The sequence below is a fragment of the Desulfovibrio sp. genome, assembly GCA_016208105.1.
In the GTDB taxonomy this organism is placed as follows: domain Bacteria; phylum Desulfobacterota; class Desulfovibrionia; order Desulfovibrionales; family Desulfovibrionaceae; genus Fundidesulfovibrio.
This window is the reverse complement of sequence record JACQYS010000005.1, coordinates 1-57,671: the sequence shown is the minus strand read 5'-3', so window position 1 is coordinate 57,671 and position 57,671 is coordinate 1. Positions and strand designations below refer to the sequence as shown.

46 protein-coding genes, 3 tRNA genes and 1 pseudogene (1 of these 50 running past the window's edge) are annotated in these 57,671 nt (G+C 59.9%); 19 read left to right on the top strand and 31 right to left on the bottom strand.

Going from position 1 to position 57,671, the window contains the following annotated elements; translation table 11 throughout:
- Nucleotides 1-1,441, top strand: a pseudogene (locus HY795_02790) (adenylate kinase) (it extends 368 nt beyond the left edge of the window).
- Nucleotides 1,442-1,538: 97 nt separating this feature from the next.
- Nucleotides 1,539-2,162 (top strand): uracil-DNA glycosylase, encoded by a 624-nt coding sequence (locus HY795_02785; GenBank protein ID MBI4804140.1) that lies wholly within the window; start codon nucleotides 1,539-1,541, stop codon nucleotides 2,160-2,162.
- Between the two features lie 249 nt (nucleotides 2,163-2,411).
- Here HY795_02785 and HY795_02780 read toward each other — a convergent pair whose 3' ends face one another.
- The 9 genes from HY795_02780 to HY795_02740 form a co-directional block, all read right to left on the bottom strand.
- The gene (locus tag HY795_02780) at nucleotides 2,412-2,678 is read right to left on the bottom strand and encodes a 30S ribosomal protein S20 (protein ID MBI4804139.1); all 267 of its coding nucleotides are present in this window, start codon (nucleotides 2,676-2,678) and stop codon (nucleotides 2,412-2,414) included.
- 194 nt (nucleotides 2,679-2,872) lie between these two features.
- Nucleotides 2,873-4,957 (bottom strand): glycine--tRNA ligase subunit beta, encoded by a 2,085-nt coding sequence (locus HY795_02775; protein ID MBI4804138.1) that lies wholly within the window; start codon nucleotides 4,955-4,957, stop codon nucleotides 2,873-2,875.
- A gap of 12 nt (nucleotides 4,958-4,969) precedes the next feature.
- Entirely contained in the window at nucleotides 4,970-5,839 is an 870-nt protein-coding gene (gene glyQ / locus HY795_02770; GenBank protein ID MBI4804137.1) for a glycine--tRNA ligase subunit alpha, read from the bottom strand.
- A gap of 25 nt (nucleotides 5,840-5,864) precedes the next feature.
- A complete protein-coding gene (gene recO / locus HY795_02765; GenBank protein ID MBI4804136.1) occupies nucleotides 5,865-6,614 on the bottom strand; it encodes a DNA repair protein RecO in 750 nt (249 codons plus the stop codon).
- A gap of 106 nt (nucleotides 6,615-6,720) precedes the next feature.
- Nucleotides 6,721-7,728 (bottom strand): helix-turn-helix domain-containing protein, encoded by a 1,008-nt coding sequence (locus HY795_02760; protein MBI4804135.1) that lies wholly within the window; start codon nucleotides 7,726-7,728, stop codon nucleotides 6,721-6,723.
- A gap of 26 nt (nucleotides 7,729-7,754) precedes the next feature.
- On the bottom strand, nucleotides 7,755-8,714 hold the full coding sequence (locus HY795_02755) for a SurA N-terminal domain-containing protein (GenBank protein ID MBI4804134.1): 960 nt from the start codon (nucleotides 8,712-8,714) through the stop codon (nucleotides 7,755-7,757).
- A gap of 99 nt (nucleotides 8,715-8,813) precedes the next feature.
- Complete coding sequence (locus HY795_02750) at nucleotides 8,814-9,737, bottom strand: peptidyl-prolyl cis-trans isomerase (GenBank protein ID MBI4804133.1); 924 nt, start codon at nucleotides 9,735-9,737, stop codon at nucleotides 8,814-8,816.
- Entirely contained in the window at nucleotides 9,734-13,177 is a 3,444-nt protein-coding gene (mfd, locus tag HY795_02745; protein ID MBI4804132.1) for a transcription-repair coupling factor, read from the bottom strand. The genes HY795_02750 and mfd overlap by 4 nt, the downstream gene beginning before the upstream one ends.
- 69 nt (nucleotides 13,178-13,246) lie before the next feature.
- A complete protein-coding gene (locus HY795_02740; GenBank protein ID MBI4804131.1) occupies nucleotides 13,247-13,723 on the bottom strand; it encodes a chemotaxis protein CheW in 477 nt (158 codons plus the stop codon).
- Nucleotides 13,724-13,933: 210 nt separating this feature from the next.
- Here HY795_02740 and HY795_02735 point away from each other — a divergent pair, with 210 nt between their 5' ends.
- Both HY795_02735 and cadA read left to right on the top strand, forming a co-directional pair.
- On the top strand, nucleotides 13,934-14,164 hold the full coding sequence (locus HY795_02735) for a hypothetical protein (GenBank protein MBI4804130.1): 231 nt from the start codon (nucleotides 13,934-13,936) through the stop codon (nucleotides 14,162-14,164).
- A gap of 287 nt (nucleotides 14,165-14,451) precedes the next feature.
- Nucleotides 14,452-16,650, top strand: coding sequence for a cadmium-translocating P-type ATPase (gene cadA, locus HY795_02730; GenBank protein MBI4804129.1), 2,199 nt, complete (start codon nucleotides 14,452-14,454; stop codon nucleotides 16,648-16,650).
- A gap of 111 nt (nucleotides 16,651-16,761) precedes the next feature.
- On the opposite strand, the gene HY795_02725 is transcribed toward cadA, so the two are convergent.
- The 7 genes from HY795_02725 to HY795_02695 all read right to left on the bottom strand — a co-directional run bounded on the left by HY795_02725 (nucleotide 16,762) and on the right by HY795_02695 (nucleotide 20,355).
- Nucleotides 16,762-17,355 (bottom strand): class I SAM-dependent methyltransferase, encoded by a 594-nt coding sequence (locus tag HY795_02725; GenBank protein MBI4804128.1) that lies wholly within the window; start codon nucleotides 17,353-17,355, stop codon nucleotides 16,762-16,764.
- Between the two features lie 163 nt (nucleotides 17,356-17,518).
- On the bottom strand, nucleotides 17,519-18,667 hold the full coding sequence (icd, locus tag HY795_02720; GenBank protein ID MBI4804127.1) for an NADP-dependent isocitrate dehydrogenase: 1,149 nt from the start codon (nucleotides 18,665-18,667) through the stop codon (nucleotides 17,519-17,521).
- 123 nt (nucleotides 18,668-18,790) lie between these two features.
- Nucleotides 18,791-19,186 (bottom strand): gamma-glutamylcyclotransferase, encoded by a 396-nt coding sequence (locus HY795_02715; GenBank protein MBI4804126.1) that lies wholly within the window; start codon nucleotides 19,184-19,186, stop codon nucleotides 18,791-18,793.
- A 129-nt stretch (nucleotides 19,187-19,315) separates the two neighbouring features.
- A tRNA-Asp gene (locus HY795_02710) sits at nucleotides 19,316-19,392 on the bottom strand.
- 306 nt (nucleotides 19,393-19,698) lie between these two features.
- Nucleotides 19,699-19,775 (bottom strand) — tRNA-Asp (locus HY795_02705).
- 7 nt (nucleotides 19,776-19,782) lie between these two features.
- Nucleotides 19,783-19,858 (bottom strand) — tRNA-Val (locus HY795_02700).
- Between the two features lie 65 nt (nucleotides 19,859-19,923).
- A complete protein-coding gene (locus tag HY795_02695) occupies nucleotides 19,924-20,355 on the bottom strand; it encodes a hypothetical protein (protein MBI4804125.1) in 432 nt (143 codons plus the stop codon).
- 176 nt (nucleotides 20,356-20,531) lie between these two features.
- On the opposite strand from HY795_02695, the gene HY795_02690 reads away from it, so the two are divergent.
- The 7 genes from HY795_02690 to HY795_02660 all read left to right on the top strand — a co-directional run bounded on the left by HY795_02690 (nucleotide 20,532) and on the right by HY795_02660 (nucleotide 32,689).
- Nucleotides 20,532-21,440, top strand: coding sequence for an alpha/beta fold hydrolase (locus tag HY795_02690; GenBank protein MBI4804124.1), 909 nt, complete (start codon nucleotides 20,532-20,534; stop codon nucleotides 21,438-21,440).
- Nucleotides 21,441-21,486: 46 nt separating this feature from the next.
- Nucleotides 21,487-24,492, top strand: a complete 3,006-nt coding sequence (locus HY795_02685) for a PAS domain-containing protein (GenBank protein MBI4804123.1) — start codon at nucleotides 21,487-21,489, stop codon at nucleotides 24,490-24,492.
- A 2-nt stretch (nucleotides 24,493-24,494) separates the two neighbouring features.
- The gene (locus HY795_02680) at nucleotides 24,495-25,901 is read left to right on the top strand and encodes a sigma-54-dependent Fis family transcriptional regulator (protein MBI4804122.1); all 1,407 of its coding nucleotides are present in this window, start codon (nucleotides 24,495-24,497) and stop codon (nucleotides 25,899-25,901) included.
- A 436-nt stretch (nucleotides 25,902-26,337) separates the two neighbouring features.
- Complete coding sequence (locus HY795_02675; GenBank protein ID MBI4804121.1) at nucleotides 26,338-27,720, top strand: FAD-binding protein; 1,383 nt, start codon at nucleotides 26,338-26,340, stop codon at nucleotides 27,718-27,720.
- Between the two features lie 4 nt (nucleotides 27,721-27,724).
- Complete coding sequence (locus tag HY795_02670) at nucleotides 27,725-29,014, top strand: (Fe-S)-binding protein (protein MBI4804120.1); 1,290 nt, start codon at nucleotides 27,725-27,727, stop codon at nucleotides 29,012-29,014.
- A gap of 32 nt (nucleotides 29,015-29,046) precedes the next feature.
- Nucleotides 29,047-30,681 carry a lactate permease LctP family transporter gene (locus HY795_02665; GenBank protein MBI4804119.1) on the top strand — a complete coding sequence of 545 codons (1,635 nt, stop codon included), beginning with the start codon at nucleotides 29,047-29,049 and terminating at the stop codon, nucleotides 30,679-30,681.
- A 133-nt stretch (nucleotides 30,682-30,814) separates the two neighbouring features.
- Nucleotides 30,815-32,689 carry a cache domain-containing protein gene (locus tag HY795_02660; GenBank protein MBI4804118.1) on the top strand — a complete coding sequence of 625 codons (1,875 nt, stop codon included), beginning with the start codon at nucleotides 30,815-30,817 and terminating at the stop codon, nucleotides 32,687-32,689.
- Between the two features lie 136 nt (nucleotides 32,690-32,825).
- Here the strand turns inward: HY795_02660 and HY795_02655 are convergent, their stop codons facing one another.
- The 7 genes from HY795_02655 to HY795_02625 form a co-directional block, all read right to left on the bottom strand.
- Nucleotides 32,826-35,033: an EAL domain-containing protein gene (locus HY795_02655; GenBank protein MBI4804117.1), complete on the bottom strand. Its 2,208-nt coding sequence runs from the start codon at nucleotides 35,031-35,033 to the stop codon at nucleotides 32,826-32,828.
- 7 nt (nucleotides 35,034-35,040) lie between these two features.
- Nucleotides 35,041-35,361 carry a response regulator gene (locus HY795_02650; protein ID MBI4804116.1) on the bottom strand — a complete coding sequence of 107 codons (321 nt, stop codon included), beginning with the start codon at nucleotides 35,359-35,361 and terminating at the stop codon, nucleotides 35,041-35,043.
- A 274-nt stretch (nucleotides 35,362-35,635) separates the two neighbouring features.
- Complete coding sequence (locus tag HY795_02645) at nucleotides 35,636-36,010, bottom strand: hypothetical protein (protein MBI4804115.1); 375 nt, start codon at nucleotides 36,008-36,010, stop codon at nucleotides 35,636-35,638.
- 214 nt (nucleotides 36,011-36,224) lie between these two features.
- Complete coding sequence (hypE, locus tag HY795_02640) at nucleotides 36,225-37,229, bottom strand: hydrogenase expression/formation protein HypE (protein MBI4804114.1); 1,005 nt, start codon at nucleotides 37,227-37,229, stop codon at nucleotides 36,225-36,227.
- 8 nt (nucleotides 37,230-37,237) lie between these two features.
- A complete protein-coding gene (gene hypD / locus HY795_02635; GenBank protein MBI4804113.1) occupies nucleotides 37,238-38,344 on the bottom strand; it encodes a hydrogenase formation protein HypD in 1,107 nt (368 codons plus the stop codon).
- Nucleotides 38,331-38,558, bottom strand: a complete 228-nt coding sequence (locus tag HY795_02630; GenBank protein ID MBI4804112.1) for a HypC/HybG/HupF family hydrogenase formation chaperone — start codon at nucleotides 38,556-38,558, stop codon at nucleotides 38,331-38,333. The genes hypD and HY795_02630 overlap by 14 nt, the downstream gene beginning before the upstream one ends.
- Before the next feature lie 79 nt (nucleotides 38,559-38,637).
- Nucleotides 38,638-40,245, bottom strand: a complete 1,608-nt coding sequence (locus tag HY795_02625) for a PAS domain-containing protein (GenBank protein MBI4804111.1) — start codon at nucleotides 40,243-40,245, stop codon at nucleotides 38,638-38,640.
- Between the two features lie 694 nt (nucleotides 40,246-40,939).
- Here HY795_02625 and HY795_02620 point away from each other — a divergent pair.
- The 5 genes from HY795_02620 (at nucleotide 40,940) to HY795_02600 (ending at nucleotide 45,978) form a co-directional block, all read left to right on the top strand.
- Nucleotides 40,940-41,578: an HDIG domain-containing protein gene (locus HY795_02620; GenBank protein ID MBI4804110.1), complete on the top strand. Its 639-nt coding sequence runs from the start codon at nucleotides 40,940-40,942 to the stop codon at nucleotides 41,576-41,578.
- Complete coding sequence (locus HY795_02615; GenBank protein MBI4804109.1) at nucleotides 41,544-42,449, top strand: D-alanine--D-alanine ligase; 906 nt, start codon at nucleotides 41,544-41,546, stop codon at nucleotides 42,447-42,449. Before HY795_02620 ends, HY795_02615 begins: the two co-directional genes overlap by 35 nt.
- A gap of 178 nt (nucleotides 42,450-42,627) precedes the next feature.
- Nucleotides 42,628-43,758 carry a glutamine-hydrolyzing carbamoyl-phosphate synthase small subunit gene (gene carA / locus HY795_02610; GenBank protein MBI4804108.1) on the top strand — a complete coding sequence of 377 codons (1,131 nt, stop codon included), beginning with the start codon at nucleotides 42,628-42,630 and terminating at the stop codon, nucleotides 43,756-43,758.
- A 21-nt stretch (nucleotides 43,759-43,779) separates the two neighbouring features.
- Entirely contained in the window at nucleotides 43,780-44,589 is an 810-nt protein-coding gene (locus HY795_02605) for a tetratricopeptide repeat protein (protein MBI4804107.1), read from the top strand.
- Nucleotides 44,590-44,592: 3 nt separating this feature from the next.
- A complete protein-coding gene (locus HY795_02600; protein ID MBI4804106.1) occupies nucleotides 44,593-45,978 on the top strand; it encodes an FAD-binding protein in 1,386 nt (461 codons plus the stop codon).
- 9 nt (nucleotides 45,979-45,987) lie between these two features.
- On the opposite strand, the gene pdxA is transcribed toward HY795_02600, so the two are convergent.
- The 5 genes from pdxA to HY795_02575 form a co-directional block, all read right to left on the bottom strand.
- A complete protein-coding gene (pdxA, locus tag HY795_02595; protein ID MBI4804105.1) occupies nucleotides 45,988-46,980 on the bottom strand; it encodes a 4-hydroxythreonine-4-phosphate dehydrogenase PdxA in 993 nt (330 codons plus the stop codon).
- A 6-nt stretch (nucleotides 46,981-46,986) separates the two neighbouring features.
- Nucleotides 46,987-48,891, bottom strand: coding sequence for a 1,4-alpha-glucan branching protein GlgB (gene glgB, locus HY795_02590; protein ID MBI4804104.1), 1,905 nt, complete (start codon nucleotides 48,889-48,891; stop codon nucleotides 46,987-46,989).
- A gap of 13 nt (nucleotides 48,892-48,904) precedes the next feature.
- A complete protein-coding gene (locus HY795_02585) occupies nucleotides 48,905-49,105 on the bottom strand; it encodes an SAP domain-containing protein (protein ID MBI4804103.1) in 201 nt (66 codons plus the stop codon).
- A 17-nt stretch (nucleotides 49,106-49,122) separates the two neighbouring features.
- Entirely contained in the window at nucleotides 49,123-50,580 is a 1,458-nt protein-coding gene (glgA, locus tag HY795_02580; GenBank protein ID MBI4804102.1) for a glycogen synthase GlgA, read from the bottom strand.
- 86 nt (nucleotides 50,581-50,666) lie between these two features.
- A complete protein-coding gene (locus HY795_02575) occupies nucleotides 50,667-51,134 on the bottom strand; it encodes an NUDIX hydrolase (GenBank protein MBI4804101.1) in 468 nt (155 codons plus the stop codon).
- 97 nt (nucleotides 51,135-51,231) lie between these two features.
- On the opposite strand from HY795_02575, the gene HY795_02570 reads away from it, so the two are divergent.
- Both HY795_02570 and HY795_02565 read left to right on the top strand, forming a co-directional pair.
- A complete protein-coding gene (locus HY795_02570) occupies nucleotides 51,232-52,203 on the top strand; it encodes a glycosyltransferase family 9 protein (GenBank protein MBI4804100.1) in 972 nt (323 codons plus the stop codon).
- Between the two features lie 178 nt (nucleotides 52,204-52,381).
- Entirely contained in the window at nucleotides 52,382-52,720 is a 339-nt protein-coding gene (locus tag HY795_02565) for a hypothetical protein (GenBank protein MBI4804099.1), read from the top strand.
- A 978-nt stretch (nucleotides 52,721-53,698) separates the two neighbouring features.
- Here the strand turns inward: HY795_02565 and HY795_02560 are convergent.
- A complete protein-coding gene (locus tag HY795_02560) occupies nucleotides 53,699-54,364 on the bottom strand; it encodes an L-threonylcarbamoyladenylate synthase (GenBank protein MBI4804098.1) in 666 nt (221 codons plus the stop codon).
- On the opposite strand from HY795_02560, the gene HY795_02555 reads away from it, so the two are divergent.
- Entirely contained in the window at nucleotides 54,363-56,000 is a 1,638-nt protein-coding gene (locus tag HY795_02555; protein ID MBI4804097.1) for a glycosyltransferase, read from the top strand. The genes HY795_02560 and HY795_02555 overlap by 2 nt on opposite strands.
- A gap of 70 nt (nucleotides 56,001-56,070) precedes the next feature.
- On the opposite strand, the gene HY795_02550 is transcribed toward HY795_02555, so the two are convergent.
- Nucleotides 56,071-56,658: a tRNA methyltransferase gene (locus tag HY795_02550; GenBank protein MBI4804096.1), complete on the bottom strand. Its 588-nt coding sequence runs from the start codon at nucleotides 56,656-56,658 to the stop codon at nucleotides 56,071-56,073.
- Nucleotides 56,659-56,668: 10 nt separating this feature from the next.
- Complete coding sequence (locus HY795_02545) at nucleotides 56,669-57,505, bottom strand: hypothetical protein (protein MBI4804095.1); 837 nt, start codon at nucleotides 57,503-57,505, stop codon at nucleotides 56,669-56,671.
- Nucleotides 57,506-57,671 lie beyond the last annotated feature (166 nt).

Sequence of the window (57,671 nt, the reverse complement as noted above, 5' to 3'; positions counted from 1 at the left end):
CTGGAAAACCGGGATCGAGGACGCCGGGCGCCGGGCCCGCTATGCCTGGTTGGAAGAGATACGGGAGCGCTCGGGCGCCTTTGCCGTGCTCTGCGCCCATCACCTGAACGATCTTGCCGAAGACCAGCTCATGCGCCTTACCCGGGGAGGAGGATGGCCCGCCCTGGGGGGAATGCCCGCCTGGGACCCTGGCAGACGCATCCTGCGTCCTCTTCTCATGACTCCCAAGGCCGATCTGCAACGCCTGCTCGAAGAAACCGGGACCGCCTGGCGCGAAGATGAGAGCAACACGGACCAGGCATTCATGCGCAACCGGGTGCGCTCGGACATACTCCCCTTGTTCATTCGTGAAAATTTGGACTATCTCGGCGCGGCTGCCGAGCTGTGGAAACAGGCGCGCATTGACGAAATACACTGGAATAACGAAGTGTTGGCGCACGATCCGGCAGCTGGTTCACCACAGGAAACTCATGTGCTCTCCAACAATACCCTGAAAGGGTGCTCACAAGCATTGAGACTGCGTATGTACAAGCGATGCGTGGAAGCTATAGGCCCCGGCCAACCCCTCGCCCCCACGCTGCACGGACTCGACGAGGCATGGTCTAAGCGTTCGATTGGAAAGACTTTTCAATTTCCAGGCAACAAAGTGGCCCGGATTGAGCGCGAAGGAATCGTCTTCTTGCCAGCTGCATCGCCCACCGGCGTTGACACCTGAGGCCCCTGAGGATAGAAACCCTCGATTGTTATTTTTTAAACAAGGAGGCGGCGCGTGAATATCCTGATCTTCGGGCCCAACGGCAGCGGCAAGGGAACCCAGGGTTCCCTGGTCAAAGACAAGTACAATTTGGCTCACATCGAGTCCGGCGGCATCTTCCGCGAACACATCGGGGGCGGCACCGAGTTGGGCAAGAAGGCCAAGGCATTCATCGACCGCGGCGACCTGGTTCCCGACGACATCACCATCCCCATGGTGCTCGAGACCCTGAAATCCAAGGGCAAGAACGGCTGGCTCCTCGACGGCTTCCCCCGCAGCATCGTGCAGGCCCAGAAGCTCTGGGAAGCCCTGCAGGCTGAAAACGTGAAGCTCGACTACGTCATCGAGATCCTGCTGCCCCGCGAAGTGGCCAAGAACCGCATCATGGGCCGCCGCCTCTGCAAGAACGACAACAACCACCCCAACAACATCTTCATCGACGCCATCAAGCCCAACGGCGACAAGTGCCGGGTGTGCGGCGGCGAGCTCTCCGCCCGTGCCGACGACCAGGACGAAGGCGCCATCGGCAAGCGCCACGACATCTACTACGACACCAAGACCGGCACCCTGGCCGCCGCCTACTTCTTCAAGGAGCTGGCCGCCAAGGGCGTGAGCAAGTACATCGAGCTCAATGGCGAAGGGTCCATCACCTCGATCAAGGACAAGCTGCTCTCCCAGCTGGACTAGTTCCTTTCATTGCGTTTAGAGCCCCGGGGTTTACGCCCCGGGGCTTTTTTTTAGCCCTTGGGGAATAAACCCTGCCAAAACGGACCGCTTGGAAATCATGCCCCAAAACGCCATCACCGCCCTTATCGCTTCGCTTGCAAAAGCCCCATCCAGCAAAAATCTCTTCAATCCCTTCAGTGATCCGAAGCTTGCCTCCAACCTAGCGCAGTACCTCCATTTTCTGGCCTCAAGCCCCGTTCGTCTGGCCTTGATCGGTGAAGCGGCCGGGCACCGTGGCTGCGCTCTCACCGGCATGGCCTTCACCAGCCCCGAGACCCTGCGCGACTCCCAGAATAGCTTCTTCTCGGCGCACAGAGGCACCCTCCACCGCCAGGGGGACATCTTCGAACCAAGCGGCAGATACGTCTGGGGCGTGGCCGATGCCCATGGAATAGTGCCGCTTCTCTGGAACGCCCTGCCGCTGCACCCGCACGAACCTGGCAAGCCGCGCACCAACCGCACCCCGACAAAAGCGGAACTCAAATTGGGGGAGACTTATCTCGTGAGCGTTCTGGAGATTTTCCGGCCGGAAGTGGTGGTGGCCGTGGGGCGAAAGGCAGAGCAGTCCCTGAATGCGCTGTTCCCTGGATTGAAATTTTCCACTGTTCGCCATCCTTCAATGGGCGGGAGTACGCTCTTCAGACAGCAGATGGCGGAAATCCTGCGTCAGGTTCCCGCCTGAGTTCATTTCCATTCCAGCCTGGTTTTCCTGAAGACAGCCGCGAAGCGGAAAGGGATTCCAAAGGGCGCAACAATTCCGCAGGACAGCGGAATTGGGCGCTGCTTGCAGCGCCCGCAGGGCGAGGGCCAGGACGGCCCGAGTCATCCCTTTGGCCGCCGGAGGCTTCCCCTGGCACACCCGCTTCGAAGCAAAAACGAAAAGCCCGCGCGGCCAAAGGCCGGCGGGCTTGTAAATACTCGATGAGACCAGCTAGGCGCCGATCTTGTTGACGGCCAGATTCAGCCGGGAAACCTTGCGTGCGGCGGTCTTCCAGTGAATGATCTTCTTGGAGGCGACGCTGTCCAGGACGGCGGTGGCTTCCTTCAGAGCGGCAGCAGCGGCGGCGGCATCCTTCTGTTCGATGGCGGCGCGCACGGCCTTGATGACGTTCTTCACCTGGGTTTTAGCGGAACGGTTGCGGGCACGAGCAACAAGGCTCTGACGGTGCCTTTTCAATGCGGACTTATGATTGGCCAAGGGATCTCCCTCCTCACAGCAAGTTCAAAGACGGACTTGATAGGCGCGACAGCCTGGTTTGTCAAGCGCCAAACGATCTCACGAGACTATCAAGTTCACGCCCAGGATAATTTTACCACAACCAATACGGGATTCCAAAGGGCGTATAGCCCTTTGGCCGCCGGAGGCTTCCTCCCGACGGTTCCCCCGATTCCCTATACCTGGAGCGCCGCGAAGTCCGCCAATCGGCTCAGGCGGTCAACCAACGATTTCAGCAGATTCAGGCGCTCAATCTTGAGTCCCTCATCCTCGCACATCACCATGACGTTATCGAAGAAGGCGTCCACGCTGGGGCGCAATTCCCCAAGAAGGCCGAACAGCGCGTCGTAATCATCGGCGCCCAAAAGCTCTTCGAACCGGGCGGCCGTGGCGGCCAACGTGTCCGCCAGGGCCAGTTCCGAGGGCTCCTTGAGCTTCGTGCGGTCAAATGCCCCGGAAAGGCTCATCTGTGAGGCCTGCTTGCGGATGATGTTGGCCGCGCGCTTGAAGGCCAGCACGGCCTGGTCGAAGCCTTCGCTTTCGCTGAACCTGGTCAGGGCGGCCATGCGGGCGTCCAAAGCCCAGACGTCGGCAAACCCGGCCCCAATGGCTGCGTCCACCACCTGGGACCGAACTCCTTTGCCCAGGTACCATGCCTTCAGGCGCGAACCGAAGAACTCAAGCAGCTTGGCCTTGGCCGCGCCTGGCTCAAGTTTCCACGCTACCCCGGTATACCCGGAAAAAGCGGCGTCAATCAATGTTTCCAGGTTCAGACGCAAGCCCTGCTCGATGATGATGCGGCAGATGCCCAGCACCTGGCGGCGCAGGGCGTAAGGGTCGGCCGCGCCGGTGGGGATCATCTCCAGGCCGAAGCAGCCGGCCAGGGTGTCCATCTTGTCGGCAATGGCCAGGAGCGCGCCTGCCAGGCTTTGCGGTGCCTGGCTGTCGGGGCCGAGCGGCAGGTACTGCTCCGAAATGGCCTGGGCCACCTGCTCATTCTCACCCATCTTTCGCGCGTACACGCCGCCCATGACGCCCTGGAGGTCGGCGAATTCGCCCACCATCTCGGACACCAGGTCCGCCTTGGAGAGACGGCCGGCCTGGGCAAGATCGATCATGAGTTCCGGTTTTGCCTGCTCGGCAAGTTTCACACACAGGCTTTCGATGCGCCGGGTCTTGTTGCCCATGGAACCGAGCGGCGCCAGGAAGGTGACCGAATCGAGCTTGGCGAGCCATGTGTCGAAACTCGAAGCCAGATCGGTCTCCCAGAAGAAGCGGGCATCCTCGAGCCTGGCTTTGAGCACGCGTTCCCATCCCTTGCGCACCAGGGCGACGTCGGTGGGCTCAAGCCCGGCCGTGGTCAAAAAATGGGGCAGCAGCTTGCCCTTGGCGTCTTCCACGCCAAAGCTCTTCTGGTGACTCTCCATGCTGGTGAGCAGCACCTGCCTGGGGAGCTCCAGGTAGCGTTTGTCGAAATTGCCCAGGATCACCAGAGGATACTCGACCAGCCCGCAGACTTCTTCCAGAAGGCGCTCGCTGACCACGGGCCTGCCTCCGGCCGTGGCCGCGGCCTTTTCGCACTGTTCGACGATGGCCGCCCGGCGTTCGGCGGGATCAAGCATCACCTTGCCCTTCTGGGCGAGCACGGGGAAATAGTCCTCCACCTTGTCCAGAGCCCAGGGACCGGCACCCATGACCCGATGGCCAAAGGTCGCCCGGCCGGAGGGGACGGTGGCCACTTCGAAGGGAACGACCGTATCGTCTAGAAGGGCCACGATCCAGCGGATTGGGCGGCCGAAGGTATAGTCCAGGCTGCCCCAGTGCATCTTCTTGGGAAACGTGAGCGCCTTTACCGCCGCCACGCAGACGTCCGGAAGCAGATCGATCGCCTTGCCCCCTCCGGTGGCCTTGCGCAGGGCGAGATACTGCCCCTTGGGGGTGTCCACGGTGAACACCTGGGACATGTCCGCGCCCTGGCCCTTGGCGAACCCCATGGCGGCCGCCGTGGGATTGCCGGAAGCATCGTAGGCGGCCTTCACGGGCGGCCCGGTGACCACTTCCTCCTCGCTGCGCTGCTTTTCGTCCAGACCTTGGACGAGCACGGTCAAACGGCGCGGGGTGGCCCAGGTCTTAACGGTTTCGAACCCAAGCTTGTTCTGCTCCAAAAGCCCCGAGAGTGTCTGGCGGAGCTCCTCGGTGAGAGCGGCCAGGAAGCGCGAGGGCATCTCCTCGAAGCCGATTTCCAAGAGAAAGGCTGGCATGAATGACGTCCTTTAGCTTTGCAGGAGGGGATATTCCATGTCCCGGCGCTGGGCAGCGTAAAGCCTTGCCAGGGACGAGGCCAGGGCGCGCACGCGGGCGATGTAGCCCGTGCGCTCGGTGATGGATATGGCCCCCCGGGCCTGGAGCATGTTGAATGTGTGCGAGCAGCGCAGGCAATAGTCGTAGGCGGGCCAGGGAAGCCCCTCCTCGCACAGCCGCTTGCATTCGGCCTCGCAGGCATTGAAGAAGGTAAGGAGCATGTCCGGGTCGGAGAGTTCGAAGTTGTACTTGGAATGCTCCACTTCGCCCTGGTGGTGCACCTGACCGTAGGTCACCCGGTCGTTCCAGGAAAGGTCGTACACGGATTCCTTTTCCTGGAGGTACATGGAAATGCGTTCAAGGCCGTAGGTGATCTCTACCGAGACCGGGGAGAGCTCGATGCCCCCGATCTGCTGGAAGTACGTGAACTGCGTGACCTCCATGCCGTTGAGCCACACTTCCCAGCCAAGCCCGGAGGCCCCGAGGGTGGGGGATTCCCAGTCGTCTTCCACGAAGCGGATGTCGTGGGCTTCCGGAGGAACACCCAGGGCGCGCAGACTTTCCAGATAAAGGGCCTGAACGTTGTCCGGGGACGGCTTTAAGATCACCTGAAACTGATAATAGTGCTGCAGGCGGTTGGGGTTCTCGCCGTAGCGTCCGTCGGTGGGACGGCGCGAGGGTTCCACATAGGCCACGCGCCAGGGCTCTGGCCCTATCACCCGGAAGAAGGTGGACGGGTTGAACGTTCCCGCGCCGACTTCCAGGTCGTATGGTTGTACGATCAGGCATCCCTGCTTGGCCCAATAGCTCTGCAAGGTGAGGATGACATCTTGAAAGTGCATGAAAACTCCTCTGGAGTAAAAGGCGTCAGATGCGCCTAAACGAGCCGTGGGCCCAGGTCAAGCCCAGGTGGTATTCCACGAAAAGGTCCAGGGCGCGGCCGCTTTCCATGCGGGCCTGAGCGCTCACCGGCATGTTCGCCCACTGGCTTGGCGAGCCCGCGCACACGATCCGAAGCACGTCCAGGGCTTCGCCGCCAAGGTGAACGCTGGCACCCTTGATCCACTGGCGGCAGTTGCCGCAGTGAAGCTTGCCCTGCTCCACCAGCAACTGGGTAGAGGCCGTGGACTTGAGGTCCGCCCCGCACCGGGCGCAGGTTGAAAGCTCGGGCCTGAACCCCTGGTCAAAGGCCATGCGGGCCCGGAAGTAGAGGGGCAGCATTTTGGACGGGCTCTCGCATGCTTCCATGGCCGCCAGGGTTTCCAGCAGCAAATCGTAAGCGGATTCCGAACCGTACGGCCCCTGGTGCGAGGCTTCCAGGAACTTGAGGCAGTTGACGGCCATGCCCAGGCGATCGGCGTCCTGGCGCAGCCGGGGATGCGAGCTTACGAGCGACCCCTCGAGCAGATAGGTATAGCCGCTGCCCCCTTGGGTTTTAATCTTAAACATGACCAGATTGAACGGATCAAGGCAGCCGAGAAAACGGCGGCGGCTCACCGAGCCGCCGAAGGCGAATGCATTGAAGATGCCTTTGCGGGGAGAGAACAGGCGTACCCAGGCGTCCACTTCGCGAAAGCGTCCGACCTTGAGCACCAGGGCTTTTTCGGTGGACTCCATGGCAGCTTCGGGTGTTTTTCAGACGGTCAATCAAGCGGTACGAAAGGCCATCTGACCAACGAGTTCGTTCTTGCTGGAAAACGGGCGGTTGCCCGAACCATTCACCTTACGGGAACTGAATGCTTTTGCCGTCCGCCTTGCCGCCCTCGAGCGGAAAGTCCTTGCCGTTCAGCTTTATCGCCACGGACGGAGCCTGCTGGAAACGGACAACCACCTTGTCGTTGAAACGAAGCGACAGGCGCTGCCCCCTGACCAGGGTGAGGGACCGTTTCTGTCCGTCCTCGGTGGTCACTTCAAGCGAAGCAGGCTGGTTGGCGTTTATCTCCACCATCTGGCGGCCATTGGCAGCGAACTGGGCCTCCGCGGCCAGCTTTTCCGGCGTGATGTCCTGTTCCGAGGCGGGCTGGGGCGCCGGGGCAGGCTTGGTGCCGCTCGATCCGGTGGCCAACAAGTCGCGGGGGACCATGGGAGCCGCCGCTTCCTGTGCTGCCTCTGGGGCGGGATCGGACTTGGCTTCAACCTTGGCTTCGGGCTTTGAAGGCTGTGTCTGGGGCACGGGAGCGGATTTGGCTTCGGGCTTCACTGGCTGGCCCTGCTGCGCAGGCTTGGCGGGCTGCGGAACCCCCGGGGCCTGGGTCTCTATCTTGGATTTGAATAGATCGAAAACGGTGTCCATGTTGAAGCTGAAACCAGGGCCCGAGAAGAAATACCAGGCCAGGGCGGCGAATCCCAGCACCAGGGGGAGCCCGAGCCACAGAGAGGGCCTGAAGGTCGAGGGGGTCTGGGAGGACGCGAAGGACACCTTGCGTTCCTTGGTGGAAGAAAGGGAGTCTCGCACCTCGTACCGGGGCGATTCGCGCAGGTGATCGTCGTCAACGGCGTAGTAGGTGGACAATACCGCGCCGATTTCCTCAGGATCAAGGCCGAGAAGACGGGCGTAATTCTTCACAAACCCCTTGGCATACACGGGGTGCGGCAAATCCTTGGTATAGCCTTCCTCAAGAGCGATCAGGTATTTCTTGCTGATCTTTATCTCTATGGCGGCCTTCTCCAGGCTTATGCCTTGGCGTTCCCGCTCATGACGTAAGAGCGCGCCCATTTCCTCGAGGGTCATTTTTTACCTTCCGAATAAAAGACGAATCAGAGGTTGACCTTGATGACCGACTTGGTTCGAAGCTTATCCATGTAGTCGGTGAATTGTTTCTCGAGCTTTTCCCGGTAGAGCCGCTCGTATATCGCGTCTCTGACGCTTTCGTAAGGCGGTGCTCCGCCCGGGGCCTGAGCCTTCTGAGCGGGCGAATCGGCGCCGATGGTCAAAAGGACCGGCTTACCGTCGAGCAGCACGGGCTCGCTCACGCCGCCGGGCGACACGCCTTGCAGAGCCTGGCGGAGTTCCGGAGCGAGGTCCTTGAGCTCAACCTTGCCCAAATCCCCTCCCTGCTCGGCGCCGGGCCCTATGGAGAACTTCCTGGCCGCTTCCGCGAAACCTATCTGGCCACTGGTGATGCGCTGCCTGAGAGCCTTGGCCTCGTCCATCTTGCCCACCATGATGAGGCCGATGTGCTGCCCGGATTCAACCCGGATGTTGCCTTTGTGGCTGTCGTAGTAGCTCTTGATGTCCTCTTCGCTCACCACGACCTTGCGCTGGACCATAAAGCCCAGGAGCTGCTTCTTTAAGATGTCCTTCTTGATGCTTTCGGCAAACTGCTTGCGGGTAAGCCCCTCAAGCCTCAGCTGCTGCACGAAACGCTCTTCGTTCATACCGCCTTTTTCGCGGATTTCGCGGATACGCGATTCCACTTCCGTATCGGAGACGTTGACCTTGAGTCTGGCAGCCTCCTGCTTGAGCAGGATGTCTTCGATCATGGTCCGCAAGATGCGGTCCTGCATTTCCTTGAAGGCCGGATCCGAAGGATTGTAGGCCTTCTTCTCAACCTGGGTGACATAGCCGCGAACGCGTTCGTTCAATTCAAACAGCGTGATCATCTCGCCGTTGACCTGGGCTACGATTTTATCCACCACCTGTTGGGCGGCAAACGATGTGGGGACCACTGAAAGCAATACTGCGGCAACAATGATTGATCGGAAAACGGCGGACAATGGCATCCTCCACGCAGGCGGGTTGAGGGCTTGTCGCCCGGCCTTGCGGCGAGCCCCTTGTATTCGGTTTTTCAAAACGTTGCAATGAAACGCTAAGGACTAGTGCTTGCCTTTTTCGAGCAACAGGCCGGGGCTGATTTCAATAATCGACGTATTGAGGGTCTGGATCAGCCACAGGGTGAATTCCTGGGCGATCTTGGTCTCGGCAAGACGTTTCTCCACAATGGGATAGACCTGCACCATCCCTTCAACTTTGGCTTCGGAGCGCTCCAGAAGGATAAAAGCCTGAAAGCCGGACTCTCTCTGAACCACAGGGCTGACCTGCCCGGGTTGCAGGGCTTTTAGCGTGTCGCGAAGTTTTCCCTGCAGGCTTTCCTCAGGCTGGGCCAGGGTCTGCATGGACACGTCGTCGAAAACTGTGAGCAGATCAGCCGGGGCCCGGGCTTTTTTCGCGGCGTCCAGCGCCTTTCGCAGAGCATCTGCGTTCTTCGATTCCACTTTCAGGTATTTCACCTTGGCTGGCTGGGTAAATTCCGCGGCATGGCTCCGGTAGTATTGCTGCACCTCCCACGAGGCTATGCTCACCCGTGGCCGGAGCACCAGTGAGGCGAACTTGGTCATTGCGATCTTGGCTCGCAGGCGCTCCCGCCAGACACCAAGGTCTATGCCTTCCTCTGAAAGCATCTCCTCGAAGGCCTTTCCCTGATACCCATCCCGGGCGGAGGTTTCGGCATACTTGAGCTCGGCCTCGGTGACCTCGGCGTTACGCTTGGCCAGCTCCTGGGCCACAAGCTCCTCGACGATCAGATCGGCCATGGTTTCCCCGTAGTCCGCCCGAAGTTTGGCCAGAACCTCGTCGTGGGCTGTGGACGTGGGCGCGGAAAGTTTGAGACCCTGAGCGAACTCCAGGGTCTTGAGCGGTATGGGACGGCCGTTGACCTTGCCCGCCAGGCCTTGCTCCAGCTGTTCCGGCTGGCACGCGGGCAAAAAGAGCAGGAGAAGAATGGGAAGAAGATGTTTCATGCAATCAGTTTTGCCAGCTCAGCCGCTGCTTCGCCAAGAGTCTGGCGAAGGGGGGCGTCCACCGCCAGCTTGAGTTCCAGTTTGGCAGGGGGGAGAAGCTTGGCGACTTTCTGGCGTGGAGTAATCCAGGTGATAAGGGCCTCCGGGGTAAGGGACTGGGCCGTTTCATCCCAGGTGAGCACGATCTTGGATTGATGCACATCGGCGCGGCGAACCCCGAGTTTGGTCAAAACACGCTTGAGCCCGAGCACCGCCGCGAAGTTCTCGACTTCCTCAGGCGCATGACCGAAACGGTCCTTGATGTCCGCCATGGCCTCTATAAGCCCGGTCTCCGTCTGGGCGGCCGTGAGATTCTTGTACAAGCGCAGGCGTTCCTTGGAATCCGGCACGTACTGCTCGGGAATGCGTGCGGGAACGCTCAGGTTGAGCTCGGTCTCCACCTCTTCCCTGGGCGGCTCGCCCTTGACCCGCCGGACTTCCTCGTCGAGCATTTCCAGGAACAAGTCCAGCCCGATTTTGGCGATGTGCCCGGACTGGGCTTCGCCCAGGATGTTGCCCGCACCGCGCAGGCGCAGGTCTTCCATGGCGATCTGGAAGCCCGCCCCGAGATAGTCCATGTCCAGGATGACCCGGAGGCGCTTGCGGGCCAGTTCGGGCACGTGGTCGATGGAGGGCACCACGAAGTACGCGTAGGCCTGGCGCTCCGACCGCCCCACCCGGCCGCGCAGCTGGTAGAGCTGGCCCAGGCCGAACATCTGGGCATTGTCCACTATGAGCGTGTTCGCCCTGGGGAAATCCAGGCCGGACTCGATGATGGCCGTGCACACCAGCACGTCTATCTCGCCGTGCCAGAACTTGTGCATGGACTCTTCCAGGTCCTTCTCCCCCATCTGGCCGTGCGCCATGCCGATGCGGGCGCCCGGGGCCAGCTTTCTGACGAAGTCGGCCACCGCGGCTAGGTTCTGCACCCTGTTGTGCACCCAGAACACCTGGCCTTGCCGCTCGAGCTCCCGGGCCACGATGTTGGCCAGCATGCGCTCGTCTCTGTCGATAAGGGCCGTGTCCACCGCCTTGCGGTCAACAGGGGGAGTTTCCATGACGGACAGGCCCCTGATTCCCGAGAGCGACAGCTGCAGGGTGCGCGGTATGGGAGTGGCCGTAAGAGTCAGCGCGTCCACGTTTTTCTTGAGAGTCTTGAGCTTTTCCTTGTGCTTCACGCCGAAGCGCTGCTCTTCGTCCAGGATGATGAGCCCGAGCCTTGGAAAGCTCACGTCCTTGGATAGCAGGCGGTGGGTCCCTATGAGGATGTCCAGCTCTCCCTTGGCAGCGGATTCCGTGACCATCTTGGCCCGCTTGGCGCTGACGAAGCGCGAAAGCATGCCCACATGAACGGGAAAGCCCTCCAGCCGCTTCAGGAAATTCTGGTAGTGCTGTTCGGCCAGGACCGTCGTCGGGCACAGGAGGGCCACCTGCTTGCCGTCCAGCACCGCCCGGAAGGCGGCCCGCATGGCCACCTCGGTCTTGCCGAAGCCTACGTCGCCGCAGACAAGGCGGTCCATGGGCTCCGGACGTTCCATGTCTTCGAGCACTTCGGAGATGGCGCGGTCCTGGTCCGGGGTTTCCTCGAAACCGAAGGTGGCCTCGAACTCCCAGTAGAGCTCATTGACCGGGCCGTAAGCATATCCCTTGGCCACCCGCCTGTAGGCGTACATCTCCACCAGATCCTGGGCGATTCGTTCTATGGCCTTCTTGGCCTTCTCCCGGCTGGTTTTCCAGCGGGAGCCGCCGAGACGGTCGAGCGAAGGTTCGGATCCTTCAGGGCCTTTGTACCGTTGCACCAGGCTCAAGCGGTCCACGGGGAGATAGAGCTTGTCGCCGCCGTCAAAGAGAAGCAGCAGGTAGTCGTTGGCCGCCTGGTCCACCGAAAGCCGTGAAAGCCCCTCGAAACGGGCCAGACCGTAATCGCGGTGGACCAGCAGATCTCCCGGATTCACGTCGTCAAAAGCGGCAAGCCCCTTGAAGCCCTTCTCCGGGCGCGGCCTGACGCTCTTTTCAGTGCCTGGCTGAAGCACGTCCTCGGGCAGGATCAGGCAGTTGTTCCAGGCGAGCTCCATGCCGCGCCTGAGCGGTGAAACTAGGGCATGCAGGCCAGGCTTGCCGGTGGCCGGTTCCTGGAGGAGCGCCAGCCCCTCGTGCTCGGCAAGCTTCAAGAACTTGCGTCTGGACTGCTGGGAATGGAAAGACAAGAGGACCTGGCGATGTTCTTCTTCCCACTGCCTCATGGCCGCCACCAAGGTGCTCCACGGGCGGCGGATCTCGTCTGGGCGCCAGAACAGATCCTGAAAATTCTCGATCTTGCGCTCCACCAGATCGACCCCGTGCTTCTCCTGGCCGATGACAAGATCCTCGAACACGAGCTGGGGCTTGCCCTGCCATGCGCGCCTGGCCATGGCTTCCGGCCAGATGACCTGATGCCGGGGCCAGACCGTGGCCTGTGTTGCGGAAAGCTTTTCGAGCTCTTTCACCCAGCCGAACTCCTGCTCTTCAAGCCGCGGGCGAAGGCTTGAAGACTGGGCCAGAACAAAAACCGCGTCCCTGGGCAGCCATTCCTCCAGGGACACCGGAGAATCGTAGTAGAGGCCCGGCCAGATGGTTCCGTCCCCCTTTATGAGCATGTCCTCCAGATAGGCCTGGGTGGCGCGGTTGATTTCGCCTGTCAGCGCAAGCTTGGCCCAAAGCGCCCTGGAACGGGTAAGATAGGGTTCCGTCAGGATGGCCGGTGCCACAGGCAGGATGGAGACCTCGCGCACCTCCGCCAGGGAGCGCTGGGAGTTCACGTCGAAGAGCCGGATGTTCTCCAGGGTGTCCCCGTAGAATTCAAGGCGAACAGGGTGGTCGTATCCCGGAGGGAAGAGGTCGAGCAGATCTCCGCGCAGGGCCAGGTCGCCAGGCTGAACCACCATGCCCACCCGCCGGTATCCCCAGGCGGATGCCTGCTCCAGGATCATTTCCGGAAGGAGGTCCTCGCCGACCTTGATCTCAAGAAAATTGTGTTCCAAGGCCTCCATGGGGGGCCATTTGGGGAGCAGATTGTCCACGGAGAGACACAGGACCTTGGGCTTTTGCGTGTTGGCGCACGCCTGCAGGAAAGCCCAACGCTTGGCCCAGGTCGCCTGGCTCGGCAGACCGGGGGGGTAGGACGGCAGGGCGGCCCAGCTTTTTTGCGCGGCCGGATCGTCCGGAGCGGGGAAAAAGAGGTGCAGAAGCGCCGTTATCTGCGAAAGATCGGCGGCACCAGGCGCGATGAGCACCACGGTCCGGCCCTTGGCCACAAGGTCGCGGCATAAGGTGACCAGACTACCCGGGCCGCTCTTATAGAGGCTTACGGACTGGGCCTTGCCAGCAAGAAGATCATGGAATGGGGGTGTAGGGGTAGCCATGGGCCTAACGGCGAAAAGCCGCCGGGCCATTGGGACCCGGCGGCGTAGGTTTCGTGCTGTACTGGTTTTCTATACGTTGGTGAGAGATACCGTTTCTTCTCGGGAAAGGAGCCTATCCAGGTCTAAGAGTATAAGCAGCCTGTCCTCCAGTTTGCCCACGCCGCTGATGTATTCGGACTCCATTCCGGAAACGACCGGCGGAGGCGGCTCCACCGTGCTCGACGGAATTCTCAGCACTTCTGAGACCGAATCCACAACAAAGCCGACAATCATATTATTGATCTCAATCACGATGATTCGCGTGTGCTTATCGTGTCCGCGCGCTGAAAGGCCGAAGCGCCGACGCAGATCGATGATGGGGATTACCTTGCCGCGCAGATTGATGACCCCCTCGACAAACTCGGGAGCGCGCGGCACCTTGGTGATCTCCATCATGCGGATGATCTCCTGCACCTTGAGAATATCGACACCGAATTCTTCCTCGCCGATGCTGAAAGTCACCAGCTGCATGAGTTCAGCGTCTTGCTTTTTTTGAGCCTCGTCCATCCTGGGTTCCTCCCGGACTGGGTTGTTACAGGCAGCCAAAAAATAACGGGACCCTTTAAGATTTATTTTCTAACAGTATTCCAGCTAACTGGCAACCACCATTTGGCGCCAAGCGCCCCATAGCAACGTTGATATCAGACACTTGAAAAAAATCCATGGTTGTTTAATGATAAGGTGTCGGTCACGTCCGACGGAGGCATTCGAGAAATTATGGGACAGTATTTTCCTGAAAGCGATCAGTACCCCCTGGAAGAGCAGGTAAAGACCCTCGCCGACGACGAGTTGCTCGACTTTTGGGAAGAAGCGCAACTTTTGGACAGGCCATTTTCCGAAGAAAACACTCCAGCTCCAACTACCCCGTTGGAATACGAACGCATTATTCTACAGGAGCTCATGCTTCGCTCCTGCATGCGCGGGGCAGGCACAGACGGCCTTCGCTGAAGTTTTTCCAACCACATGATTGTGACGGAAAGCCTGCCATGCGGGCTTCTTTTTTTGGCACACCGCCACTGAAACCAGGCAAGACCGCCAAGCGTAGCTCCGTTGCTTGACAGCGCCCCACGCCGGGCCTATTTGCTTTCCAGGCAAATGATAATGAATTTCAAAATTAACATCCTCCCTATACCCTGTACCGCATTTGACCCGGCATCAGCGGCACCAGGATGCGCATCGCCCTGCTCTTCCGGGCCCCACAGAGCCTTTTCGGTTTGACTTAAGGGACACTCTCCATGCCACAGATAGCCTTCCTCATCTCCCAGATGGATTGCCAGGAGGAGATCGCCACGCTTAAAAGCGCCCTTCTGCCGTTGGTGCACGATGAAAAGCGGCTCGCCTTCGACCTCATTTCCAGAAAACTCACTGTGAACACCACCGGCCTTACGATCGGGGCAATAGATATCATCACAGCCGTGGCTCACACAGGAATGGAAGCCACCGTGCACACTGCCCCCCTCGACGGATGCTCCTGCTGTGGAGGGTCCTGTTCTTCCAACAATGCTTCGGAGTCATTTCTTAAACGCCATGGGCGTGCCCTTTTATGCGCCACAAGCGGCACGGCCTGGCTTATGGGCCTGGCAACGGCCATAGGGGAACATGGAACGTTTTCAGGCGCTTTCAGCCATGATGCATCCGTGCCACTTGCCGCCGTGGCCTTTTGGATTTTCGGCGCGGCGGCCGGAATGTGGCATGTGCTGCCAAGGGCTCTCATCTCCGCCAGGACTTTGCGCCCGGACATGAACCTGCTCATGGTGCTCGCCGCCACCGGCGCCATGGCCATAGGGGACTATTCCGAGGGGGCGTCCGTGGCCTTTTTGTTCTCCCTGGCCAACCAGCTTGAATCATGGAGCATGGGAAGGGCCAGGAAGGCCATCCAGGCGCTCATGGACATCACCCCGACCACAGCGCTGGTTCTAAAACCCGGCGCGCTCGCGCCGCACCCCACTCCGGTTGAAAAGGTTCCGGCCGGCTCCAGGATTCTGGTACGCCCTGGCGACAGCATTCCTCTGGACGGGCTCGTTGTGGCCGGCAGTTCCTCCGTGGACCAGTCTCCCATCACCGGTGAGTCCATGCCCGTGCCCAAAGCCGCTGGTGACACCGTGTACGCCGGGACCATTAACGCCGAAGGGGCGATGGAGATCAGAACCACAGCGGCAGCCTCGGACTCGGCCCTTTCCAGGATCATGCACATGGTGGAGGAGGCCCAGTCCAAACGGGCCAAGGCCGTGCAATGGGTGGACAAGTTCGCGACCGTTTACACGCCGGCGATGATGGGCCTCTCCATCCTGGTGGCCTTGGCGCCTCCGCTTTTCGCGGGCGGGGAATGGACCCAATGGTTCTACCAGGCCTTGGTGGTGCTGGTGATATCCTGCCCGTGCGCCCTGGTGATCTCCACTCCAGTGAGTGTGGTGGCCGGGTTGGCCTCGGCCGCCCGCAACGGCGTTCTCATCAAGGGTGGAGCGTATCTGGAGGCCGCCGCATCCATTACGGCTGTCGCTCTGGACAAAACCGGAACACTTACAAAGGGCAAGCCCGCAGTCACCCAGATCGACGTCTGCGCCGGCACAGCAACTGTAGAGCTTCTCGCAACGGCCGCGTCGCTCGAATCGCGCAGCAGCCATCCCGTGGCCCGGGCCATACTCGACCATGCCCAGGCGGCAGGCCTTCACCTCCCAACAGTGGAAGACGTTCTGGAGCATCCGGGACGGGGCGCCCAGGGGCGCATCGAAGGAAAATTGTTCTTCGTCGGCAACGAACGTTTGCTTGGCGAGCAGGCACCGGCGCTTTTGACCCAGGAACTGCGGGAGCGTTTTCTGGGTGCCCATGCCGAAGCGTCCACCGTGGTCGCCGTCTGGAACGGGTCGAAAGTTCTCGGCACGCTCACACTCAAGGACACTGTGAGGCCGGAAGCGCAAGGGGCTGTCGAATCGCTCAGACAGCTCGGCATGGCGGAAATGGTGATGCTCTCCGGCGACAACGAGCAGACCGCGAGTCTCATCGCCCGACAGGCAGGGGTGACCGGCTACCGGGCCAATCTCCTGCCCGAAGACAAGACCGCTATCGTGACGGATATGGTGGCGCGCGGCACTCGTGTGGCCATGGTGGGAGACGGAGTGAACGATGCCCCCGCCCTGGCCGCCTCGAGCCTGGGCATCGCCATGGGGGGCATCGGTACCGGCGCGGCCATAGAGACGGCCGACGTGGCCCTGATGTCCGACGACCTCTCCAAGCTCCCCTGGCTGATCAGGCATTCCAGGAGGACCGTGGGGATAATTAAACAGAACATCGGCTTCGCCCTGGGCTTGAAGGCCGTCTTCCTCATTCTTGCCTTTTTCCAGGTCGCCACGCTCTGGGCCGCCATCGCCGCCGACATGGGGGCCTCCTTGGCCGTCATCTTCAACGGCCTTCGCCTGCTGCGCATACGGAAATAACGTCACCCGCCAGGAAGGAACACCCGTTGGAATGCAAAAACCCGGCGCGGGCCGGGTTTTCATCGTTGAATCGCCCTTTTGGTGAGGGCTTAATGAACTCGTCTCGCAGGATCAGCTAGGCTTGCGGCAGACCAGCACCCCCGACCCTATGGGCACGATAACGCTGTCCATGCGGGTGTCGTGGGGGATCTTGGCCAAAAAATCCTCGATCTGGTGCTTGTGGCTTATGACATTGTCCGCGCAGAGGATGCTGCCGGGGACCATGCGTTCCAGGATGAGCTCGTAGCAGGCCTCCAGGATGGAACGCTCCGCGTCCAGAAAGGCGAAGGCGATCGTATTGCGCTTTTTCAGTTCGGCCAGAGCGTCCGCCTTCTTGAGCTCCACCAGGGATTCAATCCCGGCCAGACGCAAGGTTTCGCGGGCCATGGCCGCTTTTTCCTCCGAAAGCTCGAATGTGGTCAGCTTTCGCCCTCTGGCTCTACAGGCAAGCGAAATCCACATGGCCGAATACCCGGCTCCGGAGCCCACCTCCACCCACTCGCCGTCTGGTGCCGACCCGGCCATTATGGCCAGGAACTTTCCGGTGTCCGGCGGGATCTGGCGCAGACGCTGCGCATGGGGGGTGCCGTCGGTGCGGTCCGCCGCGTCCCGGGCCTCGAGCACGCGCATCCGCTCAACCATTGCCGGGGCAAGATCATGAAACATGCCGACTCCTTCTCAAGGGCGGGTACATGTTCGAAGAAGCCCCCTTCCTGAACGGGGCGGCTTCTTCCGGGCGTTCGTTTTTCTACAATCCCTCAGGAAAAATGAAAAGCCGGGAGGACTTACATCCTCCCGGCCAATACGCGAACGGCTCGCTGTGGCTCTGCTACAGGTTTTTCTGGAGCAGTTCGCCAAAGGCGGTGCAGCCCAGGGTGGTGCTGCCGGGAATCTGGTTGGCCAGGTCCACGGTGACCTTCTTGGCGCTGATGGCCTTGTCCATGGCGTCGTGGATGCTCTTGGCGGCCTCGAACCATCCCAGATGTTCGAGCAGCATGGCGCCGCAGAGAACCAGGCTGCCCGGATTGGCCTTGTCCATGCCCGCAATGGTGGGGGCTGTTCCGTGTGTGGCCTCGTAGAAGGCCAGCTTCTCGCTCATGTTCACGCCGGGAGCTAGGCCCAGACCGCCGACCTGGGCGGCCAACGCATCGGAGAGGTAGTCGCCGTTTAGGTTGGTGGTGGCGATCACCGAATACTGCTCTGGGCGGATGAGCACTTCCTGGAACATGGCGTCCGCGATGCGGTCCTTAATGATCACCGCTTTCTTGCCGCCGTCCTTGGCCTCCTGCTCGGTCATCACCTGGGAGGAGAACTCCTCGGCGGCCAGCTCGTAGCCCCAGGCCCTGAAGCCTCCCTCGGTGAACTTCATGATGTTGCCCTTGTGCACCAGGGTGACGCTGGACTTTTTCTGGGAGATGGCGTGCTCGATGGCCTTCTTGATCAAACGCTTTGAGCCTTTGGGGGTCATGGGTTTGATGCCCACGCCCGCGGTTTCGTCCACGTTCTTGCCCAGGGTGCGCAGAAACTCGATGAGGCGTTTGGCCTCGGGAGTTCCGGAGGCCCATTCGATGCCTGCGTAGACGTCTTCGGTGTTCTCGCGGAACACGATCATGTCCACCAGGTCGGGGCGTTTCACCGGGGATTCGATGCCTTGGAAATATTTGATGGGCCGGATGCAGGCGTAGAGGTCCAGCACCTGGCGCATGGTGACGTTCAAGCTGCGGATACCGCCGCCCACCGGAGTGCCCAGGGGCCCCTTCATGGCAAGCTCGGCCTTGGCCAGGGTGTCCAGGGTTTCCTGGGGCAGGTAGTTACCGGTCTCCTTGAAGGCCTTCTCGCCTGCCAGGAGTTCCTTCCAGTCGAGCTTGCGGGAATCGCCGTAGGCCTTGGCCACAGCGGCGTCGATAACGGGCCGGGCGGCTGCGAAGACCTCGGGGCCGATGCCGTCGCCAACAATGTAATGGACGGTTTTGTTCATTCTGCGCTCCTGGGATATGTGTGGGAGAGAAAGCGCTTACGGGCTCCGGGGAGGTGCTGTCAACCGCGCGGATGGGTATGCCGGATCATGATCAGGAAGTCGGTTAAGACAGAATGGCCGGGATCACCGGGCGGACAGGGCGAGCCAGTCTCCGTCCGGGACTTCCTCGGCCAGGGGGGTGCCGTAGTAAAGGTACATCCAGCAGACTATCCGCCCTCCCGCGTCCAGCTCGATGTCCACAGGCTCGCGCCGGTAGCCGCGCGCCCGTCCGGTATGCCCCTCAAGTTCGTCCACTGCCGCGACGACCTCGCGGGAACGTATCGCAAACACGTCGCCCCGGATGCGCGTCGAAGCCGGACAGCGAAGAACGAAGGGATATCCGGAAGCCAGCATGGTGTAACGTTCCACCGTCCGTCCAAGGCCCACATGAGTAACGCCCTTCGCGTCGTGAAGAAGCGCGAAATAGTTGTGCTGGCCCGGGCGCAGGGTGCCGTAGAAAAAGAAATGCTCCTTGCTCATGGCGGCAAGGTTACGGGAACGGGCTTTCCCGTCAAGAGACTGAGAGACCCCGTACAAGGCGATAAAAGCAAAACCGGCCAGGTGTGTGCTCCTGACCGGTTCGTGATGGGGTATTCCCCTTGTTCTCAGTGGCGCGAGGGACGGGACTTGAACCCGCGACCTCCGACGTGACAGGCCGGCGTTCTAACCAACTGAACTACCCCCGCGCATGCCCGAGACGCTGCCTGGCCCAAAAGACCGGAACACCGTCACGGGGAAGCGTCGTTTATACGCGCCCACGGGAAAGGTCAAGGGGGCTCGTGCCGTTTTGCGGAAAAGACGGAATTCTCGTGACGAGTCATTGTCGGGCACATCCTGAAGTATGCGCCCTGCGGTGCCATTGAGCACAACTCGGTCCATCTTGAATGCGAACAGGGAGACCAGGCTGAAGGAGTCAGACCATTCCGGACAACACACATGGTATGTGGAGAATAAAAAAAGAGCCCGGAGAGTATCCGGGCTCGGGCGAGCAGTGGCGCGAGAGACGGGACTTGAACCCGCGACCTCCGACGTGACAGGCCGGCGTTCTAACCAACTGAACTACTCCCGCGCATACGTGGTAGGCGGAACAGGGCTCGAACCTGTGACCCCCGGCTTGTAAGGCCGGTGCTCTTCCAACTGAGCTACCCGCCCGCCCTCACGAGGAACAGACGTCTATAATTGAGCGAAAAAAAGGTCAACCTTTTTTTCCGTATCTTCTAATAACGCCCGCTGAACTTGGGCCTGTCGTGGTTGATCGATTCCCACCAGGCCGCGGTTACTCCCCATACCGAATTGGCGATGAGCACATACACTGGGGTCATGGCCCCAAGGGACAGGCCGAACATGCCCTTGCCAAGCATCTCCGGGAAAACCCACAACAACTGCACCAGGCTTGGCGCCATTCCGAAAAGAATCCCCCTGAAAATGATGGAACGCCCAAAAATCGGGAGAAGAAACAAAAGCCCCCATATGCCGCCCCACACCAAGCGTTGATACAGCCATGGCGGCGACCATGCAGGGGCGATATTCACCCCCATGGCAGCACTCAAGCCCAAATACCCAGCTCCCCAAAGGAAAATACTGTTCGCCAGACCGCCGACGATGCCGGCGGCAAAGCAGACGCTCAATTCCCGAAACAACACTACCATCCGGGACTCCTTTGCGATTTGGAATGTTCAACGCCTATCGGACTAGTACAGCCAAAATGATGATTTTGAGACTGTAACAATTGTAACAATTGACTCCGCATTGCCACAGAAAGATGCTTGTTGTATAGATGCGTCGTCTGTGCCGGATTCAACCGGCTGGTTACCTGGAGACCTCCATGCTTCTCATCGTTCTTACAATACTGCTTGGCACAGGAGTATTCATTTCCGGGCTGACCTACGCGTTCTATTGGTATGAAGCGGCCTGCAACCCGCATCCATCCCACAGCACAACGTGCCAAGGACCTCGCGGGCTCTTCTGGTGCGTCATGGTAGGGTTCTTGTCGAGCGTTTCCAGCCAGCTCATGGTCTATGTGACCTACCCTATCGGATTCGCCAAACGGCTCTGGAAGCCCTCCCCGTCGCCAAGCTGCGTCCGTCCGCCGGTGCTCCTGGTGCATGGGCTCTACCACAATGCCTCGGCCTGGTATCTCTACAAATGGTGGCTCAGACGCTCAGGCTATGAAAAAGTATTCTGCCTAAGCTACAACACCCTCAAATACGACTTCTGGCAGCTGACCGAGCAACTCAAAGATGTTGTCCGGGAAGCGGCTGATTTATGCGGCAAGGAACCCATCATCCTCATGGGACACAGCCTTGGGGGGCTGCTGGCCCGCGCGGCCATTGCCGACCCGCAAACCGCCGAGCTCGTTCGGGCAACCATACTCCTTGGCACGCCCAACCAAGGCAGCAAGCTGGCGGCCCTGGCCGCCGGAAAACTCGGGCGGAGCATTCACCACAACGGAGCCCTTGTCCAGCGCATCAATTCCCTTTCGTCCCCGAAGACCATGCCCAAGCTCAATCTTTTTTCACCGCTGGACAACATGGTTCTGCCCACTTCCTCCCTGGAGGTTCCAGAGGAGGGCTGGATCCAGGCACAAACAGCGCCTATAAGCCACATCAGCATGCTCTACCACCTGCCCACCGTCAGGCTGGTCATGGAGTTCCTGGACGAATTCGTTCCCGGGTGCGAGGCGGGCTCTTCCCTGAGCGGGAAACCACTCCAGGGCCAGTCCGCCGGAGCTTGATATCTTGGCTCGCCTTGGTCTACCAAGAACCACGGCGATACAAACCATGAAATTTTTCTCCACTGCCGCCTTCACGGTTCTTCTTCTCATCGCAAGCCTTGCCCACGGCCAGGTGGAAGTGAAGAAGAAAATCCTCTATCTGAGTTCCTACCACAACGGATACGCGTGGTCCGACCAGATTCTCGAAGGCATGCGCTCAGCCCTGGACAAGTCCACGCTGCCCTATGATCTGCAGATAGAATACATGGATTCCAAGCGGTTCGCGGAACCGAACATGGATGCCGTCCTTGAGAGGCTCTTCAAGGAAAAATACCGCAACCCCAGCTTTGATGCCATCATCGTTTCCGACGATTTCGCCTTCCAGTTCATCCTGAAATACCAAAAGTCGCTCTTCCCGGACACCCCGGTGATCTTCTGCGGCGTCAACGACTTCGACCCCGCCATGCTCTCTGGCCACAAGAACATGACCGGCGTGGTGGAGGTCCCCGACTTCGAGACGAACATCCGCCTGTCGCTTTTGCTTTCTCCCGAAGCCACCCGGATGGTGGTCATAGCCGATTACTCCCTGACAGGACTGGCCATCCGCAAACAGGTGCGCAAAGCTGCGGCCAAATTCCGCAACCAGGTCACGTTTGAGTACTGGGATGTCAAAACTCTTCCTGAACTCTTCGAGAAAACCAGCAACCTTACTGAAAAAGACATCATCTTTCTTATTCCCATCTACCTCGGGACGGAAAAGCAGGTCTACTCCGTGGAGGAAGTGTGTGAAATACTTTCAAAACGGCTGCCGGTGCCCATTTACAGTGCATGGAGGTTCATGCTCGGCTACGGCATCGTGGGCGGCAAGCTCCACTCGGGCCAGGGGGAAGGCGCCCTGGCGGCCAAGATGGCCCTGCGGGTGATGTCCGGGGAGTCGATTTCGCAAATTCCGGTCGTGGACAAATTCGACGACCCCTATCTCTTCGACTATGTCGTGCTCAAGCGCTTCGGCATCTCTGAAGACAAATTGCCCATGGGCTCGACGCTCATCAACGAGCCCCTCTCCTTTTACACAATCAACAAGCAGATCGTTTGGATCAGCCTGTCCGGTTTCTTCCTGCTGGTTTTCGTGCTGGTGCTCCTGGCCACGTCCATCGTCCAGAAACGCTCTGTTGAGATGCAGATAAAAAACCAGTTGTCCTTTCTCTCCATCCTTATGGACACGATCCCCCTTCCGCTCTCCTACAAGAGCACGGACGGGCGCTTTCTGGGATGCAACCTGGCCTTCGAAAAATGGTTCGGAGTCAACCGGGAGGACCTGCTGGACAATCCCAGCCATCCCCTTGCCAAACGTTTCGACGCGGCGGAACGGCACCTTCTGGCCACTCCAGGGGTGTTGAGCTTTGAAACGGACATGCTCGATTCAATGGGAAACACCCACGGCGTCATCGTGAGCAAGGCCACGTACAAGGACGCCAAGGGTGAAACCGCTGGCGTGGTGGAAGCCCTCCAGGACATCACCCTGCGCCGCGAGGCCGAGAAGGCGCTCAGGCGTTCCCAGGCAATGCTTCAGACCGTTCTCAACAACATTCCCCAGCTTGTTTACTGGAAGGACAAAGACCTCAACTACCTTGGCGTAAACAAGTCCTTTTTGGATTTCTTTGGGCTCGAAAGTCCGGAACAGATCGTCGGGCAAGGCGTTTCCGCCCTCCTGCCAGCGGCGGAAACTTCGTCCGCCGAGGCGGTGAACCGCCGCGTGCTCACTTCGGGTCATTCGGTGCACAGGCGCGAATGGACCCTGAACCTTCCGGAGCGCGACCCCGTCAGCCTGGAGATGACCATCGTGCCCCTGCATGACGACGCCGGAGAGATCGTCGGCGTTCTGGGCACGGCCGAAGACGTGACCGTCAAGATGAGCCTGGAGCGCCAGCTTCTCCAATCGCAAAAGATGGAGGCCATCGGTGCCCTTGCCGGCGGCATCGCCCACGATTTCAACAACATCCTCACGTCCATCATTAATTCCACCGAGCTGGCCCTCATGGACCTGCCCGAGGATTCCGACACCGCCCTCGACCTTGAACGCACTTTGAAGGCCGCGCGGCGGGGCTCGCGCCTGGTGCAGCAGATTCTGGCCTTCAGCCGTCCCTCCCAGGAAGGCTTCGCTCCCACGGACATGGCCGAGGTGGCCCATGAGGCCCTGGCCATCTTCGCAGCCACCCTGCCGCGCAACATCACCTTGAGCGAACGCATTGACGCCCATCCGGCCATTGCCTTCGCCGACCCCACCCAGGTCCACCAGATCGTCATGAACCTCTGCGCCAACGCCTACCAGGCCATGCGGGACAAAGGCGGGCACATGTCCCTGGAACTGACCGAAGTTGACCTGGACGAGAATCAGGCGGACATGATCAACGTCCCCATCGGCCGTTACCTCAAGCTTTCCGTTACCGACTCAGGCCCGGGCATCCCGCCTGACATCATGGACCGCATTTTCGACCCGTTCTTCACCACCAAGTCCAAGGGAGAAGGCACGGGCCTTGGCTTGGCCGTGGTGCACGGCATCGTGAAATCCCACAGGGGGGGACTCCGGGTGGTGAGCCAGCCGGGTCAACGCACCAGTTTCGAGATTTATCTCCCCAAGCTGGCTGACTTCGACTCGGATTCCCCCAAGGCCGTCCCGGCAGCCGGCCCCGTACGCCAGGGGCACGAACACGTTCTCTTCGTGGAGGACGACGAGGACCAGCTCAAGGTCATCCCCAGGGTCCTTCAGCTTATGGGCTATACGGTGACGGCCGTGAACGGAGCGGCGGACGCCCTTGAATACCTGGCGAAAAGCCCGGGGCTCGTTGAAATCGTGGTCACGGATTATGACATGCCCGGCCTGTCCGGAGTGGAACTGGCCGAACGCTTGAACCGGCTGGCCCCCAGCCTGCCTGTCATACTGGTTTCCGGGCGGCGTAGCGCCTTGACTGCGGCCGAACTGGCGGGCAACATCAGGACTGTTGTGCTCAAACCCTACAACGGCGACGACCTGGCCAGGGCCATCGGCCAGGTTCTGGACACCGGACAGTAAGAATGGCGACAATTCTCGTAATCGATGACGACCAGGAAATCCGCGACACCTTTCAAAGCCTTTCCCGGCGCATGCGCTTCAATTTTCTTGGAGCCGGCACCCTGGCGGAAGGCCTCGGCCTGGTCCGCTCGGAAGAAGTGGATGTGGTGCTTTTGGACATTCGCCTGCCCGACGGCAACGGGCTCGACGCCCTTGCGGACATTCGGCGCGGCGACAATCCTCCCGAGGTGATCATCCTGACCGGCCTGGGCGATCCGGACGGCGCTGAAATGGCCATCTCCGGAGGCGCCTGGGACTACCTGGTCAAGCCCGCACCCATCAAGCAGACCATGCTCTCGCTCAACAGGGCGCTCAAGTACCACAAGGAAAAAGCCCAGGAAGTTTCCACCGTGGCCTTGAGGCGCGAATCCATCATCGGAAGCAGCCCCAAGATGGAGGCCTGCCTGGACCTGGTGGCCCAGGCTTCACGCCTTACCGGACCGGTGCTCATCTCCGGCGAGACCGGAACCGGCAAGGAGCTCATGGCCCGCACCATCCACCTGAATTCACCCAGGTCTTTGGGCGAATTCGTGGCCGTGGACTGCGCCTCGCTCACGGAAACCCTGCTGGAGAGCACCCTTTTCGGGCACCGCAAGGGCTCCTTCACCGGCGCGGACCAGGATCGCCCGGGCCTGGTGAAGCTGGCCGACGGAGGCACCCTGTTCCTGGACGAAGTGGGCGAGATGCCCATGGGCATTCAGAAGGCTTTTTTGCGCGTTCTCCAGGAGAAACGCTTCCGCCCAGTGGGGGCGAGCATCGAGGTGCAGAGCGACTTCCGACTGATCGCCGCCACCAACCGCGATCTGGAGGACATGGCCGCCCGGGGCGAATTCCGTCAGGACCTGCTCTTTCGGCTGAAAACCTTTGTCATCGATTTGCCTCCTCTGCGAGAGCGGCGCGAGGACATCAAGCTTCTCACTCTAAGCCAGCTGGACGCCCTGTGCCAGCGTTTCGGCCTGCCCACCAAGGGCGTGGGCACGGACTTCTCGGACATGCTCATGGCCTATTCCTGGCCTGGCAACGTCCGGCAGCTCTTCGGCGTGCTGGAGAGGGCCCTGGCCGCCGCCGGGATGGAGCCCACCCTCTATGCCAAGCACCTGCCCCCGGAAGTGCGCCTTGAAGTGATGAAGGCCAACATCGAGCGCGGCCGCAGGGACGACAAACCGGCTCCCTTGGCGGACCCACCAGTCCAGGCGCTGCTTCCGGGCGCGCTGCCTACGCTCAAGGCCTTCAAGGAGGCCAAGGAGCGTGAATATCTTGATGCGCTTTTGGCCGATACCGGGGGCGACCTGCTGGTGATGCTGGAGACGTCGGGATTGTCGAGGTCGCATCTGTACGCGTTGCTGAAAAAGCATGAGATGACGCTGTAAATCGAAAATGTCACCTCCTCCATTGAGGTAGCTCCCCCACCTGTTTTCCAGATCCTGTCCGTTCCAGCGGTATGGCGGAATTGCATGGCATCATGCTCCGCCCTCTCATCGTGCCGTTCCTGATCCGGCATCTTCGGTTCCTTTGCGTCCGAAAACCCGGACAATCCTTTTCCATCCGGAATTCCGGACAGGCGTCTCTGCCACCAAAAAGCTACAAAAACGTCGCCATACCACTGTTTTAACAGGGCATGCGTTCATTTCCGGGTTTTTGGACGTTTCCAAGTCTAAGTCCCCCTCACCAGCCCAGTCCACTGAAATGATTGAAAATAACTTCGTGACGTTTCTTGGCACGATTGTTGTTTAGGGTTAGCGACCGCATTCCTCCTTGACCGGGGAGGATTACACAAACTTTCAAATTTACTGGGAGAAAAAAAGAATGGTCAGCCAGTCCATTAAACAGGCCTTCGCGAGCGTGGTCGGCAACGACAACGTCATGGACGCAGAGGCAGACAAGCATTCGTATTCGTACGACGCCGCCGTGCTCGACCCCGTGCTTCCTTCCCTGGTGGTGCGCCCCACCACCATGGAAGCCGTGGGCAAAGTTGTGAAGCTGTGCAACGATAACGGTCTGCCCATCACCGTTCGAGGCGCCGGCACCAATCTCTCTGGCGGAACCATTCCCTCCAAGGGCGGCATAGTCCTTTTGACCAACGCCCTGGATCAGATCATCGAAATCAACGAAGAAGACATGTACGCCGTGGTCCAGACCGGCGTCATCACCGCAAAGTTCGCCAACGCCGTGGCCGCTAAGGGCCTCTTCTACCCCCCCGACCCGGGCAGCCAGGCCGCTTCCACCCTGGGCGGCAACGTGGCCGAGAACGCCGGTGGCCTGCGCGGCCTGAAGTACGGCGTCACCAAGGACTACGTCATGGGCGTCAACTTCTTCGACGTCGACGGCAACTACTGCAAGTCCGGCTCGAAGACGGTCAAGTGCGTCACCGGGCTCAACATCCCCCAGCTCATGGTGGGCTCCGAGGGCACCCTGGCCGTGATGAGCGAATTCATCCTGAAGCTTGTGCCCCCGCCGCAGGCCTCCAAAGCCATGATGGCCATCTTCCCCGACATCATGACAGCTTCGCGCAGCGTGTCCGCCATCATCGCCAACAAGGTGGTGCCGTGCACCCTGGAATTCATGGACAACTTCACCATCGGCGCGGTTGAAGGCTTCGCCAAGGTCGGCCTGCCCACGGACGCCGGGTCTCTTCTGCTCATCGAGGTGGACGGACATCCCGGCCAGGTGGCCGAGGAAGCCGAAAAGGTGGAGAAGATCTGCCAGGAGAACGGCTGCACCCGCCTGCAGGTGGCCAAGGACGCCGTGGAACGCAACAAGGTGTGGGAAGCCCGCCGCGCAGCCTTGTCTTCGCTCGCGCGCCTTCGCCCCACCACCGTTCTGGAAGACGCCACCGTGCCCCGCTCCAAGATTCCTGCCATGATGGAAGCCCTGGACAAGATCGCCAAGGAGTACAAGCTCACCATCGGCACCTTCGGCCATGCTGGCGACGGCAACCTGCACCCCACCATCCTGTGCGACCGCCGCGACACGGAAGAGTTCCACCGCGTCGAGAAGGGCGTGGACGCCATCTTCGCGGCCGCGCTTGAGCTGGGCGGCACCCTTTCCGGCGAGCACGGCATTGGCCTGGCCAAGTCCAAGTACATGGAGCTTGAGACCAACAAGGCCAGCGTCCTCTTCTCCAAGCGCTTAAAGAAGGCCCTGGACCCCAACAACATCCTCAATCCTGGCAAGATCCTGGGGGACTAGAACCATGGCCGACTTAAACCAGATGCTCAAGATGCTGGGGGAGCTTGACGACCAGCTCGTCAACTGCATGCGCTGCGGCATGTGCCAGAGTGTATGCCCCCTGTTCGCGGAGACTGGCCGCGAATCGGACGTGGCCCGCGGCAAAATCGCGCTTTTGGAGTTCTTGAGCCACGAGATGCTAAAGGACGCCAAGGCCGTCAAAGACCGCCTGGACAAGTGCCTGCTGTGCGGCTCCTGCGCCGCGGCCTGCCCTTCGGGCGTGAAAGTTGTGGACATCTTCTTGAAGGCCAGGGCCATCATCACCGCGTACATCGGGCTTTCCCCCGTGAAGAAGGCTATCTTCAGGGGCATGCTCACCAAACCGGCCCTCTTCAACAATCTCCTGGCCCTTGGCACCAAGTTCCAGGGGTTCTTCACTTCGCCGGTGAACGACATCATCGGCTCTTCCTGTTCCAAGCTGTTGTCGCCGCTTCTGGGAGACAGGCACCTGCTCTCCCTGGCGGATAAGCCTCTTCGGAGCATCGGCAATTTGAACACCGCTCCGGGCAAGAGCGGCCTGAAGGTGGCCTTCTTCTACGGCTGCGTGGTGGACAAGATGTTCACCGGCGTGGGCGAGGCCATTCTCAAGGTGTTCAAGCATCACGGCGTGGGCGTCTACATGCCCATCGACCAGGTCTGTTGCGGCGTTCCCTCCCTGGCCTCGGGCGACATGAAAAGCTTCGAGGACCTGGTACGGATGAACCTCAAGCTCTTCGGAAAGGGTGATTTCGACTACATCATCACCCCTTGCGGCACCTGCACGTCGGCTTTCCACCACGTGTGGCCGCTCATGGGCACGGGGCTCTCCCAGGCGGAGCGCGACCAGATCGAGATGCTCGCCGGAAAGGCCATGGACATAAACGCCTTTATCGTGGATATATTGGGCGTTTCCGTGGTTGAACCGGCGGCCGGCGCCAAGAAGGTTACGATCCATGATCCCTGCCACCTCAAGAAAAGCTTGGGGGTGTCCGGGCAGGTGAGGACCGTACTGAAGGCCAATCCTAACCTGAACGTGGTTGAGATGAGCGGGTCGGACGTCTGCTGCGGCTGCGGCGGATCGTTCAACCTGCAGCACTACTCCGTCTCCACCAAGATCGGGAAGAAGAAGCGCGACAGCATCGCGGCCACGGGGGCGGACATCGTCGCCGCGGGCTGCCCGGCCTGCATGATGCAGATTGCGGACATGATGTCCCAGGCCGGAGACCGCGTCGCTATCAAGCACCCTGTGGAGCTGTATGCCCAGACCCTTGGGTAGAATTCAACCAACCCTTTGAAGAGGAGGCAATGATGAGCGCCTGGACCCAAATCTATGACCCCATAAGCCAAAGCATTTTGCTTTCGGCTCTCGTGGCGGGCATTCCCATTTACATTTTGTTCTACATGCTCGCCATCCAACGCGCCAAGGGCCACGTGGCCGGCGCCGTCGCCAGCTTGGCGGCCCTGGTGTTGGGCATCGTGTTCTGGGGCATTCCCACGTCCACCGCCATCGGCTCCTACACCTACGGCTTTGTCTACGGCCTGTTCCCCATCGTGTGGATCGTCATCACGGCCATCTGGGTCTACAACATGACCGTTGAATCCGGCGAGTTCGAGATCATCAAGAGCTCCCTGGCCAGCATCACCGACGACCGCCGCCTCCAGGCCGTGTTCATCGGCTTCGCCTTCGGCTCCTTCATCGAAGGCACCGCCGGCTTCGGCACCCCGGTGGCCATCACCGCCGCCATGCTGGTGGGCCTTGGCTTCAACCCCCTGTACGCCGCGGGCATCTGCCTCATAGCCAACACGGCTCCCGTGGCCTTCGGCGCGGTTGGTATCCCCATCACCGCCCTGGCCGGCGCCACCAAGCTGAACGAGATGCAGATCTCCCAGATCGTCGGCCGCCAGCTGCCCTTCCTGGCAGTGATCGTGCCCATCTGGCTGTCTGTCACCATGTGCGGCTTCAAGCGCTCCCTGGAAGTCCTGCCCGCCCTGCTGGTGGCTGGTGTGGCTTTCGCCGGCACCCAGTTCCTGATGTCCAACTTCCACGGCCCCACCCTGCCCGACATCCTCTCCGCCATCGTGACCATCGTGGCCCTGTGGGGATTCCTGCGTGTGTGGAAGCCCAAGACCGTGTTCCACTTCCCCGACGAGCCCCCGTCCACCGGCGTGGTCTCCTGCAACTACTCGGCTGGCGAGATCATCCGCGCCTGGATGCCCTACATCATCCTGGCCGTGCTGGTTCTGATCCAGGGCTGGCCCTCCATTAAGCCCAACCTGGCCAAGGCTGTCAGCATCGACATCCCCTGGCCCATGTACCACAACATGGTTGCCAAGATGGTCGGCGACAAGGCCGTGGCCCAGGCCGTGGTCTACAAGTTCCAGCCCCTGGCCGCCGCCGGTACCGCCATTCTGCTGTCCGGCATCCTGGCCCTGTTCATCATGCCCAACTACGGCGTTGGCAAATCCATCGGCTGCTTCGGCAGGACCATCGTCCAGCTGCGCTGGCCCATCGTGTCCATCGGCAACATCGTCGGCCTGGCCTTCATCATGAACGCCAACGGCATGTCCACCTCCATGGGTCTTGCCCTGGCCGGCACCGGCGTCCTGTTCCCGTTCTTCGCCCCGATCCTGGGCTGGTTGGGCGTGTTCCTGACCGGTTCGGACACCTCCTCCAACCTGCTCTTCGGCAACCTGCAGAAGACCACCGCCCAGGCCATTGGCGTCAGCCCCGAGCTGTGCGCCGCGGCCAACACCTCCGGCGGTGTTACCGGCAAGATGATCTCGCCCCAGTCCATCTCCGTGGCCGTGGCCGCTACCGGCCTGGTCGGAAAGGACGGCGACATCTTCCGCTTCACCCTGTGGCACTCCGTGGCCATGCTGCTCTTCATCTCCGTCATGACCATGCTCATGGCCTATCCGCTCAAGTGGATGCTGCCTATCTAGAGAGCAGTCCGTTACCTGTATTGTCTAGGGGGGCCATTCGGCCCCCCTTCTTTGATCTTGCCTTTCGTCCGGGTTTATTTCAGATAGAGAAAGTCGTACCTCCATTACACTCTGCATCCAGGAGGGCCTGTCCATGTCCGCCACTGCCACACGTTCCAATGTCTTCACCCTCTTTTTCCGGCGTTTCTCCATTTCCTGGAGATTCGCGCTGCTGCTCATCCTCTTTTCCGTATTCGTGGGAGGCGTGGTCACCGTCTTTTATCTCGGACTCAAGCAGGTTCTCGACCACAACGTCCAGGCAGCTCAGAACATCATGCTGGCCGGCCAGAAAGAAAAGCTGGCCATTGCCTCGGACTCTCTGGCCTTCTCCATAGCCGAAGCCATCAAGGACGAAACCGACACGGCGAAAAAAATAGACCTGATCAGAAAGATGGTCGACCCTATCAGGTTCGAGGACGACAAGTCCGGCTATTATTTCGTCTACGAGAACACCACCAACGTGGCCCTGCCCATCCGCAAGGAGAGCCAGGGCAAGGACCTGGCCGAAACCAAGGACAAGAACGGAGTCTTCTTCGTACGCGAACTGATGAACAGGGCCAAGGCTGGCGGTGGCTTCGTGGAATACATTTTCCCGAAACCCAACCAGGGGGACCAGCCCAAACTTGCCTATTCCAAAATGATTCCGGGAACGAACATGTGGATCGGCACCGGGGTCTACATTGACAACATCGACAAGGAAAAGGCCAAGATTCGTACTGAAAGTGAAGAGCGCATCCGCACCATTCTCACACAAATTTTCACCGGAATCGGCATCAGCCTCGTGCTTCTTATTTTCCTAAGCGCCCTCATCATCACGACCATCTCCGGCCCCATCCGGGAAGCCACCGACGCCGCCATACGCTGCGCCAAGGGCGACCTGGATATCAAGCTTGATGCTCAGGGCAACGACGAAGCGGCCCGTATGCAGGCCGCCCTCAACACCATGGTGGAGACTCTGCGCAGCAACATCCAGGATATCGAAGCCAAGACCAAGGATGCCGAAGACAAAGCCCGGGCAGCAGACGAAGCACGCAAGATGGCCGAAGAAGCCATGGACAAGGCCGAACAGGCCCGTTGCGACGGCATGGCCATGGCTGCTAACCGGCTCGAAACCGTGGTCGGGCATATCGGCACAGCCACGGAAGCCATCTCCCAGCAGTCTGATGATATCCACAGCCGTTCCGAAGAACAGAGCGAACGAATCAGGGTGACGGCCACCAGCATGGACCAGATGTCCGCCGCGGTGATGGATGTGGCCCGCAACGCTTCCGCCGCCTCCACCCAGGCCGAGCAGGCCAGGAACACCGCTCTGGAAGGCCGCAAGGTAGTGGACGAATCCATAAACGCCATGCGCCAGGTCGGCGGCCAGGCCAGAGCGCTCAAAACCAACATGGACGACCTGGGTAAACGCTCCCAGGACATCAACCGCATCCTGACCGTGATTTCGGACATCGCCGACCAGACCAACCTGCTGGCGTTGAACGCCGCCATCGAGGCCGCCCGGGCCGGGGAAGCCGGGCGCGGCTTCGCCGTGGTCGCGGACGAGGTCCGCAAGCTGGCGGAAAAAACCATGACCGCCACCCAGGAGGTCACCGCCAGCATCACCGCGATTCAATCCTCCGCCCAGGACAGCATCGCCAATACCGACAAGGCCCTGGAAACCATCGAACTTGCCGGGAAGCTTGCCGACCAGTCCGGCGCTGTGCTTACCGAGCTGGTCTCTGGTGCGCAGACCTCGGCCGAGCAGGTCCAGACCATCGCGGCCGCGGCCGAAGAGCAGTCTGCTGCGTCCGAAGAGATCAACAATTCCCTTGAATCCGTGAGCGAGCTGACCCAGAGGACGCTCAGCAGCGTGGAAAACGCCACCGATGCCATCAGGGGACTTCTCGGGCAGGCCAACGAACTGCGCCGCATCATCGACGAACTGAAAACCGAGGCAGGCTGCAACCTTCCCGCCCTAGGCCGCTAGGGCTCCCGGGAAACCGCAAAGCAAGGGGACACCCAGGAGTACCGGTTTTCGCTCAATCTGAAAGCCCAAAGCAGAAGCCCCCGGACACGGAGTGTCCGGGGGCTTCTGCATCGAGAGACCGAGCCATCCGGGAGTACTAGGCGGATGCTCCCGTCTGTTTGGCAATGTAAGCTTCAATATCCGCAGCCGAGCACGGTTTCGAAAAGAAATACCCCTGGGCGAGCTGGCATCCCAAGGTCCGTATCACCGCCAGCTGCGCTTCGGTTTCCACTCCTTCCGCTATGAGCCCCATGCCCAGGTTCAGGCCAAGACCCACAATGGCGCGTACGATTTCGACGTGACCGCCTGTGGCATCTATTTCACTGATGAATGACCGGTCGATTTTTAGCATGTCGATAGGGAAACGGTGGAGATAGGACAGGGAGGAGTATCCCGTCCCGAAATCGTCAATGAAAAGCTTGAGTCCCAAGGCCTTGAATTCCTCGAGCTTATCCGTGGCCGCTTCCCCCCGCTCCATAATGACGCTCTCGGTGATCTCCAACTCGAGCGTGCCCGGTATGATCTTGGATTGGGAGAGCAGCGTTTGCAGCTTCTGGCTCAAGTCGGCCTGGGAAAACTGTTTGGCCGAGATGTTCACGCTCATGGAAAGGGGATTTGGCCTGGGAAAACGGGCTTGCAAGGCCGCCAATTGACGGCAGGCCTCTTCGAGCACCCACCACCCCAGGGGAATGATGAGGCCGTTTTCCTCGGCCATGGGGATGAATTCGAGGGGGGGAATGTAGCCACGCTCCGGATGCTTCCAGCGCAGCAGAGCCTCCAAGCTGACGACCTCCCCGGAAATTACGTCAACAATCGGTTGATAGTGCAGTTCGAACTCGTTGCGGGTCAAGGCGCTGCGGAGTTCGGTCTCCATGGTGAGCAGCTGGATGGTCTGCTCGTGCAGGGCGTTGTCGAACACCTCGTAGCGCGCCTTTCCGTTGCTCTTGGCCCGGTACATGGTCAGGTCCGCGTCGCGCAGGACTTCCTCGGCCGTGCCACAGAAACCGCCGCAGCAGATTATGCCGATGGATACCGTACTGTAGATTTCCCGGCCGTCGATGGTGAAAGGTTTGCGCATTTCATCCAGAATGCGCTCCGCCACCATGGTTGCTCCGGAAAGGGTGCGAACCTGCTCGGAAATGACCGCGAACTCATCCCCGCCAAGCCTGGCCAGGGTATCGGCCTCCCGGGTGCATCCCCGGAGGCGCTCCGCCAGTTTCAGCAGGAACTGGTCGCCAGCCGCATGGCCGAGGCTGTCGTTTATTACCTTGAAGCGGTCCACATCCAGGTACAGCAGGGCGAAAAAACTGTTGTTCCTGGAGGTGCGCGAAATAGCCTGGGAGAGCCGGTCCGAGAACAGGGCCCGGTTGGGCAGGCCGGTAAGGGCGTCGTGCAGGGACTGGTGAAGAAGCTGTTCCTCGAAGCGCTTGTGGTCGCTTATGTCCTCGAGCGTCCCCTCGAAATGAACGTTCTCAGCCGTCTTGCCCGTGACCAAATGGGCGTTGACGGAGGCCCAGAGAGCCTGCCCATCCTGGCGCGAGGTCTGCACCTCGAAAGCCTGGACCGAGCCATGGTCTTCGAGAACGCGAAAGAACTTTTCCCTTTTGCTGGCGTCTTCGCAGAGCTGTGAACAGAAGTTGTCCACCCCGTCCATGAGCTCCTGGGGAGTCTTGTAGCCCAGAATCCTGGCCATGGCCGGGTTGGCGCTGACCACTTTGCCCTCGGGGTTTACCTGAAAAATGCCCTCGATGGCGTTCTCGAAAATGGAGCGGTATTTTGTTTCAGCGATTATGCGTTCGTCGATTTCGTTCTGCAGACGCTGGTTTGCGTCTTCCAGCTGCAGGGTTCGGTCGTGAAGTTCGGCGGTGCGGCGGCGGACAAGGTTTTCCAGGTTTTCCCGGTATGCCTTGTTCTCCTTGATGAGCCTGGCGCGCTCAAGTGCCCGGCGCACAGCATGCTCCAGTATTCCGAGATCCTCCACGGGCTTTAGCACATAGTCCCAGGCGCCAAGCCGCAAGGCCTCGATGGCGTCCTGGATCATGCCAGTACCGGAAACGACTACAATGGGCAGATCAGGAGTTTCCCGCACCACATTGGCCAGCACTTCCAGCCCGTCCACCTCGGGCATGCGCAAATCAACCAATATGATATCAGGGTGACGTTCGCGGTAGACTTCGAGCCCCACTCTGCCGTTGTTGGCCTGGAGCACCTCGAAACCGCTGTCTTCCAGGTAGGCTTGAAAAGACCGGCGGATGACTTCCTCGTCATCGATGGTGAGGACTGTGGCCACAGGCTCCATGCTCATGTTGGCGTCATCCTTCTAACACGTGGAGGATTTTGGACGCCATGTCCCCCATGTCCAGTACGGGTTTGAAAAAAACCTGGCTGTCGTCGAGCCCCGCCAGCTTCAGGTCTTCGGGGAGACTGAATTTTGTGGATCCGGTGTGAATAAGGAACTTCATGCCGGGATGGCGCTTGGCCAATTCAAGGATGAGCGCAGCACCGTCCATGCCGGGAAGGCGCAAGTCCACCACTGCAAGATGGGGTGTTTTTTGCTTGGCGGCCTCAAGTGCATGCTCCGCGGATTCAGCGGTGCTCACGCTAAAGCCCTCGTCCTCCAGATAGGCTGCCAAGCTCAATCTTACTGGAGTTTCGTCATCGACCACGAGGATTTCTGTCTGGTCTTTCCGCATATGCCGCGAACCGTTTGAAGTTGAAACACACACCCAAAACAAGGCGTACTTTTGGTTTTACCTAATTTTTTCGTATAGGCCAAGGTTTTTCAAGAGAATGTTCCACAAAGAAAACGGGCCGGATTGTTGTCCGGCCCGAGGTGAGAACGGTTTGCGCATTGTGCAGATTGCGCTCCGCAATGCCAGGATGTTGACGGTGAAACCGTCTCAAGACTTAATGCGTTATGGAGCGCCTGCCTGTTTTGGAAAGACTCGGTTTTTCCAGGATTACGGCCGTGCCGTAGCAGGAAAAGAACTTGGAGCCGTCCGGATGAAAAGCCACTGTCTCGCGGTATCCCACAATGGCCTCCCCGCCTATTTCCATGGCGGAGGCGGCAAGGGAAAGCAATGCGATTTCTGCTTCGTAGCCTCGACCGTGTACCAGGCCGAGAACCTTTTTGATGCGTCTGCCCTTCATGGCCGGCGTGGTGACCACTGGAAACTTGCCGGAATAGAACATGTCCTTGGCGTGCTGGAGGCGCTGCCCACGCTTGAGCTCCTCATTGGGATCCTTGGTCTGACGCTGGGCTCCGGTAAACAATGAAAGCATGGCTCCTCCTTGGGAATCCGGCCGGGCCGGCATGATTGCTTGGGTTGCTGCCCCAACCTAGCAAGCTCCTTGCCACTTGGCACATATATAACGATCCATGGATGTTAGATGCTTTTTGGCATTCTCAGGTTACGACCAGGAGCGTCAAAAAAGCCCGGGGCGCGAATGCGCCGCCGGGCTTTTGGCAGTTTGACAGAGAAGAGAGGTCGAGACGTCAGCAGATGCGGGGCAGTTGCTCACCTTCGAGCATGCCGAGCAAACGGTGCCCCCCAAGGCCGGTTCGGAGCACGACCTTGCCGGGGTTGTCCGAGACAATCCGGCCAATCACCCGCGCGTCCCGCCCCAGGGGGTCGCGGCGCATGATCGAAATGGCCTTGGCCGCGTGCTTTTCCGGAAGAACGCAGATGATTTTCCCCTCGTTGGCGAGGTAGAGCGGATCGAGGCCTAGGATTTCACATCCCGAGGCCACCACAGGCTTCACCGGAATTGCCTGCTCTTCCAGAACCACGCCCACATTCGACTGCTGGGCGATTTCATTGATGGTGGTGGCCAGCCCCCCCCGGGTGGGATCGCGCAGCACATGCACCACCGGCAACCCTTTGACCAGCTTGAGCGTCAGGTGGTTGAGCGATGCGCAGTCGCTCTGCACCGGCGCTTCAAAGGAAAGTCCCTGGCGGTGGGAAAGCACCGTGAGTCCGTGGTCGCCGAGGCTCCCGGACACGATGACCACATCGCCGGGCCTGGCCCTGTGGCCGCTGGGTGCCGGGGACACCACTATTTCGCCGATCCCGGTGGTGTTGATGAAAATCTTGTCCGCAGCTCCACGCGGCACCACCTTGGTGTCTCCCGCGATCACCTTCACTTTGGCCTTTCTGGCTGCCTGGCCCATGGAGGCAACAATGCGATCAAGGTCATCCAGCTCAAAGCCCTCTTCAAGGATGAACCCGCAGGTGAGGTACAAAGGCCTGGCCCCGAGCATGGCCACGTCATTGACCGTACCGTGCACGGCCAGAGAGCCTATGTCCCCGCCTGGGAAAAAAATGGGATCCACGGTGAAACTGTCGGTACTTACCGCCAGGGGACCCTTGGGGCGGATGAGGGCCGCGTCGTCCATGCGGGCGAGAATCGGGTTGCCGAGATGGCGGACGAACACATCAGCCACCAGGCGATGTGAGGCCAGACCGCCGCTGCCCTGGTCCAGGAGGAGCTTCTTGCCCATGTCGGTCCCTACTTTCCGGGTGAAAGGTCGAGCTGATACTTGTGGTAGGCGGCGCAACTGCCCTCGGTGGACACCATGCACGGTCCTATGGGGGTGGCCGGGGTGCAGGCCTTGGCAAAGAGCGGGCACTGGTTGGGAGGCATGATGCCCTTGAGCACCTCGCCGCAACGGCAGCCAGGCAAGGGCTTGCACTCCTTCAGTTCCACGCCCAGAGCGTCGAAGGCGTCAAACGGCTTGTAGGCATCGCTCATCACCAGGCCGCTGCCGGGTATGGTTCCGATGCCCCGCCACAGCGCGTCGCCGGGCTTGTAGACTTCGTAGAGAATGGCCCTGGCCTTGGGATTGCCCTCGTCGGCCACCACCCGCTTGTAGTTGTTTATGACCCTGGGTTTGCCCTGGCGCTTCATTTCGGCCATCAGCAGAATCGCCTGCAGAAGGTCCAAGGGTTCAAACCCGGCCACCACCGCCGGAATGCCGTATTTCTCGGCCAATGGCCGGTACGGCTCTAGTCCGATGATGGCCGACACGTGGCCAGGCAGCATGAAGCCCTCGATGGCCATGGCCGGATCGGAGAGGAGCGCGTCCAGGGCTGGAGGCACAAGCTTGTGGAAGGGCATGACGAAAAAGTTGGAAAGCCCCTGCTCCTTGGCCAGGCGTACCGTGGCAGCCACGGTTGGGGCGGTGGTCTCGAAGCCGATTCCCAGAAACACGATCTTGTCTCCGGGATTGTTCTTGGCCACGGCCAAGGCGTCAAAGGGAGAATAGACCACTTCGATGCGGGCCCCCTCGGCCTGGGCTTTCTTGAGGCTCCCCCCGCCGGGGCCGGGCACCCGCATGAGGTCCCCGAAGGTGGCGATGATCACATCGTCTCGCTTAGCCAATTCCAGGTAGGCGGCCACCTCGGAGTCGTGGGTGACGCACACGGGACAGCCGGGGCCGGTCAGGTGCACAACTGATTTCGGAAGCAGCGAATGAACGCCGCTGCGAAACAGCGCCACGGTGTGCGTTCCGCATACTTCCATGAAGCGCAGGGTCTGTCCCTGCATGGCCTCCTCGATCAGTTTGAGGACGGCCTTGCACTTGTCCGGGTCGCGCAGGGAATCAAATGAGCTCAAGGTTCCATCCTTCCTGGAAAATCTTGATGGTTTCCATGGCTTCCTCTTTATTGAGGGTGCGGATGGCGAACCCGGCGTGGATGATGACGTACTCGCCGACCTGCGGTCTGTCCGCGATCAGGTCCAGGCGGATCTGCTTGCGAACGCCGCCGATTTCGACGTCGGCCACGTCACCGTCGATGTGTTTAACTTCCATGGGAACGGCAAGGCACATGCGGGGTCCCTCCCAAATAGACCGCGGCGGTATGATATCCGCCGCGGAAGGATTGTGGGAATATGGTGGCTAACAGGGTCTAAGTCAAGGCCGGCGGCTGGTCCTTGGCCATGGAGTCTATAAGCCCGCGCAGCCGCTCGGTGAGCCCCATCAGGCCCTGCACGGCATGTGCCGCCTCCTCCATGCCCTGGGAGGTCTGGGCCGCCACATGGCTTATGTCGTTCACCGCCTCTGTGACCTCTCGCACGGCCGCAGCCTGCTCCTCAGCGCCGAGAGCAATGGAACGCACCTGCTGGGTGGTGCCGGACACCAGGCGGACGATGTCCTGCAGGGCCTGTCCGGACCCCTTAGCCATGGCCGTGGTTTCGGTGATCGCCTCCACAGCGCCGTCCACCTGGGAAACACTGTTGCCCGCGCCGGCCTGTATGGCGGTAATGGCCTCCCCCACTTCCTTGGTGGCGGACATGGTCTTTTCCGCAAGTTTGCGCACCTCGTCCGCAACAACGGCAAAACCACGACCGGCCTCTCCGGCGCGGGCCGCCTCGATGGCCGCGTTCAAGGCCAGGAGATTGGTCTGGTCCGCGATATCGGTTATGACCGTGAGCACGCGCCCGATATCCTCGGCCTGCTTGCCGAGCCCGCCCATGGAATCCCTGAGCCCGTTGGCCTTTTCCTGCACCCGTTCCATGGCTTGTACAAGCCCGGCAACCATGCGTTCGCCTTCCACGGCCTTGGCACCGGCATCCTCGGCCCCGGCGGCCACCTGACCCGAGGTCTGGGCCACATGCCCCACCGAAGCATCTATTTCCGTTATGGCCGTGGATGTATTCTCTAGGCGTTCACGCTGCTGGGAAGCACCACGCTCGGCCTTTTCAAAGCGGTCCAAGAGCGTTTCGGTGTTGTGCACAACCTCGTCGGATATGAGTTCAGCCTCATGAGCCGCCTTGGCCAGCATTTCGTTGCGGTTCCTGATTTCCTCTTCGCGTGTGCGGAGTTCGGTCAGGTCGGTGTAGAGGCAAAGCGCGCCCATGAGTTTACCCGTCACGCCATTGAAGAGCGGCGATGCGGCGATGAGGATGTTGCGCTTGGCTCCCTTCTTTCCGGTGGTCACCACTTCCTTGATGATGGAGGAGTTGGTTTCGATGGCCTCGGATAGAACCGTCTTCCGGGTTGCGTCGCCATAGAAGAAATGGGCGGCGTTCTGGCCGTAGCTCTCCTCCGGCTTGCAATCGTACTGCAAGAGATCCATGAGGGACTGGTTGGTCAAGGTGATGTCGCTCTTGGCATCGACCACGATGAACGGCGTACGGATACCAGCCAGAACGCCCTTGGAATAACCCAAGGCGTCGAGCATCTTCTCCGTCATGGTTATAATGGCATTTGCGGTTTCTCCCAGCTCCGCCTTGCAATCGACTTTCAGCGTGCTGGCAATATTACCGCCCGCCTGGGCCACGGCGAAATCATGGATGTCTTTCAACGGTTTTAGAACGCTACGGCTCACTCCGTACAAGATGAAAACCGTCAGGCAAACAATCACACCGGCTCCCAGTAACTGGAAGAGGGCCAGATTCGCTGCCAGGCTGTTTCCCTCCTGACCGTGGCTGAGCATCCACGTATATCCGAATATCGCCAGGGCGACGATCGCCATGCAGAGCACGGCGGAAAAAAGACGCGTTTTAATTGTCATGGCGAATCTCGTAAAAGGCGGAGGCAAGCCTCCGGCTTGGGTTTTCAACAAAGGCATCCTGCGTGTCGGCGAATGACCGTTCGCCCACCCAGCAAAACGCGCTCGGAAATCAACATAAAATCACAACGTGAGCCATCAATACGTCAAATATGTATTTGTTTCAAGAACAGGCCTTCATCACAACTTCTCAAGCCTTGCTATCAGCAACTTCATATCTAATAACATCATGCACAAGTTAACCATTTACTTCCCCAGGAACACACAAATTCATAAATGTACAACATGATTCGCGGGTAGATGCACCATTGAAATAAAAAATTTACAATTCAATGCCAAACAATTATCAGAACATTTCACTACTGACTACTAACACCATATTTTTATTATTCTCAGCACACAAAACAACTCTACTGTATGCACATTCTATCAAGCCACCACATCAAGCGTTCTCGTTTTATAAAATATTTTTCATTAAACATTTACCACGTATTACATTCTGGTGACAGGACATAAACAACCTCTGGCTGTAAACCATGATCGTAACACGAGCGAACAAACAGCTTGAAAAATCACGTGAACCGTTTAAGATATCATTAAATTTCGATATCACCTGCATTCCCCTGAGCCAGCCATTCCCACAAACAGGCTCAACAGGGGGCACGTTAACGACTAGGCAGAACCGCGATCAAACCCCATGGCTGATCAAAAGACTCCCGCCCCGCCCTGGCAGCCGCTCTTGAAGTTGCCCCCCCCAAGGCTCCCAAGCCCAAAAGACTTGCCGCCCGCCCCTTCCGACCAGCAGTGTTTCACCTGGTGGGAGGACTATGAAATGCTCCCCCACATACGCGAGCACAGCCTGGCGGTGGCATGCGTGGCAACAAGGCTGGCCCTGGCCGCCGCCGCTGCCGGATTGGATGTGGATGTGCAGCTTGTTCGCGCCTCGGCCCTGCTGCACGACATCGCCAAAACATACACCATCCGTCACGGCGGCAACCACAGCCAGTTAGGCGGAGCCTGGATGCAGGAGCTTACCGGCAACCCCTTGCTGGCCATGGGCATCGTGCACCACGTGCACTGGCCATGGGCCGTGGATGCCCGCGCCTACTTCCTTCCCATGGCCATCATCTACGGAGACAAGCGCGTCCGCCACGATACGGTGGTCACGCTTGACGAACGTTTCGATGACCTCTACTCCCGCTACGGCACTACGGCGTACATTCGCGACAGGCTTGCTGAATCCAAGCACCAGTCTGAATCCATCGAAACCGCGCTTTGCCAAACTCTCGGGATGGACCTTCATGAATATTCTTTTGATTGCGGGCGGTTGGTCTAACGAACGTGATGTTTCCCTCTCCGGAGCGAAACAGATACAGGCGGCTCTTGAAAGCCTCGGCCATGCGGTAACCTTCTTCGACCCCCTTGCCGAGTTCGACTCCCTTCTGGAAACCGCCCGCCGCCACGACTTCGCATTTCTCAACCTCCATGGCTCCCCGGGCGAAGACGGCCTGATCCAGGCGATGCTGAACACCGCCGGCTGCCCCTACCAGGGGAGCGGCCCTGAAGCGTCCTTTCTCGCGCTCAACAAGGCCGCGTCAAAACAGGTGTTCAGGGATGGCGGCCTTATCACGGCCGATTGGGAGCTTTTGGTGTCGAAACCCGGACCAACCTGGCGTCCGCGGTTCGGCCTCCCGGCATTCTTCAAGCCCAACACCGGCGGGTCGAGCCTGGGCATGAGCCTGGTGCGCACCGATTCCGAATTGCCGGCCGCTCTGGATTCGGCCTTTGCCGAAGGCCGGGAGGTATTGGTGGAGCCCGCCCTGGACGGACTGGAAGTCACCTGTGCCGTTCTGGGCCAGGAAGCCTTGCCGCCGATTCTTATCAAGCCCAAAGCCGGGGTCTTCTTCGACTACCAAAGCAAGTACGTACAGGACGCGGCCGAGGAAATCTGCCCGGCTCCGCTGCCCGAACCGATTCTGGACGCGGTCCGCCAGGCGGCCATGCGGGCTCACGGACTGCTCGGCCTTTCAGGCTACAGCCGGTCCGACTTCATCCTGACAGGCAACGAACCCGTTCTGCTTGAAGTGAACACTCTGCCCGGCATGACGGCCACCAGCCTGCTTCCAAAGGCGGCAGCGGCGGCAGGGCTCGACTTTCCCGCACTCATGACCAGGCTCATTGAATTGGGCTTACCCGGCAGGGCGTAAGCTCACCCAAGCGCCATGAATAAACCACTGAAACATTTATATAATTACAAAGTCCGTTTTTTCAGAATGCGTAAGGGGCATTACGCACTGGACGAACCGGGCTTGGGCATTATACAGAGCCGAACCGGCCCTGTGCCCCGCCATTTCACGGCCGCAGCATGCGGCGTCTGGAGCATCAATGAAAGCGTTTCTTGCCCTTGAAGACGGCACCTGGTTCGAAGGCGCGTCGTTCACCGGTTCCGGCCGCGCCGGAGGAGAGGTGATCTTCAACACCGGCATGACCGGCTATCAGGAAGTCCTCACGGACCCTTCCTACGTCGGCCAGATGGTGTGCATGACATATCCCCACATCGGAAACTACGGCGTCAACTTGGACGACGTTGAATCCGACCGCATCCGCGTGGAAGCCTTCATCGTCAAGGAGTGCTGCAAAGTCCCTTCCAACTGGCGCGCCAAGGAGACCCTTCCCGACTATCTCACCCGCCACAACGTGGTGGGCATCGAAGGGATCGACACCCGTGCGCTCACCCGCCACCTGCGCCTGCACGGCGCGCAGCGCGGCATCATATCCACCGAATGCAAGGACCCGGCTGATCTTGTCAAACAAGCTCGCGGCCTCCCAACAATGGAAGGACTGGGCCTTGCGGACATGGTCACGCCAAAGGAACCCTACATCTGGGACGGAAAAGCCCCGAAAAAGGTCACCCTGGCCCCGGACGGCTCCTACGCCTGGCCCGGAACCGGCCCGCGCGTGGTGGCCTTCGACTGCGGCGTCAAGTGGAACATCCTGCGCCTTCTGGTGGCCGAAGGAATCGATCTGCTGGTGGTCCCGGCCTTTTTCACCGCCGAGCAGGTGAAAAAATTGAATCCCGAGTCCATTTTCCTCTCCAGCGGCCCCGGCGACCCGGCGGCCCTGACGGACATGGTCCATGCCACGAGCCTTTTGGTGAACGACTACCCCACCGCCGGCATCTGCCTCGGACATCAGCTCCTCGGCCTGGCCCTTGGCGGCAAGACCTACAAGCTCAAGTTCGGCCACCATGGCCTCAATCATCCCGTCAAGGAACTCTCCACGGGGCACATCGAGATTTCCTCGCAAAATCACGGATTCTGCGTGGACTTGAAGACCCTTGACGATGTTGAGCTCACTCACGTCAACTTAAACGACAACACCCTGGAAGGCTTCGCCCACACCAAGAAGCCGATTATCGCCATCCAGTATCACCCCGAAGCCGGGCCCGGACCCCACGACAGCCGTTCCTTCTTCAAACGATATAGAGAGATGCTGCGTAAAGAACTTGGCCGGTAACCTTCATACAAGAGGTGATGGATGTCCGCCGAACTCACCAAGGCCAGGAAGCAGATCACCCAGGTGAACACGTACCTCAAGCAGGGCAAACCGCTGCCAGCGGTGAACGCCGTGTACGAGGCCGTCCTGGCCATGTTGAAGGCCCAGCTCATGAAGGCCGAGCGCGACGAGTTCTCAAAACTCATCGTTCAGGCTGTCTATCAGCTCAACAACAACAAGGAGCTCAGGCAGTTAAATCCTCTGGTCATCAACTATACCCCCGGCGAAGAAAAAAACCTGCTCGAGAGCATCCGGGAGCTTTTGCACATCCTCCAGGCCAACACCGTGGACCAGGCCAAGGACCAGATGGAGGGCCGCCTCAAGCGCCGCGCCGAAGGCCTCGCTACCGGCAAGGCCCTTCTCGAAAGCGGAGATCACGACGAAGCGCGCAAGGTCCTGGCATCCCTGGCGCGGGAATTTCCCAACGACGGCCCTCTTCGCGGCGAAATCGCTGAAATGTTCATCCAGGCGGAACTCTTCGAAGACGCGTTCAAGTACCTGGATGAAGCCCTCACACTCTCCCCTGACCAGCTGCATCTCTACAACCGCATCGGAATCGTCTTAAGAAAACTCGGCAAGTTCGATGTGGGTGAAAAATACTTCATGCGGGCCGTGAACTACGCCAAGGACGACCCGAATCTCTACTTCAACCTGGGACGGCTCTACATCGACTGGGAAAAATACGACAAGGTCGAAAAGGCCGCCAAGATCGCGCTCAAGCTCAACCCCAATTTCCAGGAAGCACACAAGATGTATGTCTTCGCGCTCAAGAAACAGGGGAAACAACCCTAGCCCATGCTCCCCGCGTCGACAGACGTTCTGGTTCTGGGCGCCGGGCTGGCGGGTCTGCGCGCCGCCCTTTCCTGCCTTCAATCCGCTCCAGGCTTGACCGTCACGGTCGTAAGCCTCTTGCCAGGCCCTAGCGGGTCCTCCTTCGCAAACCAAAATGACGCCCTGGGAATCCACGCGTGCTTAAATGACCGCGAGCGCGAAGCGTACGCGCGCGAGGTTCTCTCCCTGAACCGGGGGGCATGGCTTTCTCTCCCGCTGCTCACTCTTCAGGCGGAAGAATCGGAAGCCCGCCTGCAAGACCTGATCGCCCTGGGGATGCCCTTTGCCAATGATTCTTCCGGAGCCCTGTCTCCCCGCTCCTCGTGCTTCTCCCCTGAAAGCAGGAGAGCCTACATTTTCAGCCCTCTCTCAAAAGCCTACGACTGCTTCATCACCAAGCTCAACTCCCTCGGCTGCCGTTTCGCCCACCACTGGCTTCCTGCCGCAATTCTTGGCAACCCCGTGAATGGGGCACTTTTCGTACCCGCAGTTGGCGGAGAGCCCACGACTGTCTCTGCCAAGGCCGTTGTGGTAGCCTTGGGAGGCCCTGCCAGGCTTTTTAAACATTCAATGGCGGGGCCAGGTGTACCGGGATATGGCCATGGCCTGCTGGCCAGGGCAGGCGCGGAGATGAAGAACCTGGGCTTCCTGCAATACATGTGGGGGACGGTGCCGGGAAAAAGCTTCTGGCAGCCGGCGGCAATGGCTGGCGGTGGCTACGGAATCGTCAACCCGGATGGCCGGACGATACGGCCTGAAGACCACATCGCGGACTTTGCCGATCTCTGCGCCCAGCGCTCAGGACATTGCCCCTACGGGTACGGGCTTGACGACTCCGCGCTGGACCTTTTCCTGGCCCAAGGGCTGGGCCAGGAGGCAACGGTTGCACTCGCCCCGCCGGGAAACGGCGAGATACGGGTGGCGCCCATGGCCCATGCCAGCAACGGCGGGGCAGTAATCGACGCGAATGGTGAGACCAGCATCCCAGGGATCCTTGCCTGCGGTGAATGCGCCACGGGCATGCACGGTTCCAACCGTATAGGCGGAGCCATGGTGCTGGCTACCCAGGTTTTCGGGCACCGGGCCGGGGAACGCGTGGCGTGGATAGCGCAAAACACTAGCATACCCTCAGCGGATCATGATGGGAAAATGCATACTGACGAGGTTGAGAGAGAGGACGGTCTGACCTGGCTGGCTCAGGGGCTATCCCGATATGCGGTCCTGGGCGGCCGCCCCGGACACGAGGCATTCGCGGCTGAACTTCGTCAACGGCTCGCCAAAGCTCGCGATTGGCGGCTTTCACTCAGCCTGGAAACGGGGCTGGGGATCGCCACAAGCCTGCCTTGTTGAGCCTACGCCTCAGCGCGCTCCAGCAAGCTCTCTCGCCAACTCCACCGCGGCCAGAAAGCTCCCCATATCCGCGCAGTCGCTCCCCACAAGATCGTAGCCGGTTCCATGGTCCACGGACGTACGCACAAAGGGCAGCCCAAGGGTGACGTTCACCGCCTCCCCAAAGTGCACCAGCTTCAGGGGAGCTAGGCCCTGGTCGTGGTACATGGCCAGAACGGCCGGGAATTCGCCGTTGTAGGCGCGGCGGAAAACCGTGTCCGCCGGGAAAGGCCCGGCAACGTCAAGCCCCTTGGCCCGGGCCCGCTCCATTGCTGGAACAATAACCCTGGCCTCCTCGTCCCCTATCTTGCCGGATTCCCCGGCATGAGGGTTCAGCCCGCACACGGCCACGGGCCCGGGCAGTCCAAGGCGCCGCACATGCTGAGAGGTCAGCTCCAGGCAGTTGAGAACCTTTTCCTCGGTCACCAGTTGAGGAACCTGGCGCAGGGGGGGATGGGTGGTCACCAGGCTCACCCTGAGCCTTGGCCCGCACAGGTGCATGCACACACCGTCGCGGCCCACTCCGGCCCTTTCCGCAAGAAATTCCGTATGCCCCGGGAAATCGAAGCCGGCCTCCTGCAGCCCCGCCTTGTTGAGCGGACAGGTGACCACTGCCTGGGCGTCCCCGCGCATCAGGATGTCGCAGGCTTTTGATAGGGAGAGACCGGCGCACCGCCCGCCCGCGGCCGAGAGCATGCCGGGTTCGGGGGTGAAGGATTCAAGGTCCTCCGGCTCCAGGAGACATACGCCCGGAGCTTGGCGCTCCAGAAGTCCCGGACCGTCCCCTGTTCGTTTCCAGAGGGTGCCTATCCCAAGCCGTTTCGCGTGATAGGCGAGTGCCGCCTCAGGACCGATGAGGACCACGCGCTCGTGAAGTTCCGGGATGGTGGCCAGCCAGCGGCAGACAAGCTCCGGGCCGAGCCCGTTGGGATCGCCCAGAGTCAGCAGTATTGTACGGATCATAGTGGATTATTCAGCCTTGAGGAACACCGCCCCTAGCGGCGGCAGGGTAAGAGACACGAAAAACGGCCACAAGCCGATTTCGGCCTTCTGGGCGTGCACACCGCCGGCGTTGCCCGCACCGGACCCTCCGTACTCGGTGGCGTCCGAGTTGAAAACCTCACGCCAGTACCCGTCATGCCTGGAACCGAGCGAATAGTGTGTGCGCACCACCGGGGTGAAGTTGAACACGCACATCACCTGGGAGCCGTCCCTGTCCTTGCGAAGGAAGCTGATCACCGAAGATTGGTAATCCGAAAGATCGATCCACTCGAAGCCGCTCCATTCGTTGTCCAGCTGGTGGAAGGCCGGTTCGCTCCGGTAGAGCGTGTTCAGGTCCTTGACTGTCCGGGCCAGACCCTGATGGTTCGGAAAATTCATCAACGCCCAATCCAGGGGTTCGCGGCTGGACCATTCCCGCCACTGCCCGAACTCTCCGCCCATGAACAGGAGTTTCTTTCCAGGATGCGACCACATGTAGCTTAAAAAACAGCGCATGTTGGCGAACTTCTGCCAGTCGTCCCCGGGCATCTTGGAAAGCAGTGCCCCTTTTCCGTGAACGACTTCGTCGTGGGACATGGGAAGAATGAAGTTCTCGTGGAAGGCGTAGAGCATGGAGAAGGTCAGGTTGTTCTGGTGGTAGGCCCGAAACACGGGGTCCTTGGAAAAATAACCCAGGGTGTCGTTCATCCAGCCCATGTTCCACTTGAACGTGAACCCGAGCCCTCCGGCATAGACCGGCCGGGAAACACCGGGCCAGGCAGTGGATTCCTCGGCCGCCATGACCGCGCCCGGATAGCGCTTGTGCACCACCGTGTTCAGATCCCGCAAAAAGGCGATGGCCTCCAGATTCTCCTTGCCGCCGTGCACATTGGGCACCCACTGGCCGTCCTTCCTGGAGTAATCCAGGTAGAGCATGCTGGCCACGGCGTCGATGCGAAGCCCGTCCAGATGGAATTCCTCCAGCCAGTAGAGGGCGTTGGCCAGAAGGAAATTGCGGACCTCGTGGCGCGAGTAGTTGAATACGAAGGTGCCCCAGTCCGGATGCTCGCCCTGGCGGGGGTCCGCATGCTCGTACACAGGTGTGCCGTCGAACCGGCCAAGCCCCCAGACGTCCTTGGGAAAGTGCCCGGGAACCCAGTCCAGAAGCACGGACAAACCGGCCTGATGGCAGCGGTCCACGAAATACTTGAAGTCTTCCGGCGAGCCGAACCTGGAGGTGGGGGCGAAATAGTGGCCGGTCTGGTATCCCCAGGATTCGTCGAGGGGATGTTCGGCCACCGGCATGAGCTGGATGTGGGTGAAGCCCAGTTCACTCACATAGGCGATCAGTTGGTCAGCCAGTTCGCGGTAGCTTAAGAAATCCCCGTAGTATGGCCCCTTCCAGCGCCAGGAGCCCAGGTGGACCTCGTAGATGCTGACGGGTTTGTCCAAGGGGAGACCGGCGGTCGCCCGGCTGCGCATCCATTCATCGTCCTGCCACTGGTGGCCGCCCAGGCCCCAGGCAACTGCGGCGTTGCCGGGACGCATCTCGGCATAGAAAGCGTAGGGGTCGGTGCGGACGTGGACATGTCCGGCCTTGTCGCGGATGGCGAATTTGTAGAGCTGTCCCCGCGCTACCCCGCCGATGAATCCGGCCCAGATGCCCGAGGCTCCCACGGGATGCAGATAATCCCGGCCGAACTCCCACCCGTTCCACTCGCCGATCACACAGACAGCGTCAGCGTTGGGAGCCCAAACCGCAAACCTGAAGCCCCCTTCCCCGGCCAGCTCATGTGGATGGGCGCCAAGAATCCGATAGATGTCCCAGTGTTCGCCCCGCCCGAAGAGGTAGAGGTCGAAAGAGGGGATGTCGATGGGGGAGCTCAGGGACAACCTCCGGTGACTCTCAATTGCTTTTCATGGAGATCTTGATGCAGTCCTCCATAAAAAGGCAGTCGCCTTGGTCGCAATGCCCGGAATCAGCCCTGGCGAAACAGTCGAAGTTGCCCTCGGTCAATTGGATCATGCGGATGGCGTCGACCTTGTTCATGTTGCTGATCCTGGCGCCCTTGTCCTTGGCCATCCGACGGATGTCCTGCATGTTCATGGCGGACCTCCCAATGGTTAGACGTCGATACCGAGCTCTCTGTACACCTCCAGATAACGTGCAGCCGAGCGCTCCCAGGAAAAATCCGCGAGCATGGCCCGCTCTTTGATCTTGTCCCATTCGTCCGGACGCTCGAACACGTCCACGGCCTGGCGGATGCTTGCGAGAAAGGCTTCCGCAGTGGCCTCGGGAAAGGTGAACCCCGTGCACTTCGGGTTGGGATACGGAACGATGGTGTCGGTCAGGCCGCCCAGATTGGTAGCAACGGGAGGGGTGCCGAACCGGAGCGCGTAAATCTGGGTCAGGCCGCAGGGCTCGTAGCGCGAGGGCATAAGGAAGATGTCCGATGCAGCCTGGATTCGGTGGGCCAGGTCTTCGGTGTAGCCGATTCGCACCGCCAGCCTGCCGGGGTAGTCTTCCATGAGTTCCATAAGCCGCGCTTCGAACTCGAGGTTGCCCTCGCCCAGCACCACCACGCCCACATCCATTTTCATGAGCTGGGGCAGAATATCGATAAGCAGGTCGATGCCCTTCTGGCGGCGCAGCCGACCGATGAAGCCCAGAACTGGCCTGTCTCCAAGGCGGGGGTCTAAGTCCATCTCGTCCAGCAGGCTCTCTTTGCAGTTGTCCTTGTTGGAGAAATCCTCAGCCCCGTATGTGCAGGGCAGATAGCGGTCATTGCTCGGATCCCACACGTTGTAGTCCGCGCCGTTTAAAATGCCTCGCAAAAAGGCCTTGCGTTTGCCTAGAATCCCTTCCAGGCCGCAGCCGAACTCCGGAGTGAGAATCTCCCGTGCGTAGGTGGGGCTCACCGTGGAGACCAGGTCGGAGTAGGCGATGCCGGCCTTGAGAAGATTGAAGTCGCCCCAGAATTCCACTCCGTCCATGTTCCAGGCTTCAGTGGGCAGGCCGCAATCCGCGAAGAGCCTTGAAGCGAAACGCCCCTGGAAAGCCAGGTTGTGGATGGTGAGCATGGTCTTGGTGTCGCGCCAGAACGGGTCGATGCGCCTCCAGAAGTGCATGAAGGCCGGCACCAGACCTGCCTGCCAGTCGTGCACGTGGATGAGCTGCGGCGCGACATCCATGCGCCGGGCCCATTCCAGGCAGGCCCGACAGAAGAATATGAAGCGTTCGCAGTTGTCGAAATAGTCGCCTTCGTGGGTGTTGTAGTAGAAACGGCGGTCGAAGTATTCGCCGCGCTGGATGAAGTATACGGGGAGGCCGCTGTAGTCGGCGACGTAGATTTCCGCGGTGATAGGCGCCCAGGGGTACCCCACCGGGCAGCGGGACGAGAGGAGGCGAAGCTTGAATTCGCCGGTGCTCAATCGCCCGTAGAAGGGGGTGATGACAGCGACATCCACACCCATCTTGCGAAGCGTCAACGGCAGGGCCCCCAGCACGTCCCCCAGGCCGCCCGTCTTCGAGAACGGATATATTTCCGAGGCGATGAAAACTATCTTGTGATGAAATGGCATCCGACTCCCCATCCGGCTGTTCGCAGCACCTACCACGAGATACGCCCGGCGGCGTTACGATCCGGTGAAATGCCCTTTACTATCCTTCACGCACCGTTCAAACGTCTGAACGAGTGCACGTAATCCGACAAAATCGTCTCGTGATCGAAAACAAGAGGCCCAGGCAGGTCGTCCAAGGGAAATATTCCCGCCCTGGCCGCATCATCCCCTGCACCCAGTTTCGACACGTCCAGGGGCTGGGCGGTGAACACCACGCTCAAGGTGTGCTTGCGCGCATCGCGTTTTGGATCGGAGTACACTCCAAAGAGGCCGGTCAGTTCCACTTCAAGCCCGGTTTCCTCCAGCGCCTCTCGAATCGCTGCGTGCTCCACTGTCTCTCCGTAATCCACGAAACCGCCGGGCAAGGCCCAACCAAACGGCGTGTTCTTGCGTTCAATAAGTACAACCTTGCGCCCGGGGCAGGCAATGATGATATCCACCGTTGGTGTCGGATTGCTGTAGACCGGCAAAGACCGGCCGCAGAGTTCGCAGAACGATGTTTCCTGTGTGTCCATTCCCGCACGACGCATATACCCCAAGAGCTCGCATGGTCCACCGGATAAGGGGAAGGGGTTTACACCCTTGGCCGGCGCGGTGCAAAAAGGCGTCAGGATGAAATCTATACCTACAACACCTGTGTCTGACAAGGTGATTCTCATTCATAACGGAGCCATCGGCGATTTCCTGAACGTGTGGCCATCGGCCTGGGCCATGCGCAAGGCTCTGCCCACGGCACGTCTCTGCTGGGCCGGATGCGGCGACAGGTTGCGCTGGCTCGAGCCTCTCGGATTCTCACCCTGCCCACCCGAAATAAGACGCGCTCTGGACCGCTTGCACGGTGCGGCGCTCTGGACCGACGAACTCGAGGACTGGCTCGCGTTCTGGTTCGTGATCGACAAGGCTCCGAACATCGCTCCGGACAGCAGGTGCTGGTTCGTGAAGGCGATTGGCGGCGGTTCCGACTGTCGGCCAGCAGCCCACGTCCGGGAGTGTTACGCTTCGAATCTGTCCTCTTATGGCATACCGACTCCGGAGGGCTGGCTCAAGGACTTCAGGCGATATTTCGCATCCGGCTTAAAACCGGGGAACACGGTGCTCTTGTTTCCGGGAGCCGGACATCCGACCAAGCAGTGGCCCCTGGTTCAATATTTTCAACTGGCCGGGATGCTGCGCCAGGCGGGCTTCGAACCTGTTTGCGTGGTTGGTCCGGCGGAACTCGAACGCGGGATGGATCTTCAGGGAATGAGCGTGGCCGCCCCTGGCAGCCTGGAGGAACTGGAAGAGCTGATTCTGACCGCCCGCGCCGTGGTGGGAGGCGATACCGGCCCCATGCACCTTGCAGGCATGCTCGGAGTGCCAGGAGTGTCCCTTTTCGGGCCCACCAGCTTCGCCCAATGGAGCCCGGTGGGCATGCGCGAGGTGAGCCTTGCTCTTCCCTGCTCACCCTGCACCGCCACCTGCGCGGACCTGAGTTGCGGGAATGCGCGCTGCTTGGGTGAATTACCTCCAGCGCTGGTCATGGAGGAACTTGCGATGGCGATCAAACAAAATGAAAAAGTCTTTCAAGGCCCTGGTATTCCTTGAAAGACTTGTTCATTTAAAATTTTAACAAAAGGAGGAAATGATGAAATGTATCTAGCAATGGGCGTGCCAAAACTCAAAACACCACGTAAAAGCATACTAACAGGCAGTAATAACTTGTTTTTACTCTTCAGGCTCGTTTTGAAATCTCCTTTGAAACCGTAAAGAATCTTGTACCGCAATTCGCTTTCGCCACCCAGGCCCCCATTCCCGGTATAAGAACTTATACCCATCGCTCGCAGGGCGATGCCCAGACCTCCAAGCTCTCCTCTTCTCGGCTGTCATATTTGATAGAGGACCACACTCTTCTGGCTTAAGCTCATATTCCTCTTGGTTTCACACACTGATGAGTATTACCGCTGAAGCGCTGCAAAGAGATGAGCGAACAGGCGCCCAGAAACGGTTTCCAGCATCGACGTCCGCTAGGAACATGGTCCATCTGAAGCGATACCCCACAGACGAGCGTCCACAGGAATCCTGTTGGCCATCCGGACTTCGAAGTATTCCAGAAGCCTCATAGCTTACCGGCATCAGCGCATTTTGGACTTGATTTGCGAGAATCCACGCTGCTCGGGCGCCCTGCCGCCCGAGGTGGTCAGAAATAAACGTTCGTTGACGACCGGCCAAAGCAAAACCGCCTTTCAAGGCCCTGGTTTCCTTGAAAGGCGGTTTTAGTAAAATTGTTGCAAAAGGAGGAAATGATGAATCTAATCTAGCAATGAGCGTGCCACACTCGGCACAACACTCAAAGTGCATGTTAAAACATTATAATTATTGACCTCTTTCAAGAGGCTTCTTATTGAACTCCGCCTTGAATTCGTAAAGAATCTTGAACCGTCCCCCCCTCTCCCTACCCGGGCCCCTGTTTGAGGTAAAAAAACTTTTACTCCTATGAGCCACCTAAGGAGGCTCATATTTCAAGTATACCCTCAGGCTCTCCCTCGACCCAGCCAAGTATTGCGGCATTATGGTCCGCTGCCCTCCATCGAAGGTCAAGCAAAGCATGTCCTTGCTCAGCGCACCATCGAGGCAAGAACCACGTTCCGAAAGATGGGGTGCGACTAAGCCGGTATCTCAGCCAAGGAGCGATCGAAAACCCCAAAAGGGCAAGCGGAGAATATCCACCGGGACGAACCTGGCTGCTTGCCATCGCTTCAGGCACCTGTATCTGGGAGGATACGGCATACTTGCCATGCCCTGGGGTAAGAGGACGCAGCATGGTATCACACAGAAATTCTGGCTGGTGATCGAACGAAATAAAACCGGCTTTCAAGGCCCTGGTTTCCTTGAAAGCCGGTTTTAACAAAAGGAGGAAGGATGCATGGGATAAAGCAACGAGCGTGCCAGGGCCAAACACGCCTCGAAAATCAAGTTAACATACTGTTATAAATGAGCATTACACAACAAGACCATCCAGGGCGTCAGCCTGCGGGCGTAAAGTTTCTTGAACAACGCTTGAGCTTTTCCACCCAGCCCGCCACGTGGCGTAAAAAAACTTTTACCCGTCGCTGGTCAGGGTGATGCCCAGGCTCATAAGCGCCTCTTCACCCACAGCCCCAAGCCGGTACAGGACTGCTGACCTGCCGTCCGTGGGCCGCAGCACCGTTGAGGGAAGCCCCCCGGCGGGCTGAGGATTACCTGCAAGAACATACTCCGCTCCCAGGCAGACCGCCGGGCTCAGCTTCCCAATGTCGCTCACGGCAGGATCGCCGCTGACGTTGGCGCTGGTGGCTGCCAGGGGGGAGCCTGCGAGCAGGCACAGCTCGCGAGCCTGCGGGTGCGGGGTGAGGCGAACGGATACGAAGCCTCGCCCGTCCAGAAGCTGGGAGGCCAAGCCAGCTCGGGCAGGCACGATGATGGAGAGTGAGCCTGGCCAAAACTGCTCCATGAGTTCCCTGGCCAACCCGTATCCGGGCCAATCCGGCGCGTCTTCGGAAAGAACCTGTCCCAGCTGTTCCATGGCGCCGATGATGACCGGCAGGGGCTTTGACCTCGGCCTGCCCTTGATGGCATTCACCCTCTCCAGGGCCTGGGCGCTTCCCACGCGGGCTCCCAAAGCGTAGAAGGTTTCCGTGGGGTAGACGATGCACCCGCCCCCTGCGACAGCTTTTGCTGCCCGATCGAGTTGTGGATCAGGGGAACCCGAAACAATTTCAGAGGCCATGAGCGAACCCTCCCGAGACAACATGGGATTCTTTCCCGATTTCGATCCAGAGGATCTTGCCCGGCTGGCCGGGCCGCTGCCAACATGGGGACTCTCCACGGAAAGCCCCTGGCAGCAGTGGGGGCTGGCCGAAGGGATAGTGCGCGGAGCCCCCGGCAATCAAGTCCTTATGTCAGCAGCCGCAGGCCTTCTTGCCTGGTCCTGGCAGCAGCGCCCGCTATACGCCCCTGCGCTCGCCCTGCTTCTCACCCTGGACGGCGAGCAGAAATTTCTTTCCCCAAAGAACCGCTCCTACCTACAAGCACTCAAAAAGCGCCTGCGCCCACTGCCGCCCCATGAACTCTGGGATGACATAAAAACCTCGGGAAACAGCGATGAGCTTCCGCAATTCCTGGAACAGGCGGTGCAAGGACAGAACGGCACGGCCTGGATCGGCGAAGCCTGGGATGAGATAGTCCGTTTATCTGACAGGGACAAGGCCGCAAATATCATCCGCATCGGCGCTGGAGATGATCTTCTATCGACCCGGCTTCTGGCCGAGCTCGACTACCACCACGGCCTCGATTTCGACACTCAGTTCGATTCCACCCCGTTCGCCCCCTGGGCGGGGTATATGGCTGGCCGCCTGGCCGCCCTGTCGGGCGACTTCGCGCACGCCGCAGCCTGCTGGCGTTCTCTGCACACGGCCATGCCCTGGAACGTGAACCTGACCCTGCTGCTCCACGACGCGGTCCGGATTCCCTCCTCCGACGAACTTCCGCGAGAGAGAGCAGCCATTCTGGCCTACTCCTGGAACAAGGCGGAACTGATCTCGCAGACCCTGGAAAGCGTTTTTGCCTCCGATATCGGGGACAACCCGGTATTCGTCCTGGACAACGGCTCCACGGACGAAACCCCTCAAGCGCTTCAGGCCGCCATGGACCGTTTCGGGAAGGATCGGCTGACCGTGGTCACCCTGCCGGTGAACGTGGGCGCGCCCGCGGCCAGAAACTGGCTGCTCTCGTTGCCAGAGGTCCGCGCCTGCCGCTACGCCGCCTTCCTGGACGACGACGTGATCCTGCCTAGGCATTGGCTGGCCACGCTCCTTAAGGCCGCGGCGCGTCATCCGGAATGCGGGGTCGTCGGGTGCACCATCCGCGATCATGAACATCCGCATGGCCTGCAATCAGCGGATTACCACCTGCTCCACCGCCTTCCCGGAGAAGCCGGAGACGAACCCGGCGAACGGCTGCGTGTTTTCAACAATTGCACCGGGGCCCTGGACGCCGGGCTTTTCGCCTATGAACGCCCCTGTCTGTCGGTTTCCGGATGCTGCCATCTGCTGGACCTGACTCTTCTGGATTCTGTCGGGACATTCGATGTGCGTTTCACTCCCACCCAGTTCGACGATCTCGACCGCGACATCCGCTGTTTCCTGGCGGGAAAGCCCTGCCTGTACGCCGGACGCCTGGCCATCGACCACGTGCAGCGGTCCAGCCTGCGCCAGGCGTCCTCACCGGCCCAGGTGGCCCACATTCTGGGCAACAAGATCAAGCTGGAAGCCAAGTACGACAATACCGCACTGGATATGATGATAGCGAAGAACTTCGAGATGGTTTGGCGGGACCTGCTTCAGAAGCAGGCGGAGTTGAGTTGAATGCGAGAGGGCATCCCCCTTGCCTTCCTTGCTCTTCACCGGCCTTTGGAGTTCACTGGGGGTAGCAGCCCTACTTCTTGATCCAGGCCTCGTACTTTGCCTGGATCTCCTCGGCCGTCAGCCCAGGCTCATCGTACATTCCCTTGACCATGCGCTGCCTGAACGCCTCGTAGAGGATAACGGCGGCGGCCACGGACACGTTCAGGCTCTGCACCATGCCCTGCATGGGGATGTAGATGTGGTCCGTCACAAGGCCTTGCAGTTCCTCGGCCACGCCGTCATGCTCGTTTCCAAGGATGACCGCCGTGGGTGTCGTCATGTCCCAGTCTTCCACGGGTTTTGCCCCGGGGCCAAATCCCGTGGAGAGCACCTGATGTCCGTTCGCCCGAAGCCCTTCCACCAGTTCACGGGCGGACTTGTGGCGCTTGAGTTCCACCCATTTCTTGGCCGATGCCGAGCTTTTATGCCCCAGCTGCGGGAAGGCGGTGTCGGTATACAAAAGGTGCGCCTCACCCACTCCGAAAGCGTCGCAGCTCCTGAGCACGGCAGAGACGTTGTGCGGATCGTGAATGTTGTTCAGCACCACTGTCAGGTCCTTCTGCCTTCTGGCCAGGACATCCAGGATGCGCTGTTTGCGGTTGTCTGTACGTTCCCTCATGTCACGGCCTTTAAAAGAATATTTCCCCGTCCTTGTACCAGAGCTGGCAAAAGCGGCCCCGCAGTTCTATCCTCAAAGTCCGGCTCGCGGGCCCGTCAGGAAGAACGAGAGGATACTGGGCGCTTATGGGGGTCCACTCTTCCGGAACCCCTGCCATGAGAAACACCGGACGGCTTGAGCCATCGGGCATTATCTCGAACACCTGCACCGAATTCGCGGAGCCTGAGAGGCGGGGATAAAAAACCATATCCTTGCCTGGAGTCAACTCCACAATAAGCGTCCCCTCGGAATCGGCTGACTTAGGCGTAAGCACTCGCCACCCTTTCGCCTCCGAGGCCGGATCGTCACGCAAGTTCGTGGCGCTTTCCCATAGGGGTCGTTGGCGTACGCCCCCTTTGGCCATAAAGGATTCCGACGTGTAGTTGAGGCGCATGCTCTCCATGTTGCGCCGCTCCCACACCGCCTGGCAGGACTTGGATTCAGGCACTGCGCAGGCGAACACTTCCAGCTTCCTGAAAGCGAGGGTCTCCAGATTGCCGCCGTGGTACTGGGCGGTGAGGTCCCGGCAGTTGAGCTCAACCGTGAAGGTAAGCCGCTTGAAGGGCTTGTCGCGGGTGAACATGGCCTGAAGCTGATGCTTGGGGTCGGGACCGATCGTCCCGGCCAGGGGAACTCGCGGTTCGTCGTCAAAGCTGTAGTAGAGCCCAAGAAGGCTCTCTTTGCCGCTGTTCAAATACTGGAGGTTGACGAAGAAATTCAGCGACTTCTCGCCGGTTTCGTTCTCAAGAACATATTTGAAGGATCCGAGACTGTCGTTTCGAGTGGCGGTGATTCCTACTCCCGGCATGGGGCAGTACGTCAAATTATTAAGACTTCGTGGCTATTGCCTTCGCTCCGCAATTTCCATACTTTATAGAAAGAATCTAGACTGTTGAGGAGGCTCGCCATGGCCAAACCTTACCACGATATGGACCTGATTACATTCCAGCGCCGGTTCGGAACCGAAAAGGCCT

Excerpts from the sequence above, each read along its gene's own strand:
- HY795_02785 (MBI4804140.1), top strand. The coding sequence starts at position 1,539 with ATGCCCCAAAACGCCATCACCGCCCTTATCGCTTCGCTTGCAAAAGCC.
- HY795_02775 (MBI4804138.1), bottom strand. The coding sequence starts at position 4,957 with ATGCCAGCCTTTCTCTTGGAAATCGGCTTCGAGGAGATGCCCTCGCGC.
- glyQ (MBI4804137.1), bottom strand. The coding sequence starts at position 5,839 with ATGCACTTTCAAGATGTCATCCTCACCTTGCAGAGCTATTGGGCCAAG.
- recO (MBI4804136.1), bottom strand. The coding sequence starts at position 6,614 with ATGGAGTCCACCGAAAAAGCCCTGGTGCTCAAGGTCGGACGCTTTCGC.
- HY795_02760 (MBI4804135.1), bottom strand. The coding sequence starts at position 7,728 with ATGACCCTCGAGGAAATGGGCGCGCTCTTACGTCATGAGCGGGAACGC.
- HY795_02750 (MBI4804133.1), bottom strand. The coding sequence starts at position 9,737 with ATGAAACATCTTCTTCCCATTCTTCTCCTGCTCTTTTTGCCCGCGTGC.
- mfd (MBI4804132.1), bottom strand. The coding sequence starts at position 13,177 with ATGGCTACCCCTACACCCCCATTCCATGATCTTCTTGCTGGCAAGGCC.
- HY795_02740 (MBI4804131.1), bottom strand. The coding sequence starts at position 13,723 with ATGGACGAGGCTCAAAAAAAGCAAGACGCTGAACTCATGCAGCTGGTG.
- HY795_02735 (MBI4804130.1), top strand. The coding sequence starts at position 13,934 with ATGGGACAGTATTTTCCTGAAAGCGATCAGTACCCCCTGGAAGAGCAG.
- cadA (MBI4804129.1), top strand. The coding sequence starts at position 14,452 with ATGCCACAGATAGCCTTCCTCATCTCCCAGATGGATTGCCAGGAGGAG.
- HY795_02725 (MBI4804128.1), bottom strand. The coding sequence starts at position 17,355 with ATGTTTCATGATCTTGCCCCGGCAATGGTTGAGCGGATGCGCGTGCTC.
- icd (MBI4804127.1), bottom strand. The coding sequence starts at position 18,667 with ATGAACAAAACCGTCCATTACATTGTTGGCGACGGCATCGGCCCCGAG.
- HY795_02715 (MBI4804126.1), bottom strand. The coding sequence starts at position 19,186 with ATGAGCAAGGAGCATTTCTTTTTCTACGGCACCCTGCGCCCGGGCCAG.
- HY795_02695 (MBI4804125.1), bottom strand. The coding sequence starts at position 20,355 with ATGGTAGTGTTGTTTCGGGAATTGAGCGTCTGCTTTGCCGCCGGCATC.
- HY795_02690 (MBI4804124.1), top strand. The coding sequence starts at position 20,532 with ATGCTTCTCATCGTTCTTACAATACTGCTTGGCACAGGAGTATTCATT.
- HY795_02685 (MBI4804123.1), top strand. The coding sequence starts at position 21,487 with ATGAAATTTTTCTCCACTGCCGCCTTCACGGTTCTTCTTCTCATCGCA.
- HY795_02680 (MBI4804122.1), top strand. The coding sequence starts at position 24,495 with ATGGCGACAATTCTCGTAATCGATGACGACCAGGAAATCCGCGACACC.
- HY795_02675 (MBI4804121.1), top strand. The coding sequence starts at position 26,338 with ATGGTCAGCCAGTCCATTAAACAGGCCTTCGCGAGCGTGGTCGGCAAC.
- HY795_02670 (MBI4804120.1), top strand. The coding sequence starts at position 27,725 with ATGGCCGACTTAAACCAGATGCTCAAGATGCTGGGGGAGCTTGACGAC.
- HY795_02665 (MBI4804119.1), top strand. The coding sequence starts at position 29,047 with ATGAGCGCCTGGACCCAAATCTATGACCCCATAAGCCAAAGCATTTTG.
- HY795_02660 (MBI4804118.1), top strand. The coding sequence starts at position 30,815 with ATGTCCGCCACTGCCACACGTTCCAATGTCTTCACCCTCTTTTTCCGG.
- HY795_02655 (MBI4804117.1), bottom strand. The coding sequence starts at position 35,033 with ATGAGCATGGAGCCTGTGGCCACAGTCCTCACCATCGATGACGAGGAA.
- HY795_02645 (MBI4804115.1), bottom strand. The coding sequence starts at position 36,010 with ATGCTTTCATTGTTTACCGGAGCCCAGCGTCAGACCAAGGATCCCAAT.
- hypE (MBI4804114.1), bottom strand. The coding sequence starts at position 37,229 with ATGGGCAAGAAGCTCCTCCTGGACCAGGGCAGCGGCGGTCTGGCCTCA.
- HY795_02630 (MBI4804112.1), bottom strand. The coding sequence starts at position 38,558 with ATGTGCCTTGCCGTTCCCATGGAAGTTAAACACATCGACGGTGACGTG.
- HY795_02625 (MBI4804111.1), bottom strand. The coding sequence starts at position 40,245 with ATGACAATTAAAACGCGTCTTTTTTCCGCCGTGCTCTGCATGGCGATC.
- HY795_02620 (MBI4804110.1), top strand. The coding sequence starts at position 40,940 with ATGGCTGATCAAAAGACTCCCGCCCCGCCCTGGCAGCCGCTCTTGAAG.
- HY795_02615 (MBI4804109.1), top strand. The coding sequence starts at position 41,544 with ATGAATATTCTTTTGATTGCGGGCGGTTGGTCTAACGAACGTGATGTT.
- carA (MBI4804108.1), top strand. The coding sequence starts at position 42,628 with ATGAAAGCGTTTCTTGCCCTTGAAGACGGCACCTGGTTCGAAGGCGCG.
- HY795_02605 (MBI4804107.1), top strand. The coding sequence starts at position 43,780 with ATGTCCGCCGAACTCACCAAGGCCAGGAAGCAGATCACCCAGGTGAAC.
- HY795_02600 (MBI4804106.1), top strand. The coding sequence starts at position 44,593 with ATGCTCCCCGCGTCGACAGACGTTCTGGTTCTGGGCGCCGGGCTGGCG.
- pdxA (MBI4804105.1), bottom strand. The coding sequence starts at position 46,980 with ATGATCCGTACAATACTGCTGACTCTGGGCGATCCCAACGGGCTCGGC.
- HY795_02585 (MBI4804103.1), bottom strand. The coding sequence starts at position 49,105 with ATGAACATGCAGGACATCCGTCGGATGGCCAAGGACAAGGGCGCCAGG.
- glgA (MBI4804102.1), bottom strand. The coding sequence starts at position 50,580 with ATGCCATTTCATCACAAGATAGTTTTCATCGCCTCGGAAATATATCCG.
- HY795_02575 (MBI4804101.1), bottom strand. The coding sequence starts at position 51,134 with ATGGACACACAGGAAACATCGTTCTGCGAACTCTGCGGCCGGTCTTTG.
- HY795_02570 (MBI4804100.1), top strand. The coding sequence starts at position 51,232 with ATGAAATCTATACCTACAACACCTGTGTCTGACAAGGTGATTCTCATT.
- HY795_02555 (MBI4804097.1), top strand. The coding sequence starts at position 54,363 with ATGAGCGAACCCTCCCGAGACAACATGGGATTCTTTCCCGATTTCGAT.
- HY795_02560 (MBI4804098.1), bottom strand. The coding sequence starts at position 54,364 with ATGGCCTCTGAAATTGTTTCGGGTTCCCCTGATCCACAACTCGATCGG.
- HY795_02550 (MBI4804096.1), bottom strand. The coding sequence starts at position 56,658 with ATGAGGGAACGTACAGACAACCGCAAACAGCGCATCCTGGATGTCCTG.
- HY795_02545 (MBI4804095.1), bottom strand. The coding sequence starts at position 57,505 with ATGCCGGGAGTAGGAATCACCGCCACTCGAAACGACAGTCTCGGATCC.